The organism is Acidovorax sp. GW821-FHT09B03 (assembly GCF_059418305.1).
The window spans coordinates 508782-564292 of record NZ_JBWKPP010000003.1; the positions used below are offsets into that span (position 1 = coordinate 508782).

Here is a 55511-nt window from a genome sequence, read left to right on the forward strand (position 1 = left end):
CATGGCCTCGGGGTCCGTGGCGGCCGGCACCGAGCCGTCCTGCACGGCCTCGCCCAGGCAGCGGGCGAGCCGCGCGACGATCTGCGTGGTGCCATCGCGCAGGGCGATGCGCATGGTGTCCGACATGTCGGCCACCTCGGCGCTGAGCTTGACGACCAGGCACTTGCTGCCTTCGCCGGCACCGGCATCGCAGGCCGGGCCGTCCACCCCGCACTGCGATACGTTCCAGTAGGCCCAGTAGCGCATCAGCCGCACACGGGCGGGCTGGCCATCGGGCGCCAGCATCTGCTCGAGGTGCGCCAGGTAGCGCTCCATGTAGCTGGCCAGCAGGGCCTCGCCGAAGCGCTCCTTGGAGCTGAAGTAATGGTAGAACGATCCCTTGGGCACACCGGCCGCCGCCAGGATCTCGGCCAGCCCCACGCCCACAAAGCCCTTGGCGGCAATGAGGCGCTCGCCACAGCGAAGGATGTGGGTCTTGGCGGAGGGTTGGTCGGTGGTCACGGGGGCTATTGTGCGCCGATTAGACCGGTCGTCTAGTCCCCTGGCGCGCCGACCCTGCCGGCAGCAGGGTCAGCGTGCGTCGAGCAACGACGGCAGGCGCTCGACCAGCATGTCGATGACCACCCGCGTCTTCAGCGGCAGCGCCCGCGCCTGCGGCCATACCGCGCTGAGCGCGTAGCCAAAGGGCTGCGGCTCCTGCAGCACCTTCTGCAGCCGGCCCTCGGCCACGGCATCGGCCACCAGCCAGGCAGGCAGGCGTGCCAGGCCCACGCCCTGCATGGCGGCCATGGCCGCGACCTCCAGGCTGTTGCAGCTGAAGTGAAAACGCGAAGGCGCGATGAAGTCGATCACACGCCCCGCAGCGTCGTTGAATTGCCAGGGGTGCGGCCCGGTCTCGCGTGCATAGCCGACAAAGCTGTGCGCCGCCGGCTCGGCAACCAGTGCCTGCATGTCCGCCGGCCGGCCATGGGCCGCCAGGTAGGCCGGCGAAGCATACACACCCATCCACTGGTGGCCGAGCGGTCGCGCAACCAGCGCCGCGCTGTCGCCCAGCGGGCCGCTGCGCACGGCCAGGTCGATGCCCTCCTCGACCAGGTCGATGCGCCGGTCGCTGAAGGCCAGCTCGAACGCCAGCTGGGGATGGCGCTGACCGAGCTCCATGAGCAGCGGTGCCAGGCGCACGCGGCCGATCAGCTCGGGCGCCGTGATGCGCACGCGGCCACTGGGCACGAGCCGCCCGGCTTCGAGCGCAGCATCGGCCGCATCGAGTTCGTCGAGCGCGCGGCGGCAGCGCTCGTAGTAGGCCTGGCCATTCTCGGTGAGGCTCTGGCTGCGCGTGGTGCGATGGAACAGGCGCGTGCCCAGGCGCTCTTCCAGCCGCGCCACCGCCTTGCCCACGGCCGATCGCGTGAGCTGCAGGCGCTGCGCGGCCAGCGCGAAATTGCCAGCCTCGACGGCCGCGACGAAGGCTTCGATGCCTGCTAGGCGTTCGCTCATTGGTTCTTTTCAGTCGCTATTTATCGGAATAAACGGCTTCACTACGGAATGAAGATAGCCAATAGCATGACCCATCTCTTCATGAACCGCAAGGCATCCGACATGGCAGACACCACCCTTCCCCACCGCTGGCAGATCACCGACTTCGGCCGCCAGCACCTGCAGCGGGCCGAGGCGCCCGTGCCCCAACCCGGCCCGGGCCAGATCCTGGTGCGCGTGGAAGCCGCCTCGCTGAACTACCGCGACCTGATGGTCACCGACAACGCCTACGGCTGGACGCCGCCGCTGCCCTTCGTGCCGGGGTCCGACCTCGCCGGCACGGTGCTGTCCGTGGGCGACGGCGTCACACGCTGGCGTGGCGGAGAGCGCGTGATCAGCACCTTCATGGCCGGCTGGCTCGATGGCGCCATGCCGCCCGAGGCGTTTGCCCTGGGAGGCCCGGGCCCCGGCACGCTGGCCTCGCACGTGCTGCTCGATGCCCAGTGGGCCGTGGCCGCGCCCCGCACCCTCAGCGCGGCACAGGCCAGCACCCTGCCCTGCGCCGCGCTCACGGCCTGGTTCGCACTGGTCGAACAGGGGTCGCTGCGCGCCGGCCAGACGGTGCTGATCCACGGCACGGGTGGCGTTGCGCTGTTCGGCCTGCAGTTCGCCCGCATGCATGGGGCGCAGGCCATCGTCGTCTCGGGTGCCAAGGACAAGCGCGACAAGGCCCTGGCGCTGGGCGCCAGCCATGTGCTGGCGCGCGACGCGGACTGGCCCGCTGCCGTGCGCGAACTCACGGGCGGCCGCGGTGCCGACCAGGTGCTGGAAACCGTGGGCGGCGCCAACCTGGGCCGCTCGCTGGAGGCGCTGGCGCAGGGCGGCCGGCTGTCGGTGATCGGCGTGCTGGCGGGAGGCGAAATCAGCGGTTCGGCCTACCACGCCATCCGCAGCCGCGCGACCATCCAGGGCCTGAGCGTGGGCCACCGGCGCGCGCTGGAGGACATGGTGCGCGCCATCGACGCGAACGCGCTGCAGCCCGTGGTGGCGGCCGAGTACGGCTCCGACCAGGTGCCCGAGGCCTTTGCGCACCTGGAACGCGGCGCCTTCGGCAAGGTGGTGGTGCGGTTCTGACGCACACAGAGGCAGTCAATCCGAGGTCAGTTGCTTGGCGGGCTTTCGGGTTGCGCTGCTAGGCCGGCCTGCGCGCTCTTGAGATCGGAATCTGTCTTCCGCAACCTGCGCACCCCGGAAATGATGCTGACAACTACACACGCGATGAGCGCCGCCCCAGCGAAACCAACGATCAAAAGCTCTCGAAGCCACATCGCCACAAAGCGCCAGACATCAAATCTCTGATCACTTGGATACAGACATACTGCGGAGTAGTACATCAAGGCAATCATCAAGCCCACGATGCCAGCGAAAAAGGCGATAGTTCGCAAGAACAGCAGCGCAGTCCCTCCTGACGCCTTGGGCTCCGAAGAGGAGGAAGGAGGAGGCTCGGGGCAATGCGTATCAGGTGGCATTCGCACAGCCCTGCAGCGATAGCGCATTGCAATGCATCAGCAACGCCGCACCATCCGGGGTGACGACCTCCCCCACCGGCCAAAAGCCCGCATGGGTGTAGCAGCGGATGGCGCGCGCATTGTCCGGGCGCGGGTCGGTCTGCACCAGGGTCACCGTCGGGTCGGCCAGCAGTTGGTGGACGAAGGCCCGCACCATCGCGCGGCCGATGCCCTGGTTCACCTGGTCGGCATGTGCGAGGAACTGGTCGATGCCGCGCACGCCGGGGTCGGTGACGTCCTCCCACCAGCCATCGCCCGAGCCCATGGCGACATAGGACTGGATGAAGCCGATGGGGGCTCCATCGAGCGAAGCGATATAGGCCAGCGTGGCGCCAGGGGCGCCCTGCTCCGCTACCAGGTCCGCGTGCAACTCGTCGATGCTCTCGGGCGGCTCCCACCACTGCGCGACATGGGGCTGCAGCAGCCAGCCATGCAGCAGGGGCAGGTCCTGCGCGCGCAGCAGGTCAAAGCGAAAGCCGGTCACTGCACTCCTCGCGCTCAGGCCGGGCGACGCGCCATCAGTGCCCACAGGCCCGCAGCCCCCAGCAGAGAGCCCCCGGCGAGGTTGAAGCGGCGCTGCGCACGCGGCGAGGCCAGCAGCCGGCTGGCCGAACCGGCGAACACGGCGTAGGCCGTGGCATTGAGCGCCGCCAGCGTGACGAAGGTCGCGGCCAGAATCCACAGCTGCTGGGCGATGGGTGCACCGGGGCGGATGAACTGCGGCAAGAACGCCACGAAGAACACGATGCCCTTGGGGTTGAGCGCCGTGACCAGGTAGGTGTTGGCGAACAGTTTCCAGCGCGAGCCTGGGGCCTTGGGCGCGGCCAGTTCGGCCACGCCCACGCCGGCGCGCAGCATCTTGAAGGCCAGGTACAGCAGGTACAGGCCGCCGGCCCACTTGATGACCGTGAACCAGAAGGCCGAGGTGGCCAGCAGCGTGCCCAGGCCCAGCAGCGACACGGCGAGCGCCGTCGAGTCACCGAGCGCCACGGCCGCGACCAGCGGCACGTTGGCACGGCGCCCGTGGGCCATGGAATAGCTGATCACCGTGAGGATGGTGGGACCGGGAATGATGAGCATCACCGCACAGGCGGCGACGAAGGCGAACCAGACTTCGAGGGACATGGGGTTGGCTCCTTGGGACGCATGCCCCATCACGGGCCACGCAAAGCGCCAGTATGTCAAAAAGCCTGCCGCCCGCCTGGACGGCAGCAAGCGGCCGCTCAGTACCCAGCCGGGATATCGGGCTCGACCAGCTGGAGCAGCAGGGTCAGCGACTCCTGCCAGCCCAGGTAGCACGACTCTGCGGGGATCACGGCGGGAATGCCTTCCTGCACCACGCTCATCTCGGTGCCGCAGGACACCGGCGTCAGCGTGACCGTGGTGGTCATCTCGCCGGGCAGGTTGGCATCGTCGAAGCGCGCGTTGTAGCGCAGGCGCTCGCCCGGTACCAGCTCCAGGTAGGTGCCACCGAACGAATGGCTGCCGCCCGCCCCGTGGTTGGTGAACGACATGCGGTATGCACCACCCACGCGGGCGTCGAGCGCGTGCACCTCGGCCGTGAAGCCGTGCGGCGGCAGCCACTTGACCAGGGCCTGCGGCGTGAGGAAGGCGCGGTAGATGCGGTCGGGCGTGGAGCGGATGACGCGGTGGAGACGAACGGTGCCGGTGGTGGTGGTCATGGTTGGTGCCTATGAAGCAGAGGACGGCCCTCTAGAACCTGCGACGTTCAACCATGGCGGATATCGACACGGCTCAGACCAGGGGAAACCCGAGGTCATGGTGTGCGTGCAAGGTCCAGCAGCAAATCCAGCCGCCGCACCTGTGCCCAGGTGTCCCGCTTGAAGGCGCGGTGGTAGGCATCGATGGCCGCCACGGACCGCGCCGCCACCTCCTGCGCCCGCTGCTGCGAGCCCGAGCGCATGTAGTAGACGAGGAAGTCGCCCTCGGGCCCCGCGTCGAGGAACACCGACTCCACCGTCACGCCCTCGGCCGCCAGGGTCTGCAAGGCCTCGTTTCGGTGGGCGCGCAGATGCTCCGCCCACGCGCGCACCCTGGGCAGGGAATCCGGCTGGAGCTGGATGCGGGCGCAGACGACGTCTTCGGTCGGGGTCATGGATGCTGGGCGGCTGGCGCCATGAAAAAAAGGGCCACTATCGCCGGTGCACCCGGCGATGGCAACCCTTTGGCACCGGGGGCAGAGAGCCCCGGTGAAGACCACTCAGTCGAGTTTCACGCCAGCGGCCTTGATGATTTCGCCCCAGCGCTTGGATTCGGCGCGGGCCATGGCGCGGAACTGCTCGGGCGTGCCGGGCAGCGGCTCCATGCCGAAATCGGTCATGCGCTTGAGCACCGCGGGGTTGGCCAGCGCCTTGTTGAGGTCGCCGTTCAGGCGCGCGGTGATCGCAGCCGGCAGGCCCGCAGGGCCGAGGATGCCCTGGAAGGCATAGACCTCGGTGTTGGGCACGCCGGCTTCGGCCAGGGTGGGCACGTCGGGCAGTGCCGAGACGCGCTTGGCCGAGCCGATGGCCAGGGCGCGCACCTTGCCCGAGGTGATCACGGGCAGGCCGGCGGCCAGGTCCAGGAACATGCAGGGCACCTGGCCGCCCATCACGTCCTGCAGCGCGGGCGCTGCGCCGCGGTAGGGGATGTGCGTGAGGAAGGTCTTGGTGCGGTTCTTGAACATCTCCATCGCCAGGTGGTGCGGCGAGCCGTTGCCGGGCGATGCGTAGTTGAGCTTGCCGGGATTGGCCCGCGCGTAGGTCAGGAACTCCTTGAGCGTCCTGGCCTCGAAGGATGGGTGCACCACCAGCGCTAGCGGAAAGCGGCTGATGCCACCCACGTAGGTGAAGTCTTTCTCGGGATTGAACGGCAGCTTGGTGAACAGGTGCTCGTTGAAGGCCAGCACGGCGTTGTCGGCCGACATGAAGGTGTTGCCGTCCGGCTTGGCCGTGGCCACCATCTGCGCGCCGATGTTGGTGGCCGCGCCGGGGCGGTTGTCCACCACGATCTGCTGGCCCAGGGTCTGGCGCATGGCCTCGGCCACGGTGCGCGCCAGCACGTCGGTGCCGCCGCCGGCCGGGTAGGGCACGACCCAGCGCAGCGGCTGGTCGGGCCAGGCGGCCTGGGCCTGGGCCCAAGGGGCTGCGGCGGACGCTCCGGCGGCAGCCAGGGCGGAAAGAACGGTGCGGCGTTGCAGGGTCATGCTTGTCTCCATGATGGATAGAAAAAAGAAAGAGGGGAACGCGGCGGCTCGCTAGCGCGCCGTCGATGGCCTGTCGGCCCTGGCCCCGGGCAGGGCATGGGGTACGCGCGTCACGCGAAAGCCCCTGGACTCCATCAACGCGGGCAGGCCCTGGACGCCCACCATGTGCAGCACGCCCACGGCCGCGAACACCGAATGGCCCGCCGCATGCTGGGCGGCGATGCCGTTGGCCAGGGCGGGGTTGCGCCCGTCCACGATGCGCGCGAAGTCGGCGCGGTCCTCGGCCGTCTTCAGGCAATCGCACCAGTCGCCATAGTCGCGCAGGGTCTCGAGTCGGCCCTCGGCCCAGGCGCGCGTAAGCGTGGCGATGATCTTGCGGGCCTGCCCGCCTTCGAGTTGCCTCAGGCCCTCGTCCAGCGTGCGGGCCACCTTGGCCGGATCGTCCGAAACCAGCAGCGCGATCTGCGCCTCGGCCGACTCCAGCGAGACGACCTTCTTGTCCATGGCGCGCGCCAAACCCGCGAGGAACAGATCGATGCCATAGGCCGGGTCGATGCCCGTGGTGCGCGCGGCCAGGCCGACCAGCGACACGAGCTGGATCTCGGGCCGCAGGCGCGCCAGGGAGGCATCGGCGCACAGCGCTTCGCTCTGCACGCGCAAGCGCCTGGCCAGGGGTTCGGGCAAGGGGGGCGTGTTGGGGCCAGGCATGACGGCGGCGGCCAGCCCACCGGCGATCGCCGGGTCCATCAGGTCCACCTCCAGCGCAATGCGGTCGGCGCGGCGCAAGGCCTCGCGCACCGCAGGGCCGGGCAGCACCCAGCCGCGCTCGGCGGCATGGATCGTGCCGTAGAGCCAACTGGTGTGGCCATCCTTCTCGATGCGCCAGAGCAGGCCGCGGTCGCGGTCGTCGCGTCGGGCGGCCTCGGCATCGGCAGGGCCGATGGGGGTGGCGGCGGGTGGGCAGGCGGGGGCCGGATCGGCCTTGCCCTGTGCCTGCGCAGCCAGCGCCGGAATGGCCAGGGCCACGCACGCCGTGCCTGCACGCAGCTGCCGCGCAAGGGCTCGCCAGGTGGCCCCAGGCATCAGACCGGCTCCGTGATCGCCTGGTCGATGGCGCCGAAAATGCTGGCGCCGTCCTTGCCCTTGACCTCGATGCGGATGGTGTCGCCGAACTTCATGAACTCGGTGCTGGGCTTGCCGTCCTGGATGGTCTCGATGCAGCGCTTTTCGGCGATGCAGCTGTAGCCCTTGGGCCACTCGGTGCGGCCGTTCTGCTCCACGCCCTTGTTGCTCACGGTGCCGCTGCCGATGATGGAGCCGGCGCGCACGTTGCGCGTCTTGGCCACGTGGGCGATCAACTGGCCGAAGTGGAAGGTCATCTCGGGGCCGGCATCGCACATGCCGACCTTGCGGCCGTTCCAGGTGGACTGCACCACCAGGTCCAGGCGGCCCTGGTTCCAGGCGTCGCCCAGCTCGTCGAGCGTCACCGCCACGGGGCTGAAGGCGGTGGCCGGCTTGCTCTGGAAGAAGCCGAAGCCCTTGGCCAGTTCGGCCGGGATCAGGTTGCGCAGGCTCACGTCGTTGGCGACCATCACCAGGCGGATGCCGTCCAGGGCCTGCTCGGGCGTGGTGCCCATCTTCACGTCGCCGGTGATGACGGCGATCTCGGCCTCGAAGTCGATGCCCATGGCTTCGCTGGGCACCACCACGTCATCGCAGGGGCCGATGAAGTCGTCGCTGCCGCCCTGGTACATCAGCGGGTCGGTGTAGAAGCTCTCGGGCACCTCGGCGTTGCGCGCCTTGCGCACCAGCTCCACGTGGTTGATGTAGGCCGAGCCGTCGGCCCATTGGTAGGCGCGCGGCAGCGGGGCCATGCACTGGGCCGGGTCGAACGGGAAGGCGTGGCGCGCACGGCCGGCGTTGAGCTGGTCGTACAGGTCCTGCAGCTGGGGCGAAAGGAAGCCCCAGTCGTCCAGCACCTGCTGCAGCTTGCTGGCGATGCCGGTCGCATAATGGGCCATGCCCAGGTCGCGCGAGACGACGACCAGTTGGCCGTCGCGCGAGCCGTCTTTGTAGGTAGCAAGTTTCATGGGTGAAGGCCTCTTGTCTCTGGAACAGCGGTGGTGCCGACGGCACAGTACACGTCGGGCATGAATTACGCTTGGGTAAATTGATTTAACTAAACAAAACCAGAGAATTTTAGTGCACATGGACAAAGAACGTGCAGGTATCCAGTCCGTGGAGGTCGGCTTTGCGCTGCTGGAGGGCCTCACGCGCGCCCGCGGGCCGCTCATGCTCAAGGACCTGGCCGCGTCTGCCGGCATGAGCGCCGCCAAGGCCCACCGCTACCTCGTGAGCTTTCAGCGCCTGGGCCTGGTGACCCAGGACAGCCGCACCGCACGCTACGACCTGGGGCCCGCGGCGCTCAAGCTCGGCCTGGCGTCGCTGGCACGCCTGGACGCGGTGCGCCTGGCGCGTGAACGCATGCCGGCGCTGATGGAGAGCATCAACCACACGCTGGCCCTGGCCGTCTGGGGCAACCATGGCCCCACCATCGTGCACTGGGAGGAGTCGGCCCAGGCCGTCACCGCCAACCTGCGGCTGGGCGACGTGATGCCCTTGCTGGCCTCGGCCACTGGCCGCTGCTTCGCCGCCCACCTGCCGCCGGAGGTCGCCGCCCCCCTGCTCAAGGAAGAACTCGCCCGCGCCAGCAAGATGCGCCGCACCGACCTGCCCACCACCATGGCCGAGGTGCAGGCCGTGCTGGCCGAGGTGCGCGAGCGCGGCGCGGCGCGCGTGGTGGACACCCTGCTGCCCGGCATCGTGGGCTTCTGCGCCCCGGTGTTCGATGCCGACGGCCACCTGGAGCTGGGCATCACCACGCTGGGCTCGGTCGCCACCTTCGACCCCGAGTGGGGCGGCGCCATCGACGCCCCGCTGCGCGCGGCGGCGGCCCAGCTTTCGCGCGACCTGGGCGCGGGCGCGGTCTGATGCCGGGGCTGCCGCGCTGATGCCACGGCGCACGCTGATTGCCCTCACCGCGCTGGTGCTGGCGCTGCACTGGCTGCTGCTCAGGGGCGTGCCCCTGGTGTGGGACAGCCCGGCGGCACCCACGGGCCAGGTGTTCAGCACGCGCACCATCACGGCGGCGCCTGCGCCCATGGCGGCACCGTCGGCCGCCCCGGCTCCGCCACCCGCCGCACCGGCACCCGCGCCACGCAAGCGCCCCCCACGCGCCACACCGGTTGCCGAGGCGGCCCCCGCCGAGCCACCCGCGACGACGCCAGAAGCCGTGCCCTCCTCCGACCCGGCCATGCAGGTGGCGGCAGCGCCCGCAACGGCCGCCCCCCCTGCCCCGCCCGAGCCCGCGGCCTCTGCCGCCGTGGCTGCCGCATCTGCACCGGCCGCACCCGCGCCCCCCCCTGCGGAGGTGAACCCCACGGCGGCCGGCATCGACATCGCTCCGCCCGGCAGCGGCACGGGCCAGAACGCCAGCGCCGCAGCGCCGCCGGTGCAGATTCCGGCCCCCGTGCGCCTGACCTACGAGGTCAAGGGCCAGGCCAAGAAATTCGACTACACGGCCCGGGCCGAGCTGCTGTGGCAGCACGACGGCAGCCGCTACGAGGCGCGCCAGGAAGTGAGCGCCTTCCTCGTTGGCTCGCGCACCCAGCGCAGCACCGGCCTGGTGAGCGCCCAGGGACTGCAGCCCGAGCGTTTCGGGGACCGCTCACGCAGCGAGCAGGCCGCACATTTCGACTATGCGCAAGGCCGCGTGACCTTCAGCGCCAACACGCCGCAGGCTGCCATCGGCCCCGGCGCGCAGGACCGGCTGAGCATGTTCATCCAGCTCGCAGCCATGCTGGCGGCCGACCCGGCCCGCTACACGCCGGGCACGCAGATCACGTTGACCACCGTGAGCGCGCGCAATGCCGACCGCTGGACCTTCAGCATCGAGGCCCCCGAAACCCTGCACCTGCCCGTGGGCGCCACCCCCACCTTGAAGCTGCTGCGCCTGCCGCGGCGCGACTACGACCAGAAGGCCGAGCTGTGGCTGGCGCCGGGCCTGGGCTACCTGCCGGCGCGCATCAAGCTCACCCAGTCCAACGGCGACTTCGCCGACCTGCTGCTGCGCGGTAGCGACAAACCCTGAGCCTCCGTAAGCACGGGCGCGGCCGTGCACCGCTTGATCGCCGGATGCGTTGTAGGAGAGTGGCCCGACAGGTGTTGTGTTCTCCCCCACCCCCGGCGAAATACCCCTGCGAGGCCACCGCTTCGCACAATTCGTGAAATACTGTTACCACGCAGGGCCAGCCCACAAGCCTTGAACTCTGCCGACCCGCTGTCATCTGACATTCATATCGACAAAGGGAACACGATGCACATGCTCTACGACTCCGAATCCTTTGTGGTGGTCCACATGCTGCCCGACGCCCGGGAGTCCGTTGGCCAGGCGCTCAATGACACGGCACCGCCCAAGCCCCAGCTGGCGCGCCATGGCTTCGAGATCGTGGACAAGCGCTCCGGCAAGGAGGTCTACCTGGACGGGTCGTGGGCAGAGATGTTCCAGCAGCAGATCCTGGCCTGGCAGCGCGACACTCCGACGCAGGAAGAAGTGGAAGATGCGCTGGACCGCTACGCGGGCCTGGCGCAGAACCCCGTCGTGGTGCACTGAGCGCTCTACGCCAGCGCTCACTCCACCGGGTAGATCCGCCGGAACAGCGGCTCTACCAGGATCAACACCGCAATCAGCCGGCACACCTGGAAGGCCGTGACCACCGGCACGCCCAGCTGCAGCACCTTGGCCGTGATGGCCATCTCGGTGATGCCACCCGGCGACGTGCCCAGCAGCAGCGTCACCCAGGGCAGGCCCGTGCCCCATGCCAGCACGGCGGCGAACAGCGCACAGATGCCCATGAGCCCCAGGGTTCCCACGGCCACGCTGGCCAGCCAGCGCGGCGCAGTGCGCAGAAAATCCGCCCGAAAGCGCACCCCCAGGCTGACCCCGATCACCAGCTGCGCGGCATTCACCAGCCACTGCGGTACGGCCGAGAAGGTGATGCCCGCCATGGCAAAGCCCATGGACACCACCAGCGCGCCCATGAACCAGGGGTTGGCGCGGCCCAGCCGGTCCATGGCCAAGGCCCCCGCGCCGGTGAGCAACGCCATGAGGGCGAGGCCGGGCCAATCCACCACGCGCGTGGCGGGCGGCAGGATGTCGATGCCATGCAGCCCGCTCCACTGCAGGGCGAAGGGAATGGTCACGGTGACGATCAGCAGGCGCAGACTGTGGCTGGCGGCCACGAGGTCGGTGCGCGCGTTCTCACGCTCGGCCAGCAGGGTCATCTCCGACGCGGCGCCGATGGCGCCCGAGAAATAGCTGGTCGCACGCATCATGCTGGCCGGTACGCCGTGCATGCGCGGCGCATGCACCCGGTACAGCCAGGCACCGAACAGCCAGCCGAGCACCAGCGCCCAGACGATGCCCAGCGCGATCGCCCACCACAGCCCCGCCACCAGGCCCATGACCTGGGGCGTGAAATACAGGCCCAGGGCCGCGCCGATGGTCCACTGCCCCCCATTGCGCAGGGGGCCCCAGCTCTCGGTGGGCGCGCCGGCGATGGACAGCAGCGAGGTGGCCAGCAGCGGTCCGATCATCCAGGGCAGCGGGGTCTTGAGGGCCACGCAGGCAGCGGCTGCCGCCCATGCCACGGCAAGGGTCAGCACCACGCGGGTGGCGAATTGGAAATAAGTACGCATACGAAAGGCGGGGACCCGCGAGTATCGCTTGCGCCCACAGAGGTGCCCGAAAGCCCTCCACTGCCCGTAGGGCATGGCAGGCATCGCCAGCCACGCGGGCGGGGCGGCCGCCTCAACCATCCCGCTGGGCTGCCTGCGCCAGCAGCGACAGCCGCTGCACCAGCGGCGCGAACAATTCCACGGGCGTGTGGCCATAACCCAGCACCAGCCCGTTGTCCTCGGGCCGGGGCTGCAGGGCGAAGGCCGACAGCGGCGCGGGCGCCATGCCGTGCCCGCGCGCGGCGGTGGCGATGGCCTGGTCCGGGTAAGCGGGCGGCAGGCGCACCAGCAGGTGCATGCCGCAGTGCCCGCCCTCGATGCCATGCGGCACCACGAAATGCTGCGCCAGCGCGGCACGCAGCTGCTGCTGGCGCTCGCGGTACAGGCGGCGCATGCGGCCCAGGTGGCGGCTGAACTGGCCGCTGTCGATGAAGTCCGCCAGCGCCAGCTGGGCATGCCGCTGGCCGCCGCGCAGCATTTCGGCCAACGGCTGGCGCACGGCAGCCAGCAAGGCTTCGGGCAGCACCAGAAAGCCGATGCGCAGCGCAGGGAACATAGTCTTGCTGAAGGTGCCCACGTAGAGCACCGGCGCCCCATCGGCCAGCCCCTGCATCGCGGCGATGGGCTCGCCCGTGTGGCGGAACTCGCTGTCGTAGTCGTCCTCGATGATCCAGGCGCCATGGCGGCGCGCCTGCTCCATCAGCGCCAGGCGCCGTGCCACCGAAAGCACCGCCCCGCCCGGGTACTGGTGCGAGGGCGAGGTATAGACCAGGCGCGGCGTGCGCTCGCGCCAGTCGGCTTCGCCGGCCACCAGGCCCTGCGCATCCACGCGCAGCGGCAGCGTGTGCAGATCGCCACCATGCAGGGCCGATTGGGCGCCCCGGTAGCCGGGGTCTTCCACCCAGGCCGTGTCGCCGGGGTTGGTGAGCAGGCGCACGCACAGCACCAGGGCCTCCTGCGCGCCTTCGGTGATCACCACCTGCTCTGCGCTGCAGCGCACGCCCCGGGCCAGCGCCAGGTGGCGCGCAATGGCGGTGCGCAGCACCCTCTCGCCCAGTGGGTCACCATAGCCCAGAGCCGCAGGGCCGCCATCGCGCAACGCCCGGTCGAGCGCGCGGCGCCAGGCGGCCAGCGGAAACTGCGACAGGGCGGGCATGCCCGGGCTCAGCCAGTGGGCCGGCCCCGGGCGCGGCGCCTTGGGCTGGATGCGCGCCAGGCGCGCCGCCGTACGGGGGTCCGGTGCTGCCGACCCCTGGCCGCAGGGCGCTGCGGCGGCCGAGGGCACCAAGGCGGCGACCCGCGTGCCCTGCCGGTCCGACTGCACATAGCCCTCGGCCAGCAGGTGCTCGTAGGCGGCCGTCACCGTGTTGCGCGAGAGGGCCAGGGCCTCGGCCAATGCACGCGAACCGGGCAGCGGGCTGCCCGCGGCCAGCCGCCCGTCCAGGATGGCCTGCCGCAGCCGCTGGAACAGCTGGCGCCGCAGGGGCTCGGCGCCCGGGCTGTGGTCCAGCGCCTGCTCCAGCAGGGTCTGGGGAACCAGGGGTTCGGCGAGAGCGTCGGTCATGCGTGGCACCTGAAAATCGTCGTCTTCTGGCACTTTTCACAATGCCACGGCGAGTTTACCGTGGGAGCCTGCTTTCTTCTTTCCTTTTTTCTTGCAACCGAGGACACCCCGCATGGCTTCCACCCTGAACGCCTTCCAGCAACCCGTCGGCTCCGCCCTGCCCGGCTGGAGCGCCCGCCCACGCCCCGCACGCGACACGATCGAAGGCCGCTACTGCCGCCTCGAACCCCTGGACGCCGCACGCCATGCCGCGCAGCTGCATGCCGCCTATGTGAAGGACTCCGATGGCCGCAACTGGACCTACATGAACGTGGGCCCGTTTGCCGACGAAGCCGGCTACCGCGCCCACTGCGAGCAGGCGGCCGCCAGCACCGACCCGCTGCACTACACCGTGATCGACCAGCGCACCGACAAGGCCGTGGGCACGCTGGCACTGATGCGCATCGACCCGGCCAACGGCGTGGTCGAGGTCGGGCACGTGACGTTCTCGCCGCTGCTCCAGCGCACGCCGATCTCCACCGAGGCGCAGTACCTGCTGATGAAGTACGTGTTCGCCGACCTGGGCTACCGGCGCTATGAATGGAAGTGCGACAGCCTGAACGGCCCCTCGCGCCAGGCCGCTGCGCGCCTGGGCTTCACCTTCGAGGGCATCTTCCGCCAGGCCATCGTCTACAAGGGCCGCAACCGCGACACGGCCTGGTTCTCCATCGTCGACAGCGAATGGCCCACCATCAAGGCCGGCTTCGAGCGCTGGCTGGCCGCCGCCAATTTCGATGCCCAGGGCGTGCAGCGCGCCTCGCTCACGGCGCTGCGCGCGGCTGGGCCGGAGGCTGTGCTGGCCTGACCGCCTCGGCACGCGGGGAATGCCGCCTGGCAGCCATCTCGCGCCCCATCGGGGCCAGGGCTTCGGGCGCCAACAACCCCTGCACGGCCGGGTAGGCCACGCCTTCCTCGTCCTCGATGTGGCGCGCATAGCGCAGTGCAAAGCGCTCCAGCACGGCCTCGTCCGCCGCGCTGAAGGCGCTGGCCTGCCCATCCGCCACGGCCTGCAGGGGCCGCCGCGCTGCGGCCCAGTCGGCCACCATGTGCTGGTGGTCCTGCAGCAGGCGCTGTACCAAAGCCACCACCGCGGGAGCCCCCTGGGCCAGCAGCGGCGGGAACACGTGCAGTTCTTCGTCCTGGTGGTGCAGGGGCGCCGCCATGTCGAAGTAGCGCAGCACATCGCGCGCGGCCTGCCGGGCGGATTCGTCGCTGCCTTGCTGCCCTAGATGCGCGCGCAGCCGGCCCAGCAGCGCCAGCGTGCGCTGCACCCGCTCGTGGCAGGCCTCGAGCATCGCGAAAGGCTCCTCGAAACCCACGGCCGGGGTGTTGAATCCAGGCAGGTGCTTCAACCGCGTCCCTCGGCCGGATCGAAAGGCAGCACCACGCCATCGGCGCCCAGGGTGCTCACATAGGAGCCCACCCCTGGCCGTGTGCGCGCCGCGGCCTTGCGCGACTGCACGCTGCCCATGCTCAGGAAGCACAGGGCCAGTTCGTCCGGGCCCAGCCCGAAGAGGGCACGCAGGCCCGCCGACTTCAGGGCCCGGCCACTGGTCAGCGCCGAGCCGTAGCCCTGCGCCGTGGCCATGAGCAGCATGTTCTGCAGCGCGCAGCCGGCGGACACCAGGCGTTCGGGCAGGTCGATGCGCGGGTCGCCCCGGCCAGCGTCCACCACGGCCAGCAGCAGCACCGGCGCGCGGTAGGCCTTCTCGCGCGCCAGCGCCAGTTGCTCCGGCGTGGCGGCAGCGTCGCGCTCGGCCAGCGCCTGGGCAAACACCTCGGCCAGGGCCACGCGCGCGGCCTCGGGCACCAGCACGAAGCGCCAGGGCAGCAACTGCCCGTGGTCGGGCGCATGGGCCGCCGCGTCCAGGATCGCCGAGAGCTCGGCGGCGCTGGGGCCGGGCGCCACCAGCCGCTTGGGCAGTACCGTGCGGCGGGTGCGCATGAGCGCCCAGGCGCCGACCGCCGTGGCGTCCACCGCCGGCGGCGCGCCATGGGGTACGGGCCGCAGCGGCCAGGGGATCACCGCCATGCGAGGCTTTCCGGGCCGGAAACAGGCAGGCAGAGGCCGCGCATCAGCCGCAGGCCCCCGTGTGCCCGCACTGCGTGCAGTAGTCGCAGCCATCCTTGCGGATCACGGCATGCGCACCGCATTCGACGCACTTCTTGCCCGCCATGGCCTGGGGCACGGCCACGGGCGGTGCGGCAGGCTCTTCCAGCGGCAGCTGCTGCTGCACCGGATCGGCCACGCGGCGCGCCAGGATGTTCTGGATGGCATAGGCCATGGCCGCCACCTCGGAGTCGTGCCACATGGGCACCTGCGTGCCGTCTTCCTTGCGGTGCGTGCCCAGGCGCACGGGTCCCCGGTCCCAGGCGACCTTGCGCATGTCGCTGAGCGCGCGCTCCAGGAAGCCGCCGCGCGCCGCCAGCGACAGCATGCGCATGCTGGAGGTGATCCATTGCTGAGACTCGCCGCTCTGCCCCACGGGCATGAAGAATTCGATGGCCCGGTCCACCGTGGTGTTGCCCACGCCCGTGGGCACGGGCAGGAAGGAGACCAGCAGGTACAGGGTTTTGCGGCCCTCCTGCGTCCAGTACTCGACCTTCTCGGCCACGGCCGACAGGCCGCCCTTGGGCCGGCTCTCGATCACGGTGCGCATCGGGTCCACCGGCGGCGCGGCCGGTGCCGGGGCCGCCGTCACCGGTGCGCTGTGCGTTTCGAGCACCGATCCCAGGATGCTGTTGGGCCGGTAGGTCGCCAGCCCCTTCAGGCGTGCGTGCCAGGCGTGCAGGTACAGGTCCTTGAAGCCCTCGTACGGGTAGTCGGCCGGGATGTTCACGGTCTTGGAGATCGCCGTGTCCACAAACGGCTGCACGGCCTCCATCATCGCGATGTGGCCTTCGGCCGGCATGGCCAGGGCCGAGACGAAGAACTCGGGCAGCTGCAGCACGTTGCCGCCGAGCTCGCGGTACAAGCGCCAGGCATGGTCTTCCACTGCGTACTCGCTGGTGCTGCCGTCGGCCTCGCGCTTTTTGCGCTTGTAGGTCCAGGAGAACGGCGGCTCGATGCCGTTGGAGGCGTTGTCGGCAAAGGCCAGGCTCACCGTGCCCGTGGGCGCGATGGACAGCAGGTGGCTGTTGCGGATGCCATGCGTGCGGATGGCGTCCTGGATCGGTTCGGGCAGCCGGCTCGCGAAGGTGCCCTGCGACAGGTAGGGCCCGGCCTCGAATTTCGGGAAGGCGCCCTTCTCGCGCGCCAGGTCCACCGAGGCCAGGTAGGCGGCATCGCGCATGGCCTGGGCGATGCGCACCGCCATCTCGCGGCCCTCGGGCAGGTCGTAGCGCAGGCACAGCATGGCCAGCGTATTGCCCATGCCCGTGAAGCCCACGCCGATGCGCCGCTTGGCCATGGCCTCGTCGCGCTGCTGCGGCAGCGGCCAGAAGGTCACGTCGAGCACGTTGTCAAGCGCTCGCACCTGCAGCGCCACCGAGGCCGCGAAGGCCTCGAAGTCGAACGCAGCCACTCCGCCGAAGCCGAAGGGGTTGCGCACGAAGCGCGTGAGGATGATGGGGCCGAGGTCGCAGCAACCGTACGAGGGAAGTGGCTGCTCCCCGCAAGGATTCGTAGCGGCGATGTCCTCGCAGTAGTGCAGGTTGTTGTCCTCGTTGATGTGATCGAGGAACAGGATGCCCGGCTCGGCGAAGTCGTAGGCCGACTGCATGATGCTGTCCCACAGCGTGCGCGCCGGCACCGTGGCATAGACCCACTGGCCGTCGGTGCGCTGGTGGGCGCCCTGGCCGATCAGAGGTTCGCCGGGGCGGGCCTGGTGCACCAGCTCCCACGGGGCATCGTTCTCCACGGCATGGATGAAGGCATCGGGCACGCCGACAGAGACGTTGAAGTTGTTCCAGCGCCCGGGCGTGCGCTTGGCGGTGATGAACTCCTGCACGTCGGGGTGGTCGATGCGCAGCACGCCCATCTGCGCGCCGCGCCGCGCGCCCGCGCTCTCCACCGTGGAGCAGGACTGGTCGAACACGTTCATGTAGCTGCACGGCCCCGAGGCCGTGGACGCCGTGCCCACCACGCGCGCGCCCTTGGGGCGGATGCGCGAGAAGTCGTAGCCCACGCCACCGCCGCGGCGCATGGTCTCGGCTGCCTCGCGCAGGGCCTCGTAGATACCGGGGTAGCCGCCCTCGTCCACGCCCTGGATGCAGTCGCCCACGGGCTGCACGAAGCAGTTGATCAGCGTTGCCTGGATGTCGGTGCCCGCCGCGCTCATGATGCGCCCGGCACCGATGGCGCCAGCCTGCAGGTTGCCGAGGAACAGCGCCTCGTACTTGTCGCGCAGGGCGGGCGCCTCGACCGAGGCCAGGGCGCGGGCCACGCGCCGGTACAGGTCGTCGGCGCTGGTTTCGCCGTTCTTGAGGTACTTCTCGCGCAGGACGTCGAGGCTGATGGGTTGCATGGAGGTGGCGCCGGTCAAAGCACTGGATGTTTCGCGTTTCATGGCTGAAGGTCCTTGCGCTCCATCAAACAAGACAGGGATCCCCCGCTCACAGCAACCCGGCCGGGGAGGCGAAACCAGCACCATACATCGGCCGTATAGCCACACTGCCACCGTGGCCTCAGCCCCGTCGGGGGTGGCACACGGCGGGCCGTTAGCATGGCGGCATGCGAATCATTACGCCATCCACCCCTCCCATGGCCCGCCGGGCCCTGCCCCTGCTGGCGGCGCTGGCGCTGGCCGGTTGCGCGCACCCGCCCGCCCCGACGCCCCCTGTCTGGCCCGCCCGCCTGCAGCAGGTGCTGCCCGCCGACGTGCTGCTGCTGGGCGAGCAGCACGATGCCACCGAGCACCAGGGTCTGCAGCGCGAGGCAGTGCAGTGGCTGGCCGCGCGCGGCGCGCTCGCGGCCGTGGTGATGGAGATGGCCGAGCAGGGCAGCAGCACCGCCGGCCTGCCCAAGGGCGCCACCGACGCCGAGGCCCAGGCGGCCCTGAACTGGCAGGACAAGGCCTGGCCCTGGGCGAAGTACGGCCCGGTGGTGATGGCGGCGGTCAGCGCAGAGGTGCCGGTGCTGGGCGGCAACCTGCCGCGCAGCCAGATGCGTGCCACCATGGGCCAGGCGCAATGGGACGCGCACCTGCCGGCCCCGGCGCTGCAGCGCCAGTACACCGAGATCCGCGATGGCCACTGCGGCCTGCTGCCCGAAGCCCAGATCGCGCCCATGGCCCGCATCCAGATCGCACGCGACGCCAGCATGGCGCAAACCACGACCTCGGCCCTGCAGCCCGGCAAGACGGTGCTGCTGGTGGCCGGTGCCGGCCATGTCTGGCGCAGCCTGGGCGTGCCCACGCACCTGGGCGCTGGCGTGGCGGCCAAGGTGGTGGTGGCACGGGCCGGGGCCACGACGGCGGCCAGGGATGACGATGCCGACCAGGTCGTGGTCACCCCGGCCCTGCCGCCGCGCGATGCCTGCGCCGAACTGCGCGAGCAGTGGAAGGCCGCGCCGCGCAAGCCCTGAGCGCTGTCAGCGCCCGCCGGGCAATACCAGCTGCGCCCGCAGCAAGGCCTCGAACGCCTGCGCCCGCAGGGGCCGGCTGCACAGGTAGCCCTGGTAGGCGTCGCAGCCGCGCTCCTGCAGGAAGGCCAGTTGCGCGGGGGTCTCCACCCCTTCGGCCAGGACCGACAGGCCCATGCTGTGGCCCATGGCGATGATGGCCGCGCTGATGGCCATGTCGTCGGCGCTCTGCGGGATGTCGCGCGTGAAGCCCTGGTCGATCTTCAGCACATCGATGGGAAAGCGCTTGAGCTGGGCTAGCGAGGAGTAGCCGGTGCCGAAATCGTCCACCGCGATCCGCACCCCCAGGTCGCGCAGGCCCAGCAGCACCTGCAGGGCCTCCTCGGCGCGCTCGGCCAGCGCGGTCTCGGTGATCTCCAGCTCGAGCAGCGCGGCCGGAAAACCCGAATCGGCCAGCGCCGCCGCAGTGCAGCCGGCCACGTCGGTCAGGTGGAACTGGCGCGGCGAGACGTTGACGGCCAGCGTCACCTCCGGCAGGCCGGCATCGCGCCACTGCCGGCCCTGGCGGCACACCTCGCGCAGCACCCATTCACCGAGCGGGCCGATGACGCCCGAGGTCTCGGCCACGGGGATGAAGCGCGCGGGCGAGATGAGCCCCTCGTCGGGATCGTTCCAGCGCACCAGGGCCTCGGCCCCGGCGATGCGGCCCGTGGCAATGTCCACCTGCGGCTGGTAGTACACCTCCATGTGCCCCTGCGCCAGCGCCAGCCGCAGGCGCGATTCCAGCGCCAGGCGCTCGCGCGCGGCCTGGGTCATGGTCTCGTGGAAGAAGCACCAGGCGCCACGGCCGCGCGCCTTGGCACCGTAGACGGCAGCGTGCGCGCCCTGCTGCAGGCCCTCCACCGTGTCGGCATGGGTGGGGTACATGCAGATGCCCACGCTGGCCCCGGCCACCACCTCCAGCCCGTCGGGCGAGCGCCAGGGCTCGGCCACGGCCGCGATCAGCTGGCGCGCCACGGCGGCCGCGCCCTCGGAGTTGCGCATGTGGCGCGCCACCACGGCCAGTTCGTCGCCCGCCATGCGGCCCAGCAGGTCGCCCGGGCGCAGGGCCGACTGCACCTTCTTCGCAATGTGCTGCAGCACCTGGTCACCCGTGGCATGGCCATAGCTGTCGTTCACGTCCTTGAAGCGGTCCAGGTTGATCAGCAGCACCGCCAGGTGCTCGCCGCTCAGGCGCGCCTCGCCCACGGCCTCGGCCAGTTCGGCGCCAAAGCGCGTGCGGTTGGACAGGCCCGTGAGCGCATCGTTGTGCGCCAGGAACTCCAGGCGCTGCTGCTGCGCCTTCTCCTCGGAGATATCGGAGAACATGCACACGTAGTGCGTCACGGCGCCTTGCGGGTCGCGCACGGCGCTCAGCGACATGTGCTCGGGGAACACCTCGCCGTTCTTGCGCCGGTTCCAGATCTCGCCCTGCCAGTGGCCGGTGCCGTGGATGGACGCCCACATGGCGTCGTAGAAGGCCTTGTCATGGCGGCCCGACTTGAACACACGCGGATTCTGGCCCAGCAGCTCGGTCTCGGCATAGCCCAGCAGCCGGGTGAAGGCCGCGTTGACCGAGAGGATGCGGCCTTGCGCGTCGGTCACCACCACGCCCTCGATGGTGTTGTCGACCACCGTGCTGGCCAGGCGCTGGCGCTCCTCGCTGGTGGCCAGGGCCGCACGCACGGCCGCGATGTCGCCCCGGTCCTTGAGCATGCGCATCCGGGCCTGCTCGGCCTGGCGTGCGCGGTGTGCCAGCCATCCAGCCAGTGCCCCGGTCAGCAGCACGTAGAACCAGCCCTTCCAGGTCTGGTAGCGGGTCAGGTCATCCGGGTCCGTGACCCAGTAGACCAGCAGCAGATCACCGAGCCACACCCACACCACGCCCAGCACCAGGTACAGCGCCGCCACGCGCCAGGGAACCAACGACCGTGGGCCTTCCAACTCTTGCATCAAATCCCTCTTCCAAACCCATCCGGGCCTTGCTGCGACAATGGCACAGCTATGACGACCCAAGCCTACATCCTTACCCTGTCCTGCCCCGACCGCCTGGGGCTGGTGCACGCCGTCTCCGGCTTCCTGCTGGAGCACGGCGGCAACATCGAAGAAGCCGCGCAGTACAACGACCACGCCACGGGCCTGTTCTTCATGCGCGTGCAGTTCGCCTGCGACCAGCACGACCATGCCACGCTCAGAGAGCGCCTGACGGCGTTCGCCGAGCCGAACCAGATGCGCTGGAGCCTGCACGCCACGGCCCAGCCCGTGAAGACCGTGCTCATGGTCAGCAAGGAAGGCCACTGCCTGAACGACCTGCTGTTCCGCTGGAAATCCGGCCTGCTGCCCGTGGACATCCGCGCCATCATCAGCAACCACCGCGACTTCTACCAGCTGGCCGCCAGCTACAACGTGCCCTTCCACCACATCCCGGTCACGGCCGCCACCAAGGCGCAGGCCGAGGCCAAGCAGTTCGAGATCATCGAGGCCGAAGGGGCCGAGCTGGTGGTGCTGGCGCGCTACATGCAGGTGCTGTCGGACGACCTGTGCAAGAAGCTTGCGGGCCGGGCGATCAACATCCACCACAGCTTCCTGCCCAGCTTCAAGGGCGCCAAGCCCTACTACCAGGCCCATGACCGGGGCGTGAAGCTCATCGGCGCCACCGCCCACTACGTCACCGCCGACCTCGACGAAGGCCCGATTATCGAGCAGGACGTGGCCCGCGCCGACCACACCGACACGGTGGAAGACCTCACGGCCCGCGGCCGCGACACCGAAAGCCAGGTGCTGGCCCGCGCCGTGAAGTGGCACAGCGAGCACCGCGTGCTGCTCAACGGGCACAAGACGGTCGTTTTCCGCTGAGCCTGGCGCGAGAGCGACGATGGCCACGGCCTCCCCCTCCTCGTTCCTGAGCAGCGCGGCGCGGCGGATCCCGCCCATCCAGTGCCTGCTGACCTTCGAGGCACTGGCGCGCCTGCGCAGCGTGACGCAATCGGCCGACGAGCTGTGCGTGACGCCCAGCGCGGTGAGCCACCGCGTCAAGCAGCTCGAGCAGATCCTGGGCGTACGGCTGTTCGGCCGGGCCGATTTCTCGCTGACCACCGAGGGCAGCGCCTACCTGGCGCATGTGCGCGAGGGGCTGGGGGCGCTGCAGCGTTTTCCGGGCGCGGCGGCAGCGCCGGGCCGGCGCCGGCTCAAGCTCGCCGTGACGCCGACGTTTGCACGCACCATCCTGATCCCGCGCCTGCGCCAGTTCACCGAGGCCTACCCCGAGATCGACCTGGCGCTGCAGGTCTCCATCCCGCTCCTGGACGTGGTGGCCGAAGACGCCGACCTGATGGTGCGATTCGGCGCGGGCCACTATGCCGACGTGGAGCACGTGGAGCTGGCGCGCGACGTGGTCACCCCGCTGGCCTCGCCGGCCTTCGTGCGCGAGCACGGCCCCTTCGAGCGCCCCGAGGACCTGGAGGGTGTGGCGCTGCTGCGCAGCCCGCTGGAGCCCTGGCGCACCTGGTTCGGGGCCACCGGCCTGGACTGGTCCGAGCCAAGCGAGGGCTCGCAGTTCAACGACATCGGCCTGATGTGCGACGCCGCGGCGGCCGGCATGGGCGTGGCCCTGGTGCGCCTGAAGCTCGGGGCACCCTGGCTCGAGAACGGCACCCTGGTGCGCCTGTTCGACACCGACACCACCAGCCCCCACGCCCACTACCTGTGCTGGCGCACCGGCACCATGGACCGCTGGGAATGCGCGGCCTTTGCCGAATGGCTGCGCAAGATCATGGTGTGAGCTTGCTCATCCGCCCAGCACAACGCGAAGACGCCGCGGCCATCGCGCGCATCCACGTGGCGGCCTGGCAGGCGGCCTACGCGGGCATCATCGATGCCGCCTACCTGGCGGCCCTGTCCGCCGCCCAGCGCGAAACCTATTGGGCCCAGGCCATTGCCCAGGGCCGGCCCGGGCTGCTGCTGGCGCAGGACGGCGGCGGCGCCGTGACGGGCTGGATCGCCTTCGGCGACTGCCGCGATGCGGATGCCCCGGCGACCCGGGCAGAGGTCTGGGCGATCTATGTGGACCCGGCCTGCTGGTCGCAGGGCGCAGGCCAGGCGCTGTGGCAGCAGGCCCGGGTGCGGCTGCTGGAACAGGGCAAGGCCGAGGCCAGCCTGTGGGTGCTGGCCGCCAACCAGCGGGCCATCCGCTTCTATGCGGCGCTGGGCTTCGCGCCCGAGCCGGGGAGCGCCAGGACCATCACGGTGGCCGGAGCGCCGATTGACGAGCTGCGCCAGGTCTGCGCGCTGGCGCCGGGCGGTCCTGCCGGGCCTTGAACCGGATTTCACGCCGGCCCTCCAAAAATCTCACGGCGGCCGGCGCCGCCATGGCCTACAGTGGCGGCATGCAGACCGCCTCCCTTTCCTCCCTCGCAGCCAACGCCCCCACCGGGCCCACGCCAGCCGAGCGCGCAGCGCGCCAGGCCGAGGTGGTGCAGGCGCTGGCCCGCACCGTGCCGGCCCACGCCCTGCTCTGGCACGCCGAAGACACCACCCCCTACGAATGCGACGGGCTCACGGCCTACCGCCAGCGCCCGCTGGTGGTCTGCCTGCCCGAGACCTACGAGCAGGTGCAGGCCGTGCTGCAGGCCTGCCACCGGCTGCACGTGCCCGTGGTGGCCCGCGGCGCGGGCACGGGCCTGTCGGGCGGGGCCATGCCCGATGCCCTGGGGGTGACGCTCTCGCTGGCCAAGTTCAACCGCATCCTCAACGTGGACCCGGTGGCCCGCACGGCCCTGGTGCAGTGCGGCGTGCGCAACCTGGCCATCAGCGAGGCGGCCGCGCCCTACGGCCTGTACTACGCACCCGACCCGAGCAGCCAGATCGCCTGCACCATCGGCGGCAATGTGGCCGAGAACTCGGGCGGCGTGCACTGCCTCAAATACGGCCTCACGGTGCACAACGTGCTCAAGGTGCGCGGCTTCACCATCGAGGGCGAGGCCGTGGAGTTCGGCAGCGACGCGCTCGATGCGCCTGGCTACGACCTGCTGGCCGCCGTGATCGGCAGCGAGGGCATGCTGGCGGTGACCACCGAGGTCACGGTGCGGCTGATTCCCAAGCCGCAGCTGGCGCGCTGCATCATGGCCAGCTTCGACGACGTGCGCAAGGCCGGCGCCGCCGTGGCCGCGGTGATCGCGGCCGGCATCATCCCGGCAGGCCTGGAGATGATGGACAAGCCCATGACCGCCGCGGTGGAGGACTTCGTGCACGCGGGCTACGACCTCAACGCCGAGGCCATCCTGCTGTGCGAAAGCGACGGCACGCCCGAGGAAGTGGAGGAAGAAATCGGCCGCATGACCGAGGTGCTGCGCGCCGCGGGCGCCGTGGCCATCTCTGTGAGCCGCGACGAGGCCGAGCGCCTGCGCTTCTGGAGCGGGCGCAAGAACGCCTTCCCGGCCAGCGGCCGCATCAGCCCCGACTACATGTGCATGGACTCCACCATCCCGCGCAAGCGCCTGGCCGACATCCTGCTGGCCATCGCCGAGATGGAGAAAAAATACCAGCTGCGCTGCGCCAACGTGTTCCACGCGGGCGACGGCAACCTGCACCCGCTGATCCTGTTCGACGCGAACGACCCCGACCAGCTGCACCGCTGCGAACTCTTCGGCGCCGACATCCTGGAGACCAGCGTGGCCATGGGCGGCACGGTGACCGGCGAGCACGGCGTGGGCGTGGAGAAGCTCAACAGCATGTGCGTGCAGTTCAGCGCCGAGGAGAACGCGCAGATGGCCGGCCTCAAGCATGCGTTCGACCCGGCCGGGCTGCTCAACCCCGGCAAGGTCATCCCCACGCTGCACCGCTGTGCGGAGTACGGCAAGATGCTGGTGCGCGCGGGGCAGATCAAGCACCCCGATCTTCCCCGGTTTTGATGAAGCCCCCCCTGAGTCGCTTCGCGCCTTCACCCCTCTCTCGACCCGCTGCGCGAGTCGGGAGGGGGACGCTCCCAGCGCGGCGGGGCGGCCCTTGCGCGGGAGCACTGGCCTCGAGCGCGCCAGTCTCGCGCACCCTGGACGACACGAAGTGCATTGGCTAACTGGGATGCCATGCACGAGCAGCGGTCTGCCAATAACCCACAGGCACCCGGCCCCATGAAAGGCCTGCAAGGCCTGGCCTTTCTGCTGCTCATGCAGTCGGTCGGCGAGGCGCTGTCGCATTTTCTGCACCTGCCCGTGCCCGGCCCGGTGGTCGGCATGGTGCTGCTGCTCCTGGCGCTGCAATGGGGCCCGGTGCAGCGGGCCGTGGCACCGGCGGCAGGGTTTCTGCTCACCCACCTGTCGCTGCTGTTCGTGCCGGTGGGCGTGGGCGTGATGACGCACCTCGATCTGCTGGGCGCCTATGGGTTGCGCCTGGTGGTGGTGATCGTGCTGTCCACCTGGGCCGGCATGGCGGCCACGGTGCTCGTGCTGCGCCTGTTCAAGCCACGCCCGGAGACCCAGGAGGCTGGCGATGGCCAACTTCGTTGAGCTCTGGGTCTACCTCTCGCAGGCGCCGCTGTTCGGTCTCACGTCCACGCTGGCGGTGTACGTGCTGGCGCAGGCGTTTTCCGCGCGCATGGGCCATGCGGCCTGGGCCAATCCGGTGCTGTGGTCGGTGGTGGTGCTGGCCGGTGCGCTGCTGGCCACGGGCACGGCCTACCCCACCTTCTTTGCCGGGGCGCAGTTCATCCACTTCCTGCTCGGGCCCGCCGTGGTGGCCCTGGGCTGGCCGCTGTGGCTGCGCCGGGCCGAACTGCGCCTGCGCTGGGGCCGCCTGCTGCTGGCCGCCCTGGCCGGTGGCAGTGCAGCCGCCGCGAGTGCCGTGGGCCTGGGCTGGGCCATGGGCCTGCCGCCGGACATGCTGATGTCGCTGGCGCCCAAATCGGTCACCGCGCCCGTGGCCATGGGCGTGGCCGCGCAGATCGGCGGCGTGCCGGCGCTGGCGGCACTGTTCGCTGTGCTCACCGGCATGGTGGGCGCGCTCTCGGGACGCACCCTGTTCGGCTGGCTGCGCGTGGGCACCGACGCACCGGGCATGGTCGCCCGCGGCTTCGCCCTGGGCACGGCCTCGCACGGCATCGGTGCTGCCCAGGCGCTGCAGGACGATGCCGACGCAGGCGCCTATGCCGGCCTGGCACTGGGCCTGCAGGTGGTGCTGGCGGCCCTGCTGGTGCCGCTGGTGGCGAAGTTGTTCTGATCCCACCTCAGCGAGCAGCCGCCCGCCAGATCTCGCCCGCGTGCGACACGCCAAACAGCACCAGGCCGATCAGCCCGCCCACCACCGTGCCGTTGATGCGGATGTACTGCAGGTCCCGGCCGACCTGCAATTCGATGAGATCGGACATTTCCCGGGCATCCCAGCGCTGCACGGTGTCCTCGATGTGCTGCGCGATGAACGCGGACACCTCGGGCGCCAGCCCTTGGGCCCAGCGTTCCAGCCGCGCGCTGAGCGAGTCACGCAGGGCAGGATCGCCCGCCAGCGACTGGCCGAGCCAGCCGCCCATGGCCTGCACGTTGCGCGCCACGGCCGAATCGGGGTTGGCCAGGTCGCGGCGCAGCGCCGTGCGCATGCCCTGCCACAGCTCTTGCACGTAATGGCCCAGCGTGGCGTCGGTCTGCAGGTACTGGCGTATCTCGTCGGCCCGCTGCTGCCAGTCGGGGTCGGTCTGCAGGCGCTCGATGAGCCGCTGCACGGCCTCGTCGAAGCGCTCGCGCAGCTGGTGCTGCGGGTTGGCGGCCACCTCGGCAAGCAGCCCGGCGAGCGCGTTGGCCACCATCGCCGAGCCCTTGTCGCCCAGCCAGTCGGTAGGGAGCATCTTCTCCTTGACCGGGTGGTCCTTCTTGAGCCACTGCACGATGGTGCGCGCGATCAGGTCGCGCGTTTCCTCGCTCTGCAGCACGGTAATGAGCCGGGCCAGCCCATCATCGAGCAGGGCCTGGTGGCGGCCGTTGTGCGTGAGCGCGCCCAGCACCGTGGCCATGGTCTGCGACAGGTCGAGCTGCCCGATCAGCGTGCGCGCGGCGCGCTGAATGAAGCGCTCCACCTGCGCATCCTGCACGGCGTCGAGCCCGGCAGAGACCAGGCGCACCGCCTGCTGGCCCAGCAAGGCGGTGTTGCCCGGCGCCACCAGCCAATCGGCCACGCGCGCGACCGGGTCATGGCGCCGGATCAGCGCCACCAGCGAAGGCGCATCGAGGAACCTGTCGCGCACGAAGCCGGCCAGGTTGCGACCGATGCGGTCCTTGTTGCGCGCGATGATGGCCGTGTGCGGGATCGGCAGGCCCAGGGGGTGGCGGAACAGTGCCACCACGGCGAACCAGTCGGCCAGCGCGCCCACCATGGCCGCCTCGGCCACGGCTTTCAGGCAGTCCAGGGCCAGGCCCCGCTCCACCAGGCTGGTGCCGATGAACACCGCCGTGGCCAGCAACAGCAGGGCCAGGGCCTGCCGCTTGGCCCTGCGCAGCGCGGCGTGGGCGGCGTCCGCGTCGGTGGAAGATGCCATCGGGCGGCGCAGCAGCGCCGGTCAGGCTGCCGCAGCGATCTGGTCGAGCGCCTTGGACAGGTGGCCCACCGTGCGCTCCACGTTGTGCCACTTTTCCAGGCCGAACAGGCCGATGCGGAAGGTCTTGAAGTCCGGGCCCTCGTCGCACTGCAGCGGCACGCCGGCGGCGGTCTGCAGGCCGACCTCCATGAACTTCTTGCCGTTCTGGATGCCGGGGTCGGTGGTGTAGCTCACCACCACGCCCGGGGCCTTGTAGCCCTCGGCAGCCACGCTGGGGAAGCCCCTGGATTTGAGCAGTGCGCGTACCTTGGCGCCGAGTTCGATCTGTTCGTCGCGCACCTTGCCAAAGCCGTATTCGCGCGTCTCCAGCATCACCTCGCGCAGACGCACCAGCGCATCGGTGGGCATGGTCGTGTGGTAGGCGTGCTGGCCCTTTTCATAGCCCTCGGCGATCTGCATCCACTTCTTGAGGTCGCACGAGAAGCTGCTGCTGGTCGTGCCCTCGATGGCCTGGCGTGCGCGCTCGCTGAGCATGACCATGGCGCAGCAGGGCGAGCCGCTCCAGCCCTTTTGCGGGGCCGAGATCAGCACGTCCACGCCGGTGGCCTGCATGTCCACCCACATCGCGCCCGAGGCCACGCAGTCGAGCACGAACAGCGCACCCACCTCGTGCGCGGCCGCCGTCAGCGTGCGCAGGTAGTCGTCGGGCAGGATGATGCCGCTGGCGGTTTCCACGTGCGGGGCGAACACCACCTTGGGCCGTTCGGCGCGGATCGCCGCGGCCACTTCGTCGGCCGGGCACGGCGCCCAGGGCGCCTGCGGGCCGTCGCCCTGCTTGCGTGCCTTGCACACCACGGCACCGCCGCCCAGGCCACCGGCCGCGTCGAAGATCTGGCTCCAGCGGTAGCTGAACCAGCCGTTGCGCACGATGAGCACCTTCTCGTTGTTGGCAAACTGGCGCGCCACGGCCTCCATGCCGAAGGTGCCGCTGCCGGGCACGAGCACGGCCGTGTGGGCGTTGTAGACCTGCTTGAGCGTGGCCAGGATGTCCTGCATCACGCCGGTGAAGCGCTTGGACATGTGGTTGAGCGCGCGGTCGGTGTAGACCACCGAGAATTCGAGCAGGCCATCGGGATCGATATCGGGCAGCAGTCCGGGCATGGGAAAAGTCTCCATTGGAAGGGGCACAGGGCAGCACGCGACCATTCGGCCGCAGGCGCCTCCATCAGCCGGCCAGCTTAGCATGGCCCCTTCACACCGATGGGGTCACCAGGTATCCACAAAGCGGTGCCCCATGGGCGCGACCTGGGCCGATGCCAGCCCCCGCGCCAGCCAGGCGCGGGTCTCGGCCGGATCGATCACCGCGTCGATCTCCAGCGTGGCCGCCATGTGCAGGGCCTCGCCATTGGCGTACTGGCGTGCCACGAGCTTCTGGAACAGGGCGTCGCGCTCCACGCCTTCGGGCACGGCTTCGAGCTCCTTGCGAAAGCCCAGGCGCACGGCGCCTTCGAGCCCCATGGCACCGAACTCGCCAGTGGGCCAGGCCACGGTGAACACCGGGGCGTGGAAGCCCCCGGCGGTCATGCCCATGGCACCCAGGCCATAGCCCTTGCGCAGCACCACGCTGAAGTAGGGCACGCGCAGGCTCGCGGCGGTCACGAACAGGCGGCTCACATGGCGCACCTGCGCCGTGGCCTCCACCTCGGGGCCGACCATGAAACCGGGCGTGTCCACCAGGCTCACCAGCGGCAGGCCATGCGCGTTGCACAGCTGCATGAAGCGCGCACCCTTGTCGGCCGCATCGGCGTCGATGGCGCCACCCAGGTGCAGCGGGTTGCTGGCCAGGACGCCCACAGGCCGCCCCTCGATGCGCGCCAGCGCCGTGTGGATGCCGGCACCGAAACCGGTGCGCAGCACCAGCAGGCTGCCTTCGTCCACCAGGCCCGCGATGGCGGCGCGCGTGTCGTACACGCGCAGCCGGTTCTCGGGCACCACCCTGCGCAGCAGGTGCTGGTCGGGCGCCGACCACTGCGCCAGGCGCCCCTGGAAGAACGACAGGTAGTGCCGCGCCGCATGCACCGCGCCGGCCTCGTCGTCCACCAGCACATCGATCACGCCGTTCGCGTGCTGCACGTGGCTCGGGCCGATCTGCTCGGGCTTGAAGACGCCAAGCCCTCCGCCCTCGACCATGGCCGGTCCGCCCATGCCGATGTTGGCGCTGCGCGTGGCAATGACCACGTCGCTGCAGCCGAGCAGCGCCGCATTGCCGGCAAAGCAGCGCCCTGCCGCAATGCCGACCACGGGCACCTGGCCCGAGAGCGCGGCATAGCTGGCAAAGGTGTGCACGTGCAAACCCGCTACCACCGGCATGTCGGTGTCGCCGGGCCGGCCGCCGCCGCCTTCGGCGAACAGCACCACGGGCAGCTTCTGCGCCAGGGCAATGCCCAGCATGCGGTCCGTCTTGGCGTGGTTGCGCGCGCCCTGCGTGCCGGCCAGCACCGTGGCGTCATAGGACATGACGACCGCGCGCGATTTCTCGGGCCCGAAGTCGGCCCCATTGATGCCGCCGATGCCCGTTACCATGCCGTCGGCCGGCGTGTTGGCGACCAGGTCCTCCAGGCTGCGCCGGCGCGTCTGCGCGGCAATGGCCAGCGCACCGTATTCGATGAAGCTGCCCTCGTCGCACAGGTCAGCGATGTTTTCGCGCGCGCTGCGCCCGCCCTGCGCGCGGCGCTTGGCCATGGCCTCGGGGCGCGCGGCGTCGAGCGTGAAGGCATGGCGATCGCGCACGCGCTGCAGGTCGGGGCGGATGTGGTCGGCGCCCTGCGCTGCAGCGCCCTCCTCCACCGCGGCCTGCGCACCCTCCACAGGTTCCAGCACCAGCAGCGGCTGGCCCTGCACCAGGTAGCCGCCCGCCGCTGCGAGCAAAGCACGCACCCGGCCCGCCTGCGGCGCCAGCAGCACATGCTCCATCTTCATGGCTTCGAGCACGGCCAGCTCCGCCCCGGCGGCCACCACATCGCCCTCGGCCACGGCCAGCTGCACCAGCCGCGCAGGCATGGGCGCCAGCACCGCCCCTTCGGGTGCGGATCCGGGCTGCGCAGTTTCCTGGCCTGCCACCGCGGCCAGGGGTTCATCCGACAGGTGGCCCGCCGCCGCCAGCAGCTCGGGCAAGACCGTTTCCAGCCAGCGCGTGTGCACCTGCTGGCTGTCCATCTCGGGCCGTACGGCCAGCGCGCGCAGCAGCGCCACATTGGTCGCCACGCCGCCAATGCGGCACTCGGCCAGCGCGCGCTGGGAGCGCCGCAGCACGTCGCTGAAGCGGGGGCCGCGCGTGTGCACGATGAGCTTGGCCAGCAATGTGTCGTAGTGCGGCGAGGGGGCCACACCCGCCACGCCGTGCGTGTCCACACGGATGCCGGGGCCGGCCGGCAGGTCGAAGCGCGTGAGCGGACCGCTGCCTGGCACGGCACCGCCCTGCGCATCCAGGGTCTCGGCGTTGATGCGCCACTGCAGCGCAAAGCCCTGGACTGCAGGTGGCGCATCGGGGTCGAGCCCCAGCTTACGCAGGCTTGTGCCCGCGGCCAGCGCGATCTGGGTCTGCACCAGGTCCACGCCCGTGACCTCCTCGGTGATGGTGTGCTCCACCTGCAGGCGCGGGTTGGCCTCGATGAAGACGAAGGGCAGCGCATCGGACGCCAGGTCCACCAGGAACTCGAAGGTGCCCAGGCCCTCGTAGGCCACCTCGCGCGCCATGGCCAGCGCGGCGGCCACGATGCGCTCGCGCAGCAGTGCGGGCAGCGAGGGGCTGGGCGCCACCTCCACCACCTTCTGGAAGCGCCGCTGCAGCGTGCACTCGCGCTCGCCCAGGGCCATCACCTCGCGCCCGTCGCCCAGCACCTGCACCTCGATGTGGCGCGCACCGGCCATCAGCCGCTCGACGTAGACGCCCTCGACACCGAAGGCGGCCAGCGCCTCGCTGCGGCAGCGCGCATAGGCCACCGGCAGTTCGTCGGCCGACTGCACCGCACGCATGCCGCGCCCGCCGCCGCCGCCGATGGCCTTGACCACGATGCCCGCGCCGCCCTGCGCCTGCCAGAACTGCTGAGCCTCCTCCAGCGTGACGGCGGCCTGCGTGCCCGGCATCAGCGGCACGCCGCAGCGCAGTGCCAGGGCGCGCGCCTGTGCCTTGTCGCCGAACAGCGCCAGTTGCTCCGGCGTGGGGCCGATGAAGCGCAGCCCGGCCTCGGCGCAAGCGCGCGCGAAGTCGGCGCGTTCGCTGAGGAAGCCATAGCCCGGGTGCACGGCATCGCAGCCCTGCGCAAGCGCAATGGCAATGAGGTTCGCGCCATCCAGGTAGGCAGCGGGGCCCGTGGCCCCCAAGGCCACCGCCGCATCGGCAGCGCGCACATGGGGCGCCTGCGCATCGTCCTGCGCATACACGGCCACGCTGGCGATGGACAGGTCCTGCAGCGCACGCACGGTGCGCAGGGCGATCTCGCCGCGGTTGGCGATCAGGACTTTGTGGAACAGCGGTGAATTCATCGGAGTCGTTCTTGCAGACGGTTTCAGGGAATGTCGCGCAGCAGGCGGCGCAGCACCTTGCCGGCGCCCGTGGCGGGCAGCGCATCGATGAAACGCACCTCGCGCGGGGTCTTGTAGGGCGCCATGTTCTCGCGTGCCCAGGCCACCAGGGTGGCGGCATCCACCTCCTGGCCGGGCTTCGTCACGATGAAGGCGCGCACCACCTCGCCCTTCTCGGCATCGGCCACGCCGATCACGGCGGCCTGCGCCACCGCGGGGTGCTTGATGAGCAGGGTCTCGACCTCTTCGGGAAACACGCTGTAGCCCGAGACCTTGATCATCTCCTTGAAGCGGCCGATGAAGGTCAGGTAGCCGTCGGCATCCATGCGCCCCATGTCGCCGGTGTGCACCCAGCCATTGCGCAGGGTCTGCGCCGTGGCGTCGGGCTTGTTCCAGTAGCCCTTGAAGTTGCCAGGCCCATGGATGGTGATCTCGCCGACCTCGCCGGCCGGCAGCGGCGCGCCGGTCTCCGGGTCGATGATGCGGATGGTGTTGCCCGGAACGGGCTTGCCGTGCGCGCCCCAGCGGATCGCATCGTGCGGCATGTAGGTGTCCACCGTGTGCGTCTCCGACAGGCCGTAGGACGCCTCGAACGAGGTGCAGTTCGGGGCAAACTCCTTCCACTGCTGCGCCAGCGCCTCGGTGAAGGTGATGCCGAAGCTCGTGACGGGGTTCCTGCGCAGCGCGCTCCAGTCCATGGCCCGTGCGCCGGGCACCTGCATGAGGGCGCCGTTCATGGGCGCGATGCTGTACCACCAGCTCACCCGGTGGCGCTCGAGCGCCTGGGCAATGCCCAGGGGGTCGAAGCGGTACAGCAGCACCGTCGTGGCCCCGGTGTAGATGGGCAGGTTCACGCCCATCACCATGCCGGCGATGTGGTACAGCGGCGCCACGTCCAGCAGCACGTCGTCGCCGCGCGCACCGTTGCATTCGGCCGATGCGGCGGTCTTGAAGCTGGCATTGCCATAGGTCAGCATGGCGCCCTTGGGCAGGCCCGTGGTGCCCGAGGTGTAGGTCATCAGCGCCACGTCGTCCATGCCGATGGCCACCGGGACGGGCGTGCCACCCGCGCGCGCCACGGCCATGAAGTCCTCGCAGCCCTGGGGCACGGGAGCCGACGCCGCCTGCATGGCCAGCAGCTCGGCCGGCACGTCGATGCTGGGGGCGTCGGGAAGCAGCTCGCCATAGCGCACGGCGAAGACATGGGCCAGGTCCGTCGTCGCGCGCACCTTGTCGACCACGGGCAGCAGCACATCGGCCGCCACGATCACGCGGGCCTTCAGGTCCGACAGCTGGTACTGCAGCTCGTGCTCCTTGTTGAGCGGCCCGCAGGGGCAGACGATGGCGCCGATCTTCTGGATGCCGTAGTGCGCCATCACGTACTGCGGGCAGTTGTTCATGAACAGCGCCACCGGCTCGCCCTGGCGCACCCCGAGCGCCTGCAGCCGCGCAGCGAAGGCGTCGCTGGCCGCATCGATCTCGGCCCAGGTGATGGGCCGGCCGTACCAGAGGTAGGCGGTCCGGTCGGGAGTGGCGCGCGCATGGCGGCGCAGGTGTTCGTGCAGCGGCAGCAGCGGCGTTGCGGTATCGGGCATGCGTTGTCTCCAAGGTGTCTGCAATCGCTGGTTCACGGGGGCATCCAAGGGTTTTCGATAGGGCGCCCCACCCGCCAGCGTCTTGCCAATATATACCCGTGGGTAGAACAATGCTACCCATGGGTATAAATCAACCGTCGCGCAAAGGACACCGATGAACCAGCAGGTTCCCGTGCAGGCCACTGGCCGGCAAAAGGCCGCCACGGCCGGGTCGGACGAGAAGCGCGAGCGCATCCTGCGCGCCGCCGAAGCGCTGTTCGACGCCCAGGGCTATGCCAACACCACCATCGAGCAGATCGTGCAGAAGCTGGGCGTGACCAAGCCCTTTGTCTACTACTACTTCCGCAACAAGCAGGAGATCTTCGAGACCCTGTGCTGGACGCCCGCCGTGGCCTGCTTCACGGCCATGGATTTCGCCGAGGGCGACACCCGCCCCGCGCACGAGAAGGTGACCGCAGGCATCGAGCGGCTGATCCACGCCACGCTCGCGCACCACCCGGCGGCCTTTTTCCCCTACCGCGAACCCCAGGTCTACCGCCCCGAGTACCTGGCGGCGCAAAAGCAGCTGGCCAACCATTTCTACGACCGGCTCTGCGCCCTGCTCGAAGAGGGCCGACGGGACGGCATGTTCGAGTTCAACGACACCAAGATCACGGCCCTGGCGGCCTGCAGCCTGCCAGGCTTTCTCTACAACTGGTACAGGCCAAATGGTCGCCTGCCGGCCGACGGGGTGGCACGGGAGCTGGCCACCCTGGCCTACCGGGTGCTGGGCCTGCGCACCCGGCGCCGGGCTGCGCACTGAGCCCCCGCCCCCATCAGGCCCCCGGCGCCCACCGTTTTTCCAGAACACAAGAAAGCGAGACCCGCATGCACCGCCTTTTGCGTTCCCTGATGACGACGAAGCCCGTGGCCGCCGGCGCGGCCCTGCTGTGCGCCGCCGCCCCGGCGCTGGCGCAGGAGACCTTCAAGGTCGCCTACATCGACCCGCTCTCGGGTCCGTTCGCCAATGTGGGCGAGCTCATGCTCACCCACACGCAGTACGCCATCGAGGACATCAACGCCAAGGGCGGCGTGCTCAAGGGGGTCAAGCTGCAGCTGCTGCAGTTCGACAGCAAGCTCTCGGCCCAGGAGAGCCAGAGCGCGCTGCAGGCAGCCATCGACCAGGGCGCGCGCGCCATCGTCACGGGCGGCTCGGGCTCGTCCGTGGTCACGGCGCTGGTGCAGGCGGCTGCGCGCCACAACCAGCGCAACCCGGGCAAGGAGATCCTGGTGCTCAACCACTCCTCCATCGACCCCGAACTCACGGGCAAAGCCTGCAGCTTCTGGCATTTCCAGTTCGATGCCAACACGGCCATGAAGATGAAGGCCATCGCCAACTACATCAAGAAGCAACCGGACATCAAGAAGGTGTTCCTGCTCAACCAGGATTACGCGCACGGCAAGCAGTGGGCGCACTATGGCCGCGAGATGGTGGGCCTGGCCCGGCCCGACATCCAGTTCGTCGGCGAAAGCCTGCACCCCATCGGCCGCGTCAAGGACTTTTCGCCCTATGTGTCCAAGGTCAAGGGCAGCGAGGCCGATTCGGTCATCACCGGCAACTGGGGGCAGGACATGGTGCTGCTGCTCAAGGCCGCTGGCGATGCGGGCTACAACCTGCGCTACTTCAACCACAGCGCCGGCGCGGTGCCCGGCACCGTGCTGGCTGTCTCGCAGGCCAAACTCGGCCAGCTGACCTGGGTGGCCGAATGGCACCCGGGCCAGGCCGACAGCGCCAGGACGGATGCCCTGGCCAAGGCCTACAAGGCCAAGACCGGCAAGGACTTCCTCGCGCCGCGCATCGACATGACGCCGCGCTTCCTGGCCGCCGCCATCCACAAGGCCCAGTCGACCGACCCGGTGAAGGTGGCCCGCGCGCTCGAAGACCTGACCGTGGACACCGTGGTCGGCCCGATTCGCATGCGCGGCGAAGACCACCAGCTGCTGCTGCCCCAGGTGGTCAACACCATCACCCCGGTGGACGGCAAGGCCGTGAAGACCGGCTGGGAAGGCACGAACTACGGCTTTCGCACCGATGCCGTCTACACCGGCAACGAACTGGCCCAGGGCACGGAGTGCAAGATGGCCAGGCCTTGAGTACAGGCCGGGGGCGCCCGGCTTGCCCGTACGGCAGCAACTGCCATGGGCCGCGGCTACCATGGCGGCCATAGCCCAGAACCCGAGGAAACCGCCCCATGCCCGACTTTCGCAGCGACACCGTCACCCAGCCCACGCCCGCCATGCGCGCGGCCATGTTCGATGCCCCGCTGGGCGACGATGTGTTCGGTGACGACCCTTCCGTGAACGCGCTGCAGGACTACGCAGCACAGCTGCTGGGTTTCGAGGCCGCACTGTTCGCCCCCTCGGGCACGCAGACCAACCTGATCGCCCTGTGGGGCCACTGCCAGCGCGGTGACGAGGCCATCGTCGGCCAGAGCTGGCACACCTACCGCTGGGAGGCCGGCGGCATGGCGGTGCTGGGCTCCATCCAGCCCCAGCCCGTGGAGACCCAGCCCGACGGCACGCTGCGCCTGGCCGACATCGCGGCCGCCATCAAGCCCGACGACCCGCACTTCGCGCGCACCCGCCTGGTGGTGCTGGAGAACACCACGGGCGGCCAGGTGCTGCCCCCGGCCTATGTGGCCGAGGTCTCGGTCCTGGCACGCCAGCGCGGCCTGGCCATGCACCTGGATGGCGCACGCATGTTCAACGCTGCCACGGCCAATGCCGCCCGGGCAGGCAGCGACGTGTACGACGAAGCCCGCGCCCTGTGCAGCCATTTCGACTCGGCCTCGCTGTGCCTGAGCAAGGGGCTGGGCGCCCCCATCGGCTCGCTGGTGCTGGGCAGCCAGGATTTCATCCGCCAGGCGCGCCGCACGCGCAAGATCCTGGGCGGCGGCATGCGCCAGGCCGGCGTGCTGGCCGCGGCCGGCCGCTATGCGCTGGAACACCACGTGCGCCGAATGGCCGACGACCACGCCCGCCTGGCCCGGCTGGCCGAGGGCCTGGCCGAGGCCAACCGCAGCCATCCCGTGCTCCAGGGCAAGATCACCGTCCACCCCTGGCAGACCAACATTTTGTTCACCGACCTGCACACGGAGGTCGCCCCCGCCTTCACGGCCTGGCTGGCGCAGCACGGCGTGCGCGTGACCAGCGGCCTCTACGCGGGCCAGACCCGGCTGCGCTGGGTGACCCACCTCGACGTCAGCGACGCCGACATCAAGGCCGCGCTCGATTGCGTGGCCATCTTCACCGGCGGCTGAGCCCCCGGCTTCAGGCAGCGGGGTACACCCGCCCGCCGAAGATGCCGGTGCCGACCCGCACCAGGGTGCTGCCGGCGTGGATTGCGGCCTCGAGGTCGGCCGTCATGCCCATCGACAGGGTGTCGAAACCCGCCAGGCCGGGCACGCCGCTGGCCTGGATTTGCAGGAAAAGGTGCTGGGCGCGCAGGTGCAGTTCCTTCTGGGTCTCGAAATCCGGCGCATGGTCGGGGATGCTCATGAGCCCGCGCACCGCAAGCCGTGGCAGTTTAGCCACAGCTTGCACCAGGGCCAGGGCCTCTTGCGGCGGCACGCCGGCCTTGGTATCGCCACCGTCCACGTTGACCTGGATGCACACCTGCAGCGGTGCCAAGTGTTCCGGGCGCTGGGCCGACAGGCGCTCGGCGATCTTCAACCGGTCCACCGTGTGTGCCCAGTCGAAGTGTTCGGCCACCAGGCGCGTCTTGTTGCTCTGGATGGGCCCGATGCAGTGCCATTGCAGGCTGGCGGGCGATAGCTGGCGCAGGGCGACCACCTTCTCCACGCCCTCCTGGATGTAGTTTTCGCCAAAGGCCCGCTGGCCCGCGGCCACGGCCTCGGCCACCGCGTCGGAACCGAAGGTCTTGGAAACCGCCAGCAGCGCCACCCCGGCCGGATCGCGCCCGGCTGCGGCGCAGGCCTGTGCAATCCTGCCCATAACCTGTTGGAGGTTGTTATCAATCGTGGTCATAATGATTGGCAAGCGTACCAAACGATAGAGGGGATCCCGTGGACATTACCCAGCTGCTGGCGTTCAGCGTCAAGAACAAGGCTTCCGACCTGCACCTCTCCGCAGGTCTGCCGCCCATGATCCGGGTCCACGGGGATGTGCGCCGCATCAACGTGGACGCGCTGGACCACAAAACGGTCCACGGCATGGTGTACGACATCATGAGCGACTCCCAGCGAAAGACCTATGAGGAATTTCTGGAAGTCGACTTCTCGTTCGAAATCGAAGGCCTGGCGCGTTTCCGCGTCAACGCATTCAACCAGAACCGCGGCGCCGCCGCCGTGTTCCGGACCATTCCGAGCAAGATCCTGACGCTGGAGCAGCTCAATGCCCCCAAGATCTTCGGCGACCTGGCCCTGAAGCCGCGTGGCCTGGTGCTGGTGACCGGGCCGACCGGCTCGGGCAAGTCCACGACGCTGGCGGCCATGGTCAACTACCTCAACGAAACCGAGTACGGCCACATCCTCACGGTGGAAGACCCGATCGAGTTCGTGCACGAGTCCAAGAAGTGCCTGATCAACCAGCGCGAAGTCGGCCCGATGACGCTGTCCTTCGCCGCCGCGCTGAAATCCGCACTGCGCGAAGACCCGGACGCCATCCTGGTGGGTGAAATGCGCGACCTGGAAACCATCCGCCTGGCCATGACGGCGGCGGAAACCGGCCACTTGGTCTTTGGCACGCTGCACACCTCGAGCGCCGCCAAGACCATCGACCGGATCATCGACGTGTTCCCCGCCGAAGAAAAGGAAATGGTCCGCGCGATGCTCTCCGAATCGCTGCAGGCCGTGATCTCGCAGACCCTGTGCAAGACCAAGGACGGCTCGGGCCGCGTCGCCGCGCACGAGATCATGCTGGGCACCAGCGCCATCCGCAACCTGATCCGCGAGGCCAAGGTGGCGCAGATGTACTCCACCATCCAGACCAGCAACAGCGTGGGCATGCAGACGCTGGACCAGAACCTCACCGACATGGTGCGCCGCAACATCATCAGCCCGGCCGAAGCGCGCGGCAAGGCCAAGATCCCCGAAAACTTCCCCGGCTGATCTCAGCACGGGTGAGCACACACTGACAGAAGACACTGCGGCGCAGCGCGCCGCACTCGGAGCAAATTATGAAAGGCATTCTCGGCCTTCTGCGCATGAAGTCGATCGGCAACAAGCCGGCCGAGGACAACACCGATTCGGTGCTGTTCTCGACGGCCTTTGCCGGCCAGGGCGTGGACGACTCCATGCTGGTGCCCTGGGAGGCCCGTGCCGTGGAGGTGGGCGCCAAGCGCCTGCCCACGAGCCGTGGCGGCAAGCTGCTGCAGGGGCTGTGGGCCAAGGACAAGTACATGGCCCACCTGGACAAGGACGCCGTGGAGCGCATGGAGCGCTTTTTCGAATTTGCCGCCATCCCCTCCAACCGCGACGTGATCCGCCAGGACGAGTACGGCAACTTCATGGTGGTGCTGCTCACTGGCACCATTGCCGTGGACCGTGTGCAGCCCTGGGGCGAGCACCTGCGCCTGGCCGAGACGCGGCCCGGCGACATCCTGGGCGAAATGTCCCTGTTGGACAGCGGTATCCGCTTCTCCGCCTGTACCACGCTCACCGACTGCGAGATCGCCGTGCTGAGCGCCGAAGCCATGGACGACATGATGTCCAAGGACCCCCAATTGGCTGCCAGCCTGATTGCGCTGCTGGCCCGCAAGCTGTCGTTGCGCCTGCGCGTGGTGAGTGCCCGCCTGAGCGACGGCAACCAGAAATGACAATGACCGTCCGGCAGACCAGGACCGCAAGGGAGAAACTCTGATGGAACGCGATCAGGCCAGTAAATTCATCAACGACCTGCTCAAGCTGATGGTCAGCCGCAATGGCAGCGACTTGTTCATCACGGCAGAGTTTCCACCGGCCATCAAGGTCGACGGCAAGGTGACCAAGGTGTCGCCCCAGCCGCTCACGCCCACCCACACGCTCACGCTGGCGCGAGCCGTCATGAGCGACAAGCAGGTGGCGGACTTCGAGCGCACCAAGGAGTGCAATTTCGCGATCTCGCCGGCCGGCATCGGCCGCTTCCGGGTGAATGCCTTCATCCAGCAGGGCAAGGTTGGCATGGTGATGCGGACGATTCCGCTCACGCTGCCCACCATCGACGGCCTGGGTGTGCCGCAGGTGCTCAAGGAAGTGACGATGACCAAGCGCGGCCTGTGCATCCTGGTGGGTGCCACGGGCTCGGGCAAGTCGACCACGCTGGCCGCCATGGTGGACTGGCGCAACGAGAACTCCTTCGGCCACATCATCACGGTCGAGGACCCGATCGAATTCGTGCACCCGCACAAGAACTGCGTGGTCACGCAGCGCGAGGTGGGCCTGGATACCGACACCTGGGAAGCCGCCCTCAAGAACACGCTGCGCCAGGCGCCCGATGTCATCTTGATGGGCGAAATCCGCGACCGCGAGACCATGGAGCACGCCGTGGCGTTCGCCGAAACCGGCCACTTGTGTCTGGCCACGCTGCACGCCAACAGCGCCAACCAGGCGCTGGACCGGATCATCAACTTCTTCCCCGAAGAACGCCGCGCGCAGCTGCTGATGGACCTGTCGCTGAACCTGCGTGCCCTGGTCTCCCAGCGCCTGATCCCCAAGCAGGATGGCAAGGGCCGTGCCGCGGCCGTGGAGATCATGCTCAACACCCCGCTGATCTCGGACCTGATCTTCAAGGGCGATGTCTCCGAGATCAAGGAAATCATGAAGAAGAGCCGCAACCTGGGCATGCAGACCTTCGACCAGGCGCTGTTCGACGCCTACGAGGCGAATGTGATCAGCTACGAAGACGCGCTGCGCAACGCCGACTCGCTCAACGACCTGCGCCTGCAGATCAAGCTCAACAGCCAGCGCGCCAAGTCGCCCGACCTGGCCCAGGGCACCGAGCACTTCGCGATCGTCTGACGCCCCGGACTGCCGCAGAAGCCACCGCACACACTCTCGCCCGCCCTTCTGGGCGGGCTTTTTTTCTTCCCGACCAGCCCATCCTTTCTTCCTCCCATGCCAAGCACCAACCCCCGCAGCTACGACGCCACCCCTTCCCGCAAGGTCGCCTTCCTGGGCCTGGGCGTGATGGGCTACCCCATGGCCGGCCACCTGGCCCTGGCCGGGCATGAAGTCACCGTGTACAACCGCACTGCGGCCAAGTCGCTCGCCTGGTGCGAGGAGTTCGCCACCAGCAAGGCCCCGCGCCATGCCGCCACCCCGCGCGAAGCCGCGGCAGGCGCCGACATCGTGTTCTGCTGCGTGGGCAATGACGACGACCTGCGCTCGGTCACCCTCGGTGCCGACGGCGCCTTTGCGAGCATGCAGGCCGGCGCCATCTTCGTGGACCACACCACGGCATCGGCCGAAGTGGCGCGCGCGCTGTACGCTGCGGCCCAGGCCGCGGGCCTGCAGTTCGTCGATGCGCCAGTGTCGGGCGGCCAGGCGGGTGCGCAGAACGGCCAGCTCACGGTGATGTGCGGTGGCGATGCCGCTGCCTTCGATGCCGTCCGCCCCGTGGCCCTGGCCTTTGCACGCGCCTTCACGCTGCTGGGCGCCAGCGGCTCGGGCCAGCTGGCGAAGATGGTCAACCAGATCTGCATCGCCGGGCTGGTGCAGGGCCTGTCCGAGGCCGTGGCCTTCGGCCAGAACGCGGGCCTGGACATGAAGCAGGTGCTCGACGTGATCGGCAAGGGCGCCGCCCAGAGCTGGCAGATGGACAACCGCGGCAAGACCATGGTCGACGACAAGTTCGACTTCGGCTTTGCCGTGGACTGGATGCGCAAGGACCTGGGCCTGGTGCTCGACGAGGCCCGCCGCAACGGCTCGCGCGTGCCCGTCACCGCGCTGGTGGACCAGTTCTATGCCGACGTGCAGGGCCTGGGCGGCAACCGCTGGGATACGTCGAGCCTGATCAAACGCTTGAAGTGAAGCCCCCCTGAGGCGCTTCGCGCCATCCCCCGGAGGGGGACGCCCCCAGTGCGGCGGGGCGGCCCTTGCACGGGGGCGCTGGTGTTGGTCGCGCCAGTTGCGAAAGTCCCGCCGCCGTCAGGGATCAGAGCGATCGGGCGGGCGCGGTGTCGGTGGTGACCGGCGCGGGGGTCGGCGAGTTGCGGCGCAGCTCTTCTTCGGTGACGATCTCGAACACGCGCACGACCTTGCTCACGCCGCTCACGCCACGGGAGATCTCGGTGGCGCGGCCGGCTTCGCGCTGGGTGACGCGGCCCATCAGGTAGACGATGTTGCGCTCGGTCACCACCTTGAAGGCGTTGGCCGAGATATCGGCCGCGTCGACGAAGCTGGCGCGCACCTTGCCGGTGATGACGGTGTCGTTGGAGCGCTGGCCCAGCGAGGTGTTGGGCAGCACGGCCAGGTCATTGACCACCGAACGCACGTTGTCCACGCCGGTCACGATGCGCTCGACGGTTTCGCGGTCCTGGGCGCTGGCCACTTCGCCGGTCAGCAGGGCCTGGCGGTTGTAGCTGGTCACGTTCACATGGGCGCGGTCGCCCAGCGCCTCGCGGATGCGGTTGGCTGCGCGCAGCTCGATGCCTTCGTCCTCGACCTGGGTGCCCGTCGTGCGGCGGTCCACAGCCATCATGCTGCCCACCACGGCGCCCCCGACGATCAGCGGGGCGCAGGCCGAAAGGCCGGCTGCCAGGGCGGCAGCGGCCAGGGCCGTGCAGAGGGTGCGGTTCATGGTTTGCTTCATAGCGGTATCTCCTGTTCACCAAGTAACTGGGCGTCCACGCCATCGCACAGGCAGTGCAGCACCAGGGCGTGGACCTCGCGCACGCGGGCGGCGCGGTCATGCGGCACGCTGATCAGCACATCGGTTTCGCGCAGCACGGCTGCCAGCTGGCCGCCGTTGCGGCCGGTGAGCACCACCACGGTCATGTCGCGCTCGTGCGCGGCCTCGGTCGCCGCCAGCAGGTTGGCCTCGTTGCCACTGACCGACAGGGCCAGCAACAGGTCGCCCGCCTGGCCCAGTGCCCGCACCTGGCGGGCAAATTGCTGGGAGCCCTGGTCCTGCGCGCCACCCGGCCCGGCCGTCAGCAGCGTGCTGTCGGCGGTGAGGGCCAGGGCGGCCAGCTCGGGGCGCTCGCGCTCGAAGCCGGCCACGCAGAAGGCGGCGAACTGCTGCGCCTCGGCGGCCGAGGGGCCGTTGCCGCAGGCCAGCACCTTGCCGCCGCTGGTCACGCAGGCCAGCATGGCGTGCACTGCCGCAGCAATGGGGGTGCTCAGGGTCTGGGCCGCCTGGTATTTCAGGTCGGCGCTGTCGATGAAGTGCTGTTGGATGCGTTGCTCAAGCATGGAGGCCCGATGATACCCGCCGCGTGTTACAGCTTTTGCCGCAAATTTTGTAGCAAAGGGTTTAGGCTGCACCGGGGGTTGCGCCCCGGGCGCCGATGGGAACTTTGCAGCTCACTGCGCGTCGAACGCCGCCTTGAGCCATTGCACCTGGGCTTCCTCGACCAGCACGACGTCAAAGCGGCACGGCGGTGGCGCAGCCAGGCGCATCAGGTAGTGCCGCGCCGCCAGTACGATGCGCTGCTGCTTGACGGCGCCGATGCTCGCCCCGGCGCCGCCGAAGGCCTGGCTGGCACGGCTGCGCACTTCCACGAAGACGGTGGTGCCATCGCGCTCGCACATCACCAGGTCGATCTCGCCCCCGCCGCGCCCGGGCGTCCGATAATTGCGCGTGAGCAGGCGCAACCCGGCGGCCTGCAGGTGCGCCAGTGCGCGGTCTTCCGCCACCACGCCCTGCTGCCGGGTGGTGTTTCCAGCCACGGCGGGCGCCGGCTTGTCTGCGGCCTGCCTTTTTCCAAGTCCAAGGAATTTCATTGAGCGCCTCTTTCGCTTCCGCCCTCGACGCCGCGCGCGATGCAGCGGCTGCGCAGCATTATCCGCAGGGGGCCCTGTACGTGGTGGCCACGCCCATCGGCAACCTGGCCGACATCACCCTGCGTGCGCTGCACGTCCTGCAGCTGGCCGACACCGTGGCCTGCGAGGACACGCGCCACACCCAGTCCCTGCTGCGCGCCTATGGCATCGACAAAAGCGCCTCGCAGCTGCTCGCCGTGCACCAGCACAACGAAGCCGAGGCCGCGCAGAACGTGGTGCAGCGGCTGCACGAGGGCCAGCGCGTGGCCTATGTGAGCGACGCCGGCACCCCCGGCGTGAGCGACCCGGGTGCCCGCCTGGTGGCTGCCGTGCAGGCCGCGGGCCTGCGCGCCCTGCCCCTGCCCGGCGCCAGCAGCATCACCACCGCACTCAGTGTGGCCGGCGCGGTGGCGCACAGTGCCGAGCACGGTGGCTTTGTGTTTGCGGGCTTCCTGCCGGTAAAGAATGCCGAGCGCGCGGCCACCATCGGGCACCTGGCCGGCGAGGCACGCTGCGTGGTGCTGCTCGAAGCGCCCCACCGCATCGGTGAGCTCGCACAGGCCCTGGCGGTGCTGGGCGAGCGCCCGGTGACCCTGGCGCGCGAGCTGACCAAGCAGTTCGAAGAAGTCACCACCCAGCCTGCGCAGGCACTCACTGCCTGGTTCGACGGCGCACCGCAGCGCTCGCGCGGTGAATTCGTGGTGCTGCTGCACCCCGTTCCGGTGGCCGCAGATGACGGCGAAAGCCTGCGCGTGTTGCGCCTGCTGCTGGCCGAGCTGCCGCTCAAGACCGCCGTGCGCCTGGCCGCCGAGATCACGGGCGCATCGCGCAACGTGCTCTACGACACGGCGCTGGACTGGAAAAAGGGCGAGAAGGAAGGCGCCGAGGGCTGAAAGCTCAGCGCCCCGACACCGCCAGGCCTGCCGCCACGCCGCCGAACAGATCGCCTTCGACCTGGGGCGTTTCCGGGAAGGCCCGGCGCAAAGCTTCGCGCAGCGGGCGCAGCGCGGACGAGCCCCCGGTCAGGTAGATCGCATCCGGCCCGCGCGGTGCGAGGCCGGCGAACTGCACGCACTCCTGCGCGCAGGCCACCACCTGCTCCAGCGGCGAAGCCAGGTGCTGCGCAAGCCCTTCGGGGGTGACAGCGGAGTCCAGCGCGGGCTCGATCCAGCCCAGGTCCATGGGGGCCGCGGCATCCGACAGCGAGGCCGCGATCTTGGCCTGCTCCACCGTATTGGCCATGCGGTGGCCCAGGCGCTCGTTGAGTACCGTCATCAGCCGCGCATGCAGGCGCTGGTTGGCATAGTCGGTGCGCAGGTTCTGGGCGTCGCGCAGCGCCTTGGGCGCGTACAGCCACTGGATCAGGTGCCAGGTCGAGAGGTCGAAGAACACGCGGTTGGGCACTTCGCGCCCGCTCGGCCCCAGGTGCCGATAGCCCAGCATCGGCATCAGCAGCTCCAGGCTCAGGCGCCGGTCGAAGTCGGTGCCGCCCACATGCACGCCTGTCGTGGCCAGCACGTCGGCAGCACGGTCGGCACCGAGCGCCAGGCGCTCGGGCCCCAGCCGCACCACGGTGAAGTCCGAGGTGCCGCCGCCGATGTCCACCACCAGCACCAGCGACTCGCGGCTGATGCGCTGCTCGTAGTCGAGCGCCGCGGCCATGGGCTCGAACTGGAAGGACACGTTCTGGAAACCCGCGTCCAGTGCCGCCTTGCGCAGCGATTCCTCGGCCTGCTGGTCGCGCGCCAGATCATCGTCCACGAAGTGCACGGGCCGCCCCATGATCACCTGGGCCGGCATGGCGCCCAGGGCTTCGGTGGCCTTGGCCGCCAGCATGCACAGGAACAGGCCGATGATGTCCTGGTAGCTCATGAGCTGGTTGTGCACCGCCGTCTTGTCCTGCAGCAGCGCGCTGCCCAGCAGGCTCTTGAGCGAGCGCATCAGCCGCCCTTCGGTGCCCGCCAGGTACTGGCCGACGGCGTCGCGGCCGAAGTGCGTGCGGTGGTCCTCGGCGTTGAAGAACAGCGCCGTGGGCAAGGTGACACCCTGCCCCTCCAGCGCGATCATGCGGGCGGGCGAGCGGCCCTGGCGCACGGCCATGGCCGAGTTGGAGGTGCCAAAGTCAATGCCGAGGGTGGTGTCCTTCAGGAGGGGCATGGGGATCGAAGAGGGAGAAAGAAGCAAGGAACAGAAAGCGAAAGCGGCGCAGCCGGGTGCGCGCGGAGCGAAGGCGGCGGGGCCTTGCGCAAGGGGAGCGGGATTGTGCCATGGCGCAGCAAGCCCCTGGGGCAGGCGCCCATGGCGGCCTCAGGGGGTCGGTGCCGGCGCGATCATGGCCGGTACCGCCGCGCGCATGGCGGACACGAAGCGCAGCAGGCGCGACGGGTAGAAGCGGGCATGCGGATAGACCAGGTACATCGGCAACGGCGCGGGCTGCCATTGGGGGGCCAGATGCACCAGGGCCCCCTGGGCCAGTTCCTGATGCATCAGCCAGGCCGAGCCCGCACAGGCCCCGAGCCCCCGCTTTGCCGCACTGCGCAGGGCATACAGGCTGTCGGTGCTCATCCGCGGGCGAAAGGCAATGCGGCGCGTTTCTCCTGTGGCGGCATGGGTCAGCGCCAGCTCATTGCGGTAGTAGGTCTGCAGGGCCAGCCAGGGCAGCCCTGCCAGCCCGTCTGGATCGTGGGGAATGGCGCCGCCCGCACCCAGCAAGGAAGGCGCGCACACCACGATGCGCGGCACCTCGGCCAGGCGGATGGCCACCACGGCCGGATCGGCCGGCTCACCGACCTGGATGGCGCAGTCGATGCCCGCGCCGATGAAGTCGCGCACATCGTCCTGGAGCAGCCATTCGACCGACACGCGCGGGTGCGCGCCCAGGAACTGCGCCAGCGGCCCCACGAACATCTCCTGCCCGAAGGCATGCGGCATGGCCACGCGCAGCGTGCCTTCGGGTTCTTCCTGCGCGCCGCGCAGGTCGGCCTCGAAGGACGCCCAGTTCGCCAACAGCTCCTTGGCCCGCTGGTAGCAGCGCTCTCCATCCACCGTGAGGCGCATGGTGTGGGTTGTGCGCTGCAGCAGGCGCACCCCCAGGGACTGTTCCAGCGCCTGCAGGCGGCGGCTCACCGTGGGCTGGGTGGCGTGCATCTGCGCCGCGGCGGCCGACAGGCTGCCGGCTTCGACGATGCGCACAAAGGTTTCCATCCACTGCAGGCGATTGCCCAGTGCGCTGCGGGAGCCTGCCTGGAGCGGCGCGCCGGTGGACTGTGCTTCTGGTGGTGCTGTCATGCGTCCAGCGTATATCCAAAGTACAAATCATCCTACTACCAAGAGAACGCTGCAGGAATCACACTTCGCCCAGGTCATTCCCAAGGGTTAACACCATGTTTTTCATGCAAAAAACGGATGCCTTGAGCGGCATCGCGCCTGGCAGCCCCAGGTCGGCAACGCAGGCCCCGGCGCTTCCCGCCGCCCTGGTGCTGCTGCTCGCCGCCGGTGCCGGCCTGGGCGTGGCCTCGCTCTACTACAGCCAGCCCATGCTGGGCGTGCTGGGGGCGGACATCGGCGCCCCCGGCCAGGCTGTGGGATGGGTACCCACGCTCACGCAACTCGGTTATGCGCTGGGCATCCTGCTGCTCGCGCCGCTCGGGGACCGCTTCGACCGGCGCCGCATCATCCTCGCCAAGGCCACCGCGCTGGTGGGCGCGCTGCTGCTCGCCGCGGCAGCGCCCTCCATCGGCGTGCTGCTGGCTGCCAGCCTGGCCATCGGCATCACCGCCACCCTGGCGCAGGACATCGTGCCCGCCGCCGCCACGCTGGCGCCTGCCGCCCACCGCGGCAAGGTGGTGGGCACGGTGATGACCGGCCTGCTGCTGGGCATTTTGCTGTCGCGCGTGGTCAGCGGCTTCGTGGCAGAACAGTTCGGCTGGCGCACCGTGTTTGTGGCCGCAGCGGCCAGCGTGGCGGCCATGGGCCTGGCCACATGGCGCGGCCTGCCGCGTTTTCAGCCCACCACCCAACTGCCGTATGTCCAGTTGCTGGCCTCGCTGGCCACGCTGTGGCAGCGCCATCCCGGCCTGCGGCGCGCCACGCTGGCGCAAGGCCTGCTTTCGGTGGGGTTCAGCGCCTTCTGGTCCACGCTGGCGGTGATGTTGCATGGCGCACCATTCCACCTGGGCAGTACCGCCGCCGGTGCCTTTGGCCTGGCCGGTGCGGCCGGCGCACTGGCGGCGCCCCTGGCTGGCCGGCTGGCCGATCGCCGCGGGCCGGAACTCGTCACCCGCCTGGGCGCGGGCCTGGCCGCCCTGTCCTTCGCCGCGATGGCGCTGGCACCCTGGATGTGCCCCACCGCCCAGTTGTGCCTGCTGGTGGTGTGCGCCATCGGTTTCGACCTCGGCGTGCAGGCCGCGCTGATCGCGCACCAGACCCTGGTCTATGGCATCGACCCGGGTGCCCGCAGCCGGCTCAATGCCGTGTTGATGGCGGGCATGTTCACCGGCATGGCGACCGGTGCGGCCCTGGGCAGCCTGCTGCTGGCCCAATGGGGCTGGATGGGCGTGGCGCTGCTGGCCACGGCAGCCAGCCTGGCGGCCCTGGCCGTGCGCCTGTGGGCCCCTGCCCGGGCCGCCTGAGGCAGACCGCGGCCATTGGCTACACCGTGCCGGGTGGCACCCACTCGCGCACGAAGTCGCCCGCATCCAGGCGAGCGGGCGGTGGCAGCCGGTCCTTGGACGTGCCCATGTACAGAAAGCCCAGCAGGCGATCACTGGCGCCCAGACCGAGCGCCGCCTTCACGCTGTCGTCATGGGAGTTGGCACCCGTGGCCCAGAAGCCCCCGAAACCCAGGATGTGCAAGGCGTTCAGCATGTTCATCACGGCAGCGCCGGTGGCCAGCACCTGCTCGCCCTCGGGCACCTTGTGCGGCACCTTCACATGCGCCACCAGGGCCACGAGCATCGGTGCCGCCATGGCCTTCCCGCGAAAGCGCTCGCCATCGTCATAGGGGTCGCGGGCCCGGGCCGCGCGCGCGAACACCTGGCCCAGCGCAGACCGCGCCTCGCCGCGCACGACGACGAAGCGCCAGGGCCGCAGCTGCCCATGGTCGGGGGCACGCATCGCGGCGGCGAACACCAGGTCCAGCGCGGCGGCATCGGGCGCCGGCTCGACCAAGGGCCACGGCGATTGCCGGCTGAGCAGCAGGTCCATGGCATGGCGCTGCGCAGGAGACAACGGGGGTTGGGACAAGGCCGGGTGGGAGGGATCGGAAACAGACATGGTGTCCTTTGCAATCAGGGCGGGGAGAGAGCCCCCGGTGCCGGTCGGCATCGCGAGCGATGGCAAGAGAGACATGGCGGCGGGCGGCCTGGGGGCGACAGCCGGCGCGAAACGACAGGGAGACGCGCGCGGGCAGTGCCCAGGGGCTGGCTGGCGCCGGGGTGGACAACCCACCCCATGGCGCGGCATGGGAGCCATCGTCCGCCGGGGCTGGCGAACAGCGCCTATCGTAGACCAGGGTCTGCAGACGCTGCCCGGACGCACGGCTTTCACCGGACTTGCGGCAGGGTGTTGTCGCGCGGGTCCACGCAAGCGCTGGTCTCTCCAGTCCGATTCGAACGGACATGCCCGAAGGCGCCAGGGTTTGAGGCTGGTGCGTCTGCCAATTGCGCCATGGAGAGAGGCAGGGAGAATGGGGTGCACGAACGGAATCGAACCGTCGTCGGCGGGATCACAACCCGCAGCTCTGCCATTGAGCTACGCGCACCACGAAAAGGGATACAGAAAATGGATGGAGGTGCGGACCGGATTCAAACCGGTGTCTGCGGATTTGCAATCCGCTGCATGGTCGCTTTGCTACCGCACCCTCGAGAGCCTGTTGGTGGTCTTTTCAGGGTCGCGAAAAGATCGCCAAAAGGCCCAGGTAAATGGCCCCACGTGCACGACTCGAACGTGCAACCCCCTGCTTCGTAGGCAGGTGCTCTGATCCATTGAGCTAACGCGGGAAAAAATTGGTGCCCCAGGGGAGAGTCGAACTCCCAAAATCTTGCTTCTAAGGCAAGCACGTATGCCGGTTCCGTCACCGGGGCTTGGAGATTTAAAAAAGGAGAACCCTCCACTTCCGATGTGCCCTCACGCAGCTGCTTGCTGGCGGTGTGGTGACGACACACACGAAATTGATGGGAGCGGCTTGCCGCCCGGTTGAGAACAAAAAGGCCCGGAACCTTGCGGTGCCCGGGCCTCTGCGAAGAGAGTTTGGAGGTGATGCGCCTAAGCGCGCCCCCCACCCGGTGGCCAGCGATCCTCATCATGGCCATGCGCACACAGCACATCCGCGGCCAGGCATGGCAACAGTCGCAACACGACGGTACACGGCGCAAGCACAGCGACGCGCACGAGCGCCCGGCCCGGTGCGGGTCGGCGGCTGGTGAGGGTGGCGGCGGCGTTCATGGGGAATCCTGGTGGGAGGGCAATCAGTTGAAAAGGGGTGCGGTCGAAACCGCGATGGAAGCAATAGTAAATAGTCTTTACTATGCAGTCAACAGCCTTGTGAGAATATTTTGAAAACCATCCGTTTTCAGCGCCAAGGCGCAGTGCCCTCGCGCAACCGCAGCACCCGGGCAACGAAGTCCGCATAGCGGCCTGCTGGCTGCTGGAGCAGCGGCAGGCCTGTCGCATGGGCCGCTGCCTCCAGGGCCGGCGGCCACGAAGGTCCTTCCCCCGTTGGCACCCGCCTGCGCGCGTGGGCCCCCAGCACCAGCTCCTGCCCCCAGAAGTACACCTCGCGCGCCTGGACATGGGACTGCATGCGTTGCACATCGGGCAGCATGCGCGGCTCAGCGATGCCCAGCCAGATGTCGGCATACAGGAAGTCGACGGGCGGCATGTCCGGCGCAAGTCGCCACTCCAAGGCATCGGCCTCTACCAGCTCCACCTTCTGTGCAGCCGACGGCGGCAGGCCGGCAAGCACGCGGCACCGATCGAACAGTTCCAGCACCTGTGCGTCGCGCTCCACCACCGTGACCTTGTGCACGGTGGGCAGCAGCGCAATGTTGGCCGTGGCCCAGCCCATGCCCAGTCCCATCACGACCGTGTGCCCATGCGCATGGCGGCACGCCAATTCCTGGCTTTCGATCTCGAACGGCGAGAGCGACATCCAGGTTTCCCAGTGGTCGCCGGCCCCCTTGCGCAGAAGGATGGCGGAATTCTCCACGACGCAGGGACCACTGTGGTAGCCGCGGTCCAGGCCCACGCCACCGCGCCGCAGTTGCCACTGCCCCACGGCCCCCTCGGGATATTGCGGCATGTGCCAGGGTGATTCGAACAGCGGCAGGCCGAGCGCCTGCGCAAGCGCGCCCGCCGGTGGCTGCGAAAAGGAGGAGGGGTCTGGGGATGGTGGTGGTGTGTGCACGGCAGCCATCTTAGGAAAGGGTCCCCCCCGCCGTCCAGTGGATCATGCGCGTCCAATGCAAAACGCCCCAGTACCGTTGAAAGTACTGGGGCGTTCGCTATTTTGGTGGCCTGGGGCGGAATCGAACCACCGACACAAGGATTTTCAATCCTCTGCTCTACCGACTGAGCTACCGGGCCTGAGCCTCAAATTATAGCCAGAAAATTGACCCTGAAAAGATTACGGATCAATTTTTTTCAGGCGCGCTTGCCGCGACCCAGGTCCACGCCCAGTTGGCGCAGCTTGCGGTACAGGTGCGTGCGCTCCAGGCCGGTCTTTTCGGCCACGCGGGTCATGGAGCCGCCTTCGCGGGCCAGGTGGAATTCGAAGTAGGCTTTTTCAAAGCCGTCGCGCGCCTCGCGCAGCGGGCGGTCCAGGTCGAAACCCTGGTGCGCATGCGGGCCGGCTTCGACACCGGACAGGGCGGTGATCACCGGCACCTGGGTGAAAGGCGCGTCGGCGGGTGCGGCGGCCGGGGCCTGCACGGCCGCCACGGGGGCGGCGTGGTGGGCGGCGTTGCGCGCCAGGCCCTGCTCCACGGCCTTGAGCAGCTTTTGCAGGGTGATGGGCTTTTCCAGGAAGGAGAAGGCGCCGATGCGGGTGGCCTCCACCGCCGTGTCGATGGTGGCGTGGCCACTCATCATGATGACGGGCATGGTCAGCACGCCGCCGGTGGCCCACTCCTTGAGCAGCGACACGCCATCGGTGTCGGGCATCCAGATGTCCAGCAGCACCAGGTCATAGCTGCTGCCGGCACGCGCCGCACGGGCCTGCGTCGCGTTTTCTGCGAGGTCCACGCTGTGGCCTTCGTCGTTCAGGATTTCGGACAGCAGGTCGCGAATGCCGAGCTCATCGTCGACCACCAGAATGTTTGCCATGTGTGTGAAAACGCCTTGGGAGGTACTGCGGGGCGTGTTGTTATGCCGCCACCGCTGGTTCAGTGGCGAATGATAACGACACTTGGGCGCCCCGCACCACGCCATCTTCGACCCGGTTGGACAGGTCGATGCGCGCCCCATGCTCGTCCGCGATCTTTTTGACCACGGCGAGACCCAGGCCAGTGCCACGCGGTTTGGTGGTGACATAGGGCTCGAAAGCACGCTGCAGGATGTGCGCCGGAAAGCCGCTGCCGCTGTCGGACACCGTGAGCCGCACGCGCCCGGAAGACTCGCTCCAGCGCGTCGTGATGCGCACCGGCGACGGGTTTTCGCCACCCGCGGCGCGCGCCTGTTCGGTCGCGTCTTGCGCGTTTTGCAGCAGGTTGTGCACCACCTGGCGCAACTGCTGCGCATCGCCTGCAATCGCCGGGCAACGCGCGTCCAGCTCAGCTTTCACGGGGACTGTGGCGTTTTCCTCGCCATACAGATGGAGCACGTCGGTCACCAGCGCGTTGATGTCCAGCGCGTGCAGTTCGGCGGCCGGCAGGCGTGCGTAGTCCCGGAATTCGTTGACCAGGCGCTTCATCGCATCGACCTGCTCGACGATGGTCCGGACCGACTTGGTGAGCACGGCCTGCTCGGTGGCCGCGACCTTGCCGGTGAGCTTCATCTCGAGCCGTTCGGCCGACAGTTGAATAGGCGTGAGGGGGTTCTTGATTTCGTGTGCCAGGCGCCGTGCAACCTCGCCCCAGGCCTGCGCGCGCTGCGCCGAAACGATTTCGGAAATGTCGTCAAAAACCAACAGTCGGGTCGAATCCGGCAGTTCCGCACCCCGCGCAATGATGCTGGTCGCGTGCTGCCCGACGCCGGCGAGCGAGGCGTGCAACTCGAACGGGTGCTGCCAGTGGTCCAGCCCGTGGTGGTCGCGCTCGCCCAGGAAGGCGGCAAACTGTTTCTGCACAGCGGCGGCAAAGTCCGCCAGGCCGGGCACTTCGGCCAGCGCCTGCCCCTCGAAGGCCGCCATGGGCGCACGCAGGATGCGCGTGGCGCCGGGGTTGGACGAGCGGATGGTGCCCGCGCCGTCGAGCACCATCACGCCGGCAGTGAGGTTGTCGAGGATGGTCTGCAGGTTGGCGCGCGCCGCGTCCACCTCGCTCATGCTCTGCTCCACGGCACCACGGGCATCCGCCAGCTGCTGGGTCATGAGCGCGAACGAGCGGGTCAGGCCGCCGAGCTCGTCCTTGCCCTGCAGGGCGGCCTTGGGGCTCAGGTTGCCGGCGGCCACCTCGCGCACCCCCTCGGCCAGCACCAGCAGCGGCCGCACCAGCTGGTTACCGAGCAGCACAGCCAGCAGCACAGCACCGAAGACGGCCAGGAACAGGCTCAGCGTGAGCGTGCCGACATACATGCGCCGCAGGCCGCCGCGCGCCAGGGCGCGCTCCTGGTACTCGCGGTTGGCCTCCTGCACGGCAATGGCGTTCTCCACCAGGGCCGGCGGCAGCATCAGCGTGGCCTGCAGGTAGCGCGGCTCGGCCAGCAGGCCCACCGTGGGGCTGCTGACCAGGGCGATGATCTTCACGCGCGCGTTCTGCACGGCAGCAGGGTCTGCGATATCGTCCAGCCCCTCGATCTGCGTCAGCGCCCGCTGCTGGCGCACGGTGCGCAGCAGCGGCACGCCGGGCCGCTCGGGGTTCAGGCTGAAGCGCGACTGGCCGGCGCTGGCCACGGCCTGCCCGGCACCGTTCCAGAGGATGACGTCGGTGGCCCCCAACTGGTCGCGGATGCGCTCGAGCACCACCCCGGCGGAGGCGTCGGGGACCTGCGCCACCTGGGCGCTGGCCGTGCGCGTCTTGGAGGCCATGTCGGTCGCCAGGGCATCGAGCGAGACGCGCGCCAGGTTCACCCCGGCGGACAGCGCCCCCTCGACCTTCACGTCGAACCAGCTTTCGATCGAGCGGGTCACGAACTGGTAAGACACCACGTAGATCAACAGGCCGGGCACCAGGCCGACCAGCGCAAAGATGGCCGCCAGCTTGACCAGCAGGCGGCTGCCGAAGCGGCCCCGGCGCAGGCGCAGCCACAGGCGCACGGCCACCCAGCCGAGCACCGCGAGCAGCAGCAGGGCCACCAGCACGTTCACGCCGAAGAGCCAGGCATAGTTGCGCTCGTAGAGCGCACGGTTGTTGGTGGCCAGTGTCAGCAGAAAGAGCAGCACCAGCCCGATGGCGGACATGATGGCGGCCCCCACGCCCACCGCCCAGCGCACGGCTCGGGACTGGCGCGCCGCCAGATGGGCCGAAGCCGACGCTGGCGCCGCAGCAGGCCCGGTGGTCACTTGGCGCCTTCCGGCAAGGCCAGGCGCCCAGTGCGCGAGACCAGCAGGTTCCAGCCAGAGCGGCCCACGGCGCCGATCTGGAACGGGCGGGGCAGTTGCGACATGTCGAGCCTGAAGCGAAACTGTATTGTATGGCCGGCATCGGTATCGATTGCAGTGGCTTCTGCAATCTTCCAGCGCGAAACCCGCTGCATCGCCGACAGCGCATCTTCCAGGTCGTCGAAATTCTGGCCCAGCGCCACGCCCAGGCCGGTGTTGGTGATGGGGGATGCCGAGGTGCTCAGGCGCCAGCGCCGGGTCAGGGGCTGGTAGCTCAGCCGCAGGTAGCGCGTGGCCTCGGCCACCAGGCGGTCGGACCAGTACCAGCGGTCGCGCATGACCTGCGCTTCCATCACGAAATACATGGGGATGCCCTTGCGCAAGGCATCTTCGGCGAGCTCGGGCAGGTCGAATTCCAGGCTGGTGCTCAGGTAGATGCCATCGTCCAGGCGCTGCAGGCGCAGTTCGGCCACTTCACCGCGGCTGGTCTCCGCCCGGGTGGACATCGGCAACACCCACAAGGTGATCAGCATCAAAAGCGCACCAATCCACCCCCAACGAGCTGCGGAGCGCTCAGTCGGCCGATTTTTGCAACAGTGCGTAAAAAAATCCGTCGTGATCACCGAATCGATTGTCCGGGACAGCCCCCTGCTTGTCCGCTGCGCGGGGGATTAAATGCCCAGGCGAGGGGAGCAAATGTGCATCGGTGTTGTGTGCAAGAAACGTTTGCACCTGTGCGTCCCCCTCCGCACGGAAGACGGAGCAGGTGCAGTACAGCAGCCGCCCGCCGGGCGCGAGCAGCGGCCACAGGGCGGCCAGCAACTGCTTTTGCAGGGTAGCCAGCTGGGCGATGTCCGTCTCGCGGCGCAGCCAGCGCACGTCCGGGTGGCGGCGCACGATGCCCGAGGCGGTGCACGGTGCATCGAGCAGGATGGCATCGAACAGCGCGCC

The 55511-nt window shown here is 69.4% G+C and carries 51 protein-coding genes, 6 tRNA genes and 1 pseudogene (2 of these 58 cut by a window edge); 21 read left to right on the top strand and 37 right to left on the bottom strand.

Annotated features, from left to right (window positions below; all coding sequences use genetic code 11):
* On the bottom strand, nt 1-501 hold the 5' portion of the coding sequence (locus tag AC07PA_RS08790) for a TetR/AcrR family transcriptional regulator (RefSeq protein ID WP_494609185.1). The gene continues 228 nt to the left of window position 1, outside the view; the window shows 501 of its 729 coding nt (coding positions 1-501); the start codon lies at nt 499-501; its stop codon lies off the left edge, out of view.
* A gap of 69 nt (nt 502-570) precedes the next feature.
* On the bottom strand, nt 571-1497 hold the full coding sequence (locus tag AC07PA_RS08795) for a LysR family transcriptional regulator (RefSeq protein ID WP_494609184.1): 927 nt from the start codon (nt 1495-1497) through the stop codon (nt 571-573).
* Nucleotides 1498-1563: 66 nt separating this feature from the next.
* On the opposite strand from AC07PA_RS08795, the gene AC07PA_RS08800 reads away from it, so the two are divergent.
* Nucleotides 1564-2610 carry a zinc-dependent alcohol dehydrogenase family protein gene (locus AC07PA_RS08800; RefSeq protein ID WP_494609183.1) on the top strand — a complete coding sequence of 349 codons (1047 nt, stop codon included), beginning with the start codon at nt 1564-1566 and terminating at the stop codon, nt 2608-2610.
* Between the two features lie 384 nt (nt 2611-2994).
* Here the strand turns inward: AC07PA_RS08800 and AC07PA_RS08805 are convergent, their stop codons facing one another.
* The 7 genes from AC07PA_RS08805 to AC07PA_RS08835 all read right to left on the bottom strand — a co-directional run bounded on the left by AC07PA_RS08805 (nt 2995) and on the right by AC07PA_RS08835 (nt 8339).
* Nucleotides 2995-3528 carry a GNAT family N-acetyltransferase gene (locus AC07PA_RS08805; protein WP_494609182.1) on the bottom strand — a complete coding sequence of 178 codons (534 nt, stop codon included), beginning with the start codon at nt 3526-3528 and terminating at the stop codon, nt 2995-2997.
* A 14-nt stretch (nt 3529-3542) separates the two neighbouring features.
* Nucleotides 3543-4169, bottom strand: a complete 627-nt coding sequence (locus AC07PA_RS08810; RefSeq protein ID WP_007848784.1) for a LysE family translocator — start codon at nt 4167-4169, stop codon at nt 3543-3545.
* 98 nt (nt 4170-4267) lie between these two features.
* Nucleotides 4268-4726, bottom strand: a complete 459-nt coding sequence (locus AC07PA_RS08815) for an SRPBCC family protein (protein ID WP_145694900.1) — start codon at nt 4724-4726, stop codon at nt 4268-4270.
* 95 nt (nt 4727-4821) lie between these two features.
* Nucleotides 4822-5160, bottom strand: a complete 339-nt coding sequence (locus tag AC07PA_RS08820; RefSeq protein ID WP_494609181.1) for a DUF6176 family protein — start codon at nt 5158-5160, stop codon at nt 4822-4824.
* Nucleotides 5161-5265: 105 nt separating this feature from the next.
* Complete coding sequence (locus AC07PA_RS08825; protein WP_494609252.1) at nt 5266-6243, bottom strand: Bug family tripartite tricarboxylate transporter substrate binding protein; 978 nt, start codon at nt 6241-6243, stop codon at nt 5266-5268.
* Nucleotides 6244-6300: 57 nt separating this feature from the next.
* Nucleotides 6301-7332 carry a TraB/GumN family protein gene (locus AC07PA_RS08830; protein ID WP_494609180.1) on the bottom strand — a complete coding sequence of 344 codons (1032 nt, stop codon included), beginning with the start codon at nt 7330-7332 and terminating at the stop codon, nt 6301-6303.
* The gene (locus AC07PA_RS08835; RefSeq protein WP_494609179.1) at nt 7332-8339 is read right to left on the bottom strand and encodes a fumarylacetoacetate hydrolase family protein; all 1008 of its coding nucleotides are present in this window, start codon (nt 8337-8339) and stop codon (nt 7332-7334) included. The genes AC07PA_RS08830 and AC07PA_RS08835 overlap by 1 nt, the downstream gene beginning before the upstream one ends.
* 118 nt (nt 8340-8457) lie before the next feature.
* On the opposite strand from AC07PA_RS08835, the gene AC07PA_RS08840 reads away from it, so the two are divergent.
* The 3 genes from AC07PA_RS08840 (at nt 8458) to AC07PA_RS08850 (ending at nt 10921) form a co-directional block, all read left to right on the top strand.
* The gene (locus AC07PA_RS08840; protein WP_007848775.1) at nt 8458-9240 is read left to right on the top strand and encodes an IclR family transcriptional regulator; all 783 of its coding nucleotides are present in this window, start codon (nt 8458-8460) and stop codon (nt 9238-9240) included.
* A 19-nt stretch (nt 9241-9259) separates the two neighbouring features.
* Nucleotides 9260-10399, top strand: coding sequence for a DUF3108 domain-containing protein (locus tag AC07PA_RS08845; RefSeq protein ID WP_494609178.1), 1140 nt, complete (start codon nt 9260-9262; stop codon nt 10397-10399).
* Nucleotides 10400-10624: 225 nt separating this feature from the next.
* The gene (locus AC07PA_RS08850; protein WP_007848772.1) at nt 10625-10921 is read left to right on the top strand and encodes a BTH_I0359 family protein; all 297 of its coding nucleotides are present in this window, start codon (nt 10625-10627) and stop codon (nt 10919-10921) included.
* Nucleotides 10922-10938: 17 nt separating this feature from the next.
* On the opposite strand, the gene AC07PA_RS08855 is transcribed toward AC07PA_RS08850, so the two are convergent.
* A complete protein-coding gene (locus AC07PA_RS08855) occupies nt 10939-12006 on the bottom strand; it encodes an AbrB family transcriptional regulator (RefSeq protein ID WP_035202024.1) in 1068 nt (355 codons plus the stop codon).
* A 112-nt stretch (nt 12007-12118) separates the two neighbouring features.
* Nucleotides 12119-13609 carry a MocR-like pyridoxine biosynthesis transcription factor PdxR gene (pdxR, locus tag AC07PA_RS08860; protein ID WP_494609177.1) on the bottom strand — a complete coding sequence of 497 codons (1491 nt, stop codon included), beginning with the start codon at nt 13607-13609 and terminating at the stop codon, nt 12119-12121.
* 112 nt (nt 13610-13721) lie between these two features.
* On the opposite strand from pdxR, the pseudogene AC07PA_RS08865 reads away from it, so the two are divergent.
* A pseudogene (locus tag AC07PA_RS08865) lies at nt 13722-14441 on the top strand (GNAT family N-acetyltransferase); the annotation flags it as partial.
* Here AC07PA_RS08865 and AC07PA_RS08870 read toward each other — a convergent pair.
* Genes AC07PA_RS08870 through AC07PA_RS08880 form a run of 3 tightly spaced genes read right to left on the bottom strand, consistent with a single transcriptional unit; the run spans nt 14410 to nt 18156 of the window.
* Nucleotides 14410-14943: a hemerythrin domain-containing protein gene (locus tag AC07PA_RS08870; protein WP_494609251.1), complete on the bottom strand. Its 534-nt coding sequence runs from the start codon at nt 14941-14943 to the stop codon at nt 14410-14412. The pseudogene AC07PA_RS08865 and the gene AC07PA_RS08870 overlap by 32 nt on opposite strands.
* Nucleotides 14944-14996: 53 nt before the next feature.
* A complete protein-coding gene (locus AC07PA_RS08875; protein WP_494609176.1) occupies nt 14997-15680 on the bottom strand; it encodes a nitroreductase family protein in 684 nt (227 codons plus the stop codon).
* Nucleotides 15681-15723: 43 nt separating this feature from the next.
* Nucleotides 15724-18156: an adenosylcobalamin-dependent ribonucleoside-diphosphate reductase gene (locus AC07PA_RS08880; protein WP_494609175.1), complete on the bottom strand. Its 2433-nt coding sequence runs from the start codon at nt 18154-18156 to the stop codon at nt 15724-15726.
* Between the two features lie 194 nt (nt 18157-18350).
* On the opposite strand from AC07PA_RS08880, the gene AC07PA_RS08885 reads away from it, so the two are divergent.
* The gene (locus AC07PA_RS08885; protein ID WP_494609174.1) at nt 18351-19172 is read left to right on the top strand and encodes a ChaN family lipoprotein; all 822 of its coding nucleotides are present in this window, start codon (nt 18351-18353) and stop codon (nt 19170-19172) included.
* A 6-nt stretch (nt 19173-19178) separates the two neighbouring features.
* Here AC07PA_RS08885 and AC07PA_RS08890 read toward each other — a convergent pair whose 3' ends face one another.
* Nucleotides 19179-21161 (bottom strand): putative bifunctional diguanylate cyclase/phosphodiesterase, encoded by a 1983-nt coding sequence (locus AC07PA_RS08890; RefSeq protein WP_494609173.1) that lies wholly within the window; start codon nt 21159-21161, stop codon nt 19179-19181.
* A 51-nt stretch (nt 21162-21212) separates the two neighbouring features.
* Here AC07PA_RS08890 and purU point away from each other — a divergent pair, with 51 nt between their 5' ends.
* The 6 genes from purU to AC07PA_RS08920 all read left to right on the top strand — a co-directional run bounded on the left by purU (nt 21213) and on the right by AC07PA_RS08920 (nt 26420).
* Nucleotides 21213-22064, top strand: coding sequence for a formyltetrahydrofolate deformylase (purU, locus tag AC07PA_RS08895; RefSeq protein WP_007856009.1), 852 nt, complete (start codon nt 21213-21215; stop codon nt 22062-22064).
* Between the two features lie 19 nt (nt 22065-22083).
* Nucleotides 22084-22989, top strand: a complete 906-nt coding sequence (locus AC07PA_RS08900; RefSeq protein ID WP_007856008.1) for a LysR substrate-binding domain-containing protein — start codon at nt 22084-22086, stop codon at nt 22987-22989.
* Complete coding sequence (locus tag AC07PA_RS08905; RefSeq protein WP_238541853.1) at nt 22986-23525, top strand: GNAT family N-acetyltransferase; 540 nt, start codon at nt 22986-22988, stop codon at nt 23523-23525. The genes AC07PA_RS08900 and AC07PA_RS08905 overlap by 4 nt, the downstream gene beginning before the upstream one ends.
* 68 nt (nt 23526-23593) lie before the next feature.
* Nucleotides 23594-25117, top strand: a complete 1524-nt coding sequence (locus AC07PA_RS08910; RefSeq protein ID WP_494609172.1) for an FAD-linked oxidase C-terminal domain-containing protein — start codon at nt 23594-23596, stop codon at nt 25115-25117.
* A gap of 219 nt (nt 25118-25336) precedes the next feature.
* Nucleotides 25337-25711 (top strand): CidA/LrgA family protein, encoded by a 375-nt coding sequence (locus tag AC07PA_RS08915; protein WP_494609171.1) that lies wholly within the window; start codon nt 25337-25339, stop codon nt 25709-25711.
* The gene (locus tag AC07PA_RS08920; protein WP_494609170.1) at nt 25695-26420 is read left to right on the top strand and encodes an LrgB family protein; all 726 of its coding nucleotides are present in this window, start codon (nt 25695-25697) and stop codon (nt 26418-26420) included. Before AC07PA_RS08915 ends, AC07PA_RS08920 begins: the two co-directional genes overlap by 17 nt.
* Before the next feature lie 7 nt (nt 26421-26427).
* Here AC07PA_RS08920 and AC07PA_RS08925 read toward each other — a convergent pair whose 3' ends face one another.
* The 4 genes from AC07PA_RS08925 to AC07PA_RS08940 all read right to left on the bottom strand — a co-directional run bounded on the left by AC07PA_RS08925 (nt 26428) and on the right by AC07PA_RS08940 (nt 33905).
* Nucleotides 26428-27726, bottom strand: a complete 1299-nt coding sequence (locus tag AC07PA_RS08925; protein ID WP_494609169.1) for a DUF445 domain-containing protein — start codon at nt 27724-27726, stop codon at nt 26428-26430.
* Nucleotides 27727-27747: 21 nt separating this feature from the next.
* Nucleotides 27748-28887: an aminotransferase class V-fold PLP-dependent enzyme gene (locus AC07PA_RS08930; RefSeq protein WP_494609168.1), complete on the bottom strand. Its 1140-nt coding sequence runs from the start codon at nt 28885-28887 to the stop codon at nt 27748-27750.
* 105 nt (nt 28888-28992) lie between these two features.
* Nucleotides 28993-32259, bottom strand: coding sequence for an acetyl-CoA carboxylase family protein (locus tag AC07PA_RS08935; RefSeq protein WP_494609250.1), 3267 nt, complete (start codon nt 32257-32259; stop codon nt 28993-28995).
* A 35-nt stretch (nt 32260-32294) separates the two neighbouring features.
* Nucleotides 32295-33905, bottom strand: a complete 1611-nt coding sequence (locus tag AC07PA_RS08940; RefSeq protein ID WP_494609167.1) for an AMP-binding protein — start codon at nt 33903-33905, stop codon at nt 32295-32297.
* A gap of 154 nt (nt 33906-34059) precedes the next feature.
* Between AC07PA_RS08940 and AC07PA_RS08945 the strand changes: the two genes are divergently transcribed.
* From AC07PA_RS08945 to ltaE, 3 genes are all read left to right on the top strand, one after another.
* Nucleotides 34060-34707: a TetR/AcrR family transcriptional regulator gene (locus tag AC07PA_RS08945; RefSeq protein WP_494609166.1), complete on the top strand. Its 648-nt coding sequence runs from the start codon at nt 34060-34062 to the stop codon at nt 34705-34707.
* Between the two features lie 89 nt (nt 34708-34796).
* Nucleotides 34797-36038 carry a branched-chain amino acid ABC transporter substrate-binding protein gene (locus AC07PA_RS08950; RefSeq protein WP_494609165.1) on the top strand — a complete coding sequence of 414 codons (1242 nt, stop codon included), beginning with the start codon at nt 34797-34799 and terminating at the stop codon, nt 36036-36038.
* 98 nt (nt 36039-36136) lie between these two features.
* The gene (ltaE, locus tag AC07PA_RS08955) at nt 36137-37204 is read left to right on the top strand and encodes a low-specificity L-threonine aldolase (RefSeq protein WP_494609164.1); all 1068 of its coding nucleotides are present in this window, start codon (nt 36137-36139) and stop codon (nt 37202-37204) included.
* A gap of 10 nt (nt 37205-37214) precedes the next feature.
* Here the strand turns inward: ltaE and AC07PA_RS08960 are convergent, their stop codons facing one another.
* On the bottom strand, nt 37215-37931 hold the full coding sequence (locus AC07PA_RS08960; protein WP_007855994.1) for a YggS family pyridoxal phosphate-dependent enzyme: 717 nt from the start codon (nt 37929-37931) through the stop codon (nt 37215-37217).
* A gap of 38 nt (nt 37932-37969) precedes the next feature.
* On the opposite strand from AC07PA_RS08960, the gene AC07PA_RS08965 reads away from it, so the two are divergent.
* The 4 genes from AC07PA_RS08965 to AC07PA_RS08980 all read left to right on the top strand — a co-directional run bounded on the left by AC07PA_RS08965 (nt 37970) and on the right by AC07PA_RS08980 (nt 41911).
* Nucleotides 37970-39013, top strand: a complete 1044-nt coding sequence (locus AC07PA_RS08965) for a type IV pilus twitching motility protein PilT (RefSeq protein ID WP_007855993.1) — start codon at nt 37970-37972, stop codon at nt 39011-39013.
* Between the two features lie 68 nt (nt 39014-39081).
* Nucleotides 39082-39720: a cyclic nucleotide-binding domain-containing protein gene (locus AC07PA_RS08970; protein WP_007855992.1), complete on the top strand. Its 639-nt coding sequence runs from the start codon at nt 39082-39084 to the stop codon at nt 39718-39720.
* A 43-nt stretch (nt 39721-39763) separates the two neighbouring features.
* Nucleotides 39764-40900 (top strand): PilT/PilU family type 4a pilus ATPase, encoded by a 1137-nt coding sequence (locus AC07PA_RS08975; protein WP_007855987.1) that lies wholly within the window; start codon nt 39764-39766, stop codon nt 40898-40900.
* 96 nt (nt 40901-40996) lie between these two features.
* A complete protein-coding gene (locus tag AC07PA_RS08980) occupies nt 40997-41911 on the top strand; it encodes an NAD(P)-dependent oxidoreductase (protein WP_494609163.1) in 915 nt (304 codons plus the stop codon).
* A 124-nt stretch (nt 41912-42035) separates the two neighbouring features.
* On the opposite strand, the gene AC07PA_RS08985 is transcribed toward AC07PA_RS08980, so the two are convergent.
* The 3 genes from AC07PA_RS08985 to AC07PA_RS08995 form a co-directional block, all read right to left on the bottom strand.
* A complete protein-coding gene (locus AC07PA_RS08985) occupies nt 42036-42692 on the bottom strand; it encodes a BON domain-containing protein (protein WP_007849996.1) in 657 nt (218 codons plus the stop codon).
* Complete coding sequence (locus tag AC07PA_RS08990; protein WP_007849999.1) at nt 42689-43294, bottom strand: SIS domain-containing protein; 606 nt, start codon at nt 43292-43294, stop codon at nt 42689-42691. The genes AC07PA_RS08985 and AC07PA_RS08990 overlap by 4 nt, the downstream gene beginning before the upstream one ends.
* A gap of 111 nt (nt 43295-43405) precedes the next feature.
* On the bottom strand, nt 43406-43825 hold the full coding sequence (locus AC07PA_RS08995; RefSeq protein ID WP_035202263.1) for a YraN family protein: 420 nt from the start codon (nt 43823-43825) through the stop codon (nt 43406-43408).
* Here AC07PA_RS08995 and rsmI point away from each other — a divergent pair.
* The gene (gene rsmI / locus AC07PA_RS09000; protein WP_494609162.1) at nt 43825-44757 is read left to right on the top strand and encodes a 16S rRNA (cytidine(1402)-2'-O)-methyltransferase; all 933 of its coding nucleotides are present in this window, start codon (nt 43825-43827) and stop codon (nt 44755-44757) included. The two genes, AC07PA_RS08995 and rsmI, sit on opposite strands and share 1 nt — an antisense overlap.
* Nucleotides 44758-44761: 4 nt before the next feature.
* On the opposite strand, the gene AC07PA_RS09005 is transcribed toward rsmI, so the two are convergent.
* Both AC07PA_RS09005 and AC07PA_RS09010 read right to left on the bottom strand, forming a co-directional pair.
* Nucleotides 44762-46021, bottom strand: a complete 1260-nt coding sequence (locus AC07PA_RS09005) for an Hsp70 family protein (RefSeq protein WP_494609161.1) — start codon at nt 46019-46021, stop codon at nt 44762-44764.
* Between the two features lie 150 nt (nt 46022-46171).
* Complete coding sequence (locus AC07PA_RS09010; RefSeq protein WP_494609248.1) at nt 46172-47068, bottom strand: LysR family transcriptional regulator; 897 nt, start codon at nt 47066-47068, stop codon at nt 46172-46174.
* A gap of 179 nt (nt 47069-47247) precedes the next feature.
* Between AC07PA_RS09010 and AC07PA_RS09015 the strand changes: the two genes are divergently transcribed.
* Complete coding sequence (locus AC07PA_RS09015) at nt 47248-48495, top strand: MFS transporter (RefSeq protein WP_494609160.1); 1248 nt, start codon at nt 47248-47250, stop codon at nt 48493-48495.
* Nucleotides 48496-48514: 19 nt separating this feature from the next.
* Here the strand turns inward: AC07PA_RS09015 and AC07PA_RS09020 are convergent, their stop codons facing one another.
* The 12 genes from AC07PA_RS09020 to rsmB form a co-directional block, all read right to left on the bottom strand.
* Nucleotides 48515-49138, bottom strand: a complete 624-nt coding sequence (locus AC07PA_RS09020; protein WP_007850014.1) for a nitroreductase family protein — start codon at nt 49136-49138, stop codon at nt 48515-48517.
* 316 nt (nt 49139-49454) lie between these two features.
* Nucleotides 49455-49539 (bottom strand) — tRNA-Leu (locus tag AC07PA_RS09025).
* Nucleotides 49540-49551: 12 nt separating this feature from the next.
* Nucleotides 49552-49625: transfer RNA gene (locus AC07PA_RS09030), tRNA-His, on the bottom strand.
* 25 nt (nt 49626-49650) lie between these two features.
* Nucleotides 49651-49724: transfer RNA gene (locus AC07PA_RS09035), tRNA-Cys, on the bottom strand.
* 62 nt (nt 49725-49786) lie between these two features.
* Nucleotides 49787-49863 (bottom strand) — tRNA-Arg (locus AC07PA_RS09040).
* A 7-nt stretch (nt 49864-49870) separates the two neighbouring features.
* Nucleotides 49871-49947, bottom strand: a tRNA-Leu gene (locus AC07PA_RS09045).
* 488 nt (nt 49948-50435) lie between these two features.
* Nucleotides 50436-51269, bottom strand: a complete 834-nt coding sequence (locus AC07PA_RS09050) for a hypothetical protein (protein WP_494609159.1) — start codon at nt 51267-51269, stop codon at nt 50436-50438.
* 103 nt (nt 51270-51372) lie between these two features.
* Nucleotides 51373-51448 (bottom strand) — tRNA-Phe (locus AC07PA_RS09055).
* Between the two features lie 57 nt (nt 51449-51505).
* Complete coding sequence (locus tag AC07PA_RS09060) at nt 51506-52186, bottom strand: response regulator (RefSeq protein WP_007850017.1); 681 nt, start codon at nt 52184-52186, stop codon at nt 51506-51508.
* A 40-nt stretch (nt 52187-52226) separates the two neighbouring features.
* The gene (locus tag AC07PA_RS09065) at nt 52227-54521 is read right to left on the bottom strand and encodes a sensor histidine kinase (RefSeq protein WP_494609158.1); all 2295 of its coding nucleotides are present in this window, start codon (nt 54519-54521) and stop codon (nt 52227-52229) included.
* On the bottom strand, nt 54518-55093 hold the full coding sequence (locus tag AC07PA_RS09070) for a DUF4390 domain-containing protein (protein WP_007850021.1): 576 nt from the start codon (nt 55091-55093) through the stop codon (nt 54518-54520). The genes AC07PA_RS09065 and AC07PA_RS09070 overlap by 4 nt, the downstream gene beginning before the upstream one ends.
* Nucleotides 55094-55133: 40 nt before the next feature.
* Nucleotides 55134-55511: the 3' end of a 16S rRNA (cytosine(967)-C(5))-methyltransferase RsmB gene (gene rsmB / locus AC07PA_RS09075; protein WP_494609156.1), read on the bottom strand. Its footprint extends 1056 nt past the window's final position; 378 of the gene's 1434 nt are visible here — the last part of the coding sequence; its start codon lies off the right edge, out of view; it ends in the stop codon at nt 55134-55136.

Bases quoted from the DNA above. Each gene is read 5' to 3' on its own strand.
- AC07PA_RS08795 (WP_494609184.1), bottom strand. From the start codon at position 1,497: ATGAGCGAACGCCTAGCAGGCATCGAAGCCTTCGTCGCGGCCGTCGAG.
- AC07PA_RS08800 (WP_494609183.1), top strand. From the start codon at position 1,564: ATGACCCATCTCTTCATGAACCGCAAGGCATCCGACATGGCAGACACC.
- AC07PA_RS08810 (WP_007848784.1), bottom strand. From the start codon at position 4,169: ATGTCCCTCGAAGTCTGGTTCGCCTTCGTCGCCGCCTGTGCGGTGATG.
- AC07PA_RS08815 (WP_145694900.1), bottom strand. From the start codon at position 4,726: ATGACCACCACCACCGGCACCGTTCGTCTCCACCGCGTCATCCGCTCC.
- AC07PA_RS08820 (WP_494609181.1), bottom strand. From the start codon at position 5,160: ATGACCCCGACCGAAGACGTCGTCTGCGCCCGCATCCAGCTCCAGCCG.
- AC07PA_RS08830 (WP_494609180.1), bottom strand. From the start codon at position 7,332: ATGCCTGGGGCCACCTGGCGAGCCCTTGCGCGGCAGCTGCGTGCAGGC.
- AC07PA_RS08835 (WP_494609179.1), bottom strand. From the start codon at position 8,339: ATGAAACTTGCTACCTACAAAGACGGCTCGCGCGACGGCCAACTGGTC.
- AC07PA_RS08840 (WP_007848775.1), top strand. From the start codon at position 8,458: ATGGACAAAGAACGTGCAGGTATCCAGTCCGTGGAGGTCGGCTTTGCG.
- AC07PA_RS08845 (WP_494609178.1), top strand. From the start codon at position 9,260: ATGCCACGGCGCACGCTGATTGCCCTCACCGCGCTGGTGCTGGCGCTG.
- AC07PA_RS08850 (WP_007848772.1), top strand. From the start codon at position 10,625: ATGCACATGCTCTACGACTCCGAATCCTTTGTGGTGGTCCACATGCTG.
- AC07PA_RS08855 (WP_035202024.1), bottom strand. From the start codon at position 12,006: ATGCGTACTTATTTCCAATTCGCCACCCGCGTGGTGCTGACCCTTGCC.
- pdxR (WP_494609177.1), bottom strand. From the start codon at position 13,609: ATGACCGACGCTCTCGCCGAACCCCTGGTTCCCCAGACCCTGCTGGAG.
- AC07PA_RS08870 (WP_494609251.1), bottom strand. From the start codon at position 14,943: ATGCTCGAGGCCTGCCACGAGCGGGTGCAGCGCACGCTGGCGCTGCTG.
- AC07PA_RS08875 (WP_494609176.1), bottom strand. From the start codon at position 15,680: ATGGCGGTGATCCCCTGGCCGCTGCGGCCCGTACCCCATGGCGCGCCG.
- AC07PA_RS08880 (WP_494609175.1), bottom strand. From the start codon at position 18,156: ATGAAACGCGAAACATCCAGTGCTTTGACCGGCGCCACCTCCATGCAA.
- AC07PA_RS08885 (WP_494609174.1), top strand. From the start codon at position 18,351: ATGGCCCGCCGGGCCCTGCCCCTGCTGGCGGCGCTGGCGCTGGCCGGT.
- AC07PA_RS08890 (WP_494609173.1), bottom strand. From the start codon at position 21,161: ATGCAAGAGTTGGAAGGCCCACGGTCGTTGGTTCCCTGGCGCGTGGCG.
- purU (WP_007856009.1), top strand. From the start codon at position 21,213: ATGACGACCCAAGCCTACATCCTTACCCTGTCCTGCCCCGACCGCCTG.
- AC07PA_RS08900 (WP_007856008.1), top strand. From the start codon at position 22,084: ATGGCCACGGCCTCCCCCTCCTCGTTCCTGAGCAGCGCGGCGCGGCGG.
- AC07PA_RS08910 (WP_494609172.1), top strand. From the start codon at position 23,594: ATGCAGACCGCCTCCCTTTCCTCCCTCGCAGCCAACGCCCCCACCGGG.
- AC07PA_RS08915 (WP_494609171.1), top strand. From the start codon at position 25,337: ATGAAAGGCCTGCAAGGCCTGGCCTTTCTGCTGCTCATGCAGTCGGTC.
- AC07PA_RS08920 (WP_494609170.1), top strand. From the start codon at position 25,695: ATGGCCAACTTCGTTGAGCTCTGGGTCTACCTCTCGCAGGCGCCGCTG.
- AC07PA_RS08925 (WP_494609169.1), bottom strand. From the start codon at position 27,726: ATGGCATCTTCCACCGACGCGGACGCCGCCCACGCCGCGCTGCGCAGG.
- AC07PA_RS08930 (WP_494609168.1), bottom strand. From the start codon at position 28,887: ATGCCCGGACTGCTGCCCGATATCGATCCCGATGGCCTGCTCGAATTC.
- AC07PA_RS08940 (WP_494609167.1), bottom strand. From the start codon at position 33,905: ATGCCCGATACCGCAACGCCGCTGCTGCCGCTGCACGAACACCTGCGC.
- AC07PA_RS08945 (WP_494609166.1), top strand. From the start codon at position 34,060: ATGAACCAGCAGGTTCCCGTGCAGGCCACTGGCCGGCAAAAGGCCGCC.
- AC07PA_RS08950 (WP_494609165.1), top strand. From the start codon at position 34,797: ATGACGACGAAGCCCGTGGCCGCCGGCGCGGCCCTGCTGTGCGCCGCC.
- ltaE (WP_494609164.1), top strand. From the start codon at position 36,137: ATGCCCGACTTTCGCAGCGACACCGTCACCCAGCCCACGCCCGCCATG.
- AC07PA_RS08960 (WP_007855994.1), bottom strand. From the start codon at position 37,931: ATGACCACGATTGATAACAACCTCCAACAGGTTATGGGCAGGATTGCA.
- AC07PA_RS08970 (WP_007855992.1), top strand. From the start codon at position 39,082: ATGAAAGGCATTCTCGGCCTTCTGCGCATGAAGTCGATCGGCAACAAG.
- AC07PA_RS08975 (WP_007855987.1), top strand. From the start codon at position 39,764: ATGGAACGCGATCAGGCCAGTAAATTCATCAACGACCTGCTCAAGCTG.
- AC07PA_RS08980 (WP_494609163.1), top strand. From the start codon at position 40,997: ATGCCAAGCACCAACCCCCGCAGCTACGACGCCACCCCTTCCCGCAAG.
- AC07PA_RS08985 (WP_007849996.1), bottom strand. From the start codon at position 42,692: ATGAAGCAAACCATGAACCGCACCCTCTGCACGGCCCTGGCCGCTGCC.
- AC07PA_RS08990 (WP_007849999.1), bottom strand. From the start codon at position 43,294: ATGCTTGAGCAACGCATCCAACAGCACTTCATCGACAGCGCCGACCTG.
- AC07PA_RS08995 (WP_035202263.1), bottom strand. From the start codon at position 43,825: ATGAAATTCCTTGGACTTGGAAAAAGGCAGGCCGCAGACAAGCCGGCG.
- AC07PA_RS09005 (WP_494609161.1), bottom strand. From the start codon at position 46,021: ATGCCCCTCCTGAAGGACACCACCCTCGGCATTGACTTTGGCACCTCC.
- AC07PA_RS09010 (WP_494609248.1), bottom strand. From the start codon at position 47,068: ATGGAAACCTTTGTGCGCATCGTCGAAGCCGGCAGCCTGTCGGCCGCC.
- AC07PA_RS09015 (WP_494609160.1), top strand. From the start codon at position 47,248: ATGTTTTTCATGCAAAAAACGGATGCCTTGAGCGGCATCGCGCCTGGC.
- AC07PA_RS09020 (WP_007850014.1), bottom strand. From the start codon at position 49,138: ATGTCTGTTTCCGATCCCTCCCACCCGGCCTTGTCCCAACCCCCGTTG.
- AC07PA_RS09060 (WP_007850017.1), bottom strand. From the start codon at position 52,186: ATGGCAAACATTCTGGTGGTCGACGATGAGCTCGGCATTCGCGACCTG.
- AC07PA_RS09070 (WP_007850021.1), bottom strand. From the start codon at position 55,093: ATGCTGATCACCTTGTGGGTGTTGCCGATGTCCACCCGGGCGGAGACC.